The sequence below is a fragment of the Candidatus Kryptonium sp. genome (assembly GCA_025060635.1).
Classification (GTDB): Bacteria; Bacteroidota; Ignavibacteria; order Kryptoniales; family Kryptoniaceae; genus Kryptonium.
Genome location: JANXBN010000008.1, coordinates 57,672 through 115,342 on the forward strand (window position 1 = coordinate 57,672; position 57,671 = coordinate 115,342).

The 57,671-nt window shown below is 35.4% G+C and carries 51 protein-coding genes (2 of these 51 cut by a window edge); 42 read left to right on the plus strand and 9 right to left on the minus strand.

The features are described from left to right. From sppA to lgt, 32 genes are all read left to right on the plus strand, one after another. On the plus strand, positions 1-805 hold the 3' portion of the coding sequence (gene sppA / locus NZ923_09765; protein MCS7230302.1) for a signal peptide peptidase SppA. 110 nt of this gene lie to the left of the window's left edge; the window shows 805 of its 915 coding nt (coding positions 111-915); its start codon lies off the left edge, out of view; its stop codon occupies positions 803-805. A 15-nt stretch (positions 806-820) separates the two neighbouring features. Then, a complete protein-coding gene (locus NZ923_09770) occupies positions 821-1,192 on the plus strand; it encodes an integration host factor subunit beta (protein ID MCS7230303.1) in 372 nt (123 codons plus the stop codon). Between the two features lie 21 nt (positions 1,193-1,213). After that, complete coding sequence (locus NZ923_09775; GenBank protein MCS7230304.1) at positions 1,214-2,074, plus strand: tetratricopeptide repeat protein; 861 nt, start codon at positions 1,214-1,216, stop codon at positions 2,072-2,074. Between the two features lie 26 nt (positions 2,075-2,100). Continuing rightward, positions 2,101-2,196 (plus strand): AURKAIP1/COX24 domain-containing protein, encoded by a 96-nt coding sequence (locus tag NZ923_09780; protein MCS7230305.1) that lies wholly within the window; start codon positions 2,101-2,103, stop codon positions 2,194-2,196. A gap of 135 nt (positions 2,197-2,331) precedes the next feature. Continuing rightward, positions 2,332-3,228 carry a hypothetical protein gene (locus NZ923_09785; GenBank protein MCS7230306.1) on the plus strand — a complete coding sequence of 299 codons (897 nt, stop codon included), beginning with the start codon at positions 2,332-2,334 and terminating at the stop codon, positions 3,226-3,228. A 22-nt stretch (positions 3,229-3,250) separates the two neighbouring features. Beyond that, positions 3,251-4,642: a TrpB-like pyridoxal phosphate-dependent enzyme gene (locus NZ923_09790; protein MCS7230307.1), complete on the plus strand. Its 1,392-nt coding sequence runs from the start codon at positions 3,251-3,253 to the stop codon at positions 4,640-4,642. Positions 4,643-4,669: 27 nt separating this feature from the next. Next, the gene (gene gltX / locus NZ923_09795) at positions 4,670-6,112 is read left to right on the plus strand and encodes a glutamate--tRNA ligase (protein ID MCS7230308.1); all 1,443 of its coding nucleotides are present in this window, start codon (positions 4,670-4,672) and stop codon (positions 6,110-6,112) included. Between the two features lie 14 nt (positions 6,113-6,126). Next, positions 6,127-6,705: a peptide deformylase gene (gene def, locus NZ923_09800; GenBank protein ID MCS7230309.1), complete on the plus strand. Its 579-nt coding sequence runs from the start codon at positions 6,127-6,129 to the stop codon at positions 6,703-6,705. 25 nt (positions 6,706-6,730) lie between these two features. After that, on the plus strand, positions 6,731-7,714 hold the full coding sequence (fmt, locus tag NZ923_09805) for a methionyl-tRNA formyltransferase (GenBank protein ID MCS7230310.1): 984 nt from the start codon (positions 6,731-6,733) through the stop codon (positions 7,712-7,714). 9 nt (positions 7,715-7,723) lie between these two features. Next, positions 7,724-9,187: a citrate transporter gene (locus NZ923_09810; protein MCS7230311.1), complete on the plus strand. Its 1,464-nt coding sequence runs from the start codon at positions 7,724-7,726 to the stop codon at positions 9,185-9,187. 17 nt (positions 9,188-9,204) lie between these two features. Continuing rightward, positions 9,205-9,903, plus strand: coding sequence for a YIP1 family protein (locus tag NZ923_09815; GenBank protein ID MCS7230312.1), 699 nt, complete (start codon positions 9,205-9,207; stop codon positions 9,901-9,903). 4 nt (positions 9,904-9,907) lie between these two features. Next, positions 9,908-12,106, plus strand: coding sequence for a hydantoinase/oxoprolinase family protein (locus tag NZ923_09820; GenBank protein MCS7230313.1), 2,199 nt, complete (start codon positions 9,908-9,910; stop codon positions 12,104-12,106). Next, positions 12,103-12,957 (plus strand): esterase family protein, encoded by an 855-nt coding sequence (locus NZ923_09825; GenBank protein ID MCS7230314.1) that lies wholly within the window; start codon positions 12,103-12,105, stop codon positions 12,955-12,957. The genes NZ923_09820 and NZ923_09825 overlap by 4 nt, the downstream gene beginning before the upstream one ends. Next, positions 12,951-14,261 (plus strand): FAD-dependent oxidoreductase, encoded by a 1,311-nt coding sequence (locus tag NZ923_09830; GenBank protein MCS7230315.1) that lies wholly within the window; start codon positions 12,951-12,953, stop codon positions 14,259-14,261. Before NZ923_09825 ends, NZ923_09830 begins: the two co-directional genes overlap by 7 nt. Further along, a complete protein-coding gene (locus tag NZ923_09835) occupies positions 14,262-14,948 on the plus strand; it encodes an N-acetylmannosamine-6-phosphate 2-epimerase (GenBank protein ID MCS7230316.1) in 687 nt (228 codons plus the stop codon). It begins immediately after the preceding gene. Continuing rightward, complete coding sequence (locus tag NZ923_09840; protein ID MCS7230317.1) at positions 14,945-16,303, plus strand: FAD-dependent oxidoreductase; 1,359 nt, start codon at positions 14,945-14,947, stop codon at positions 16,301-16,303. The genes NZ923_09835 and NZ923_09840 overlap by 4 nt, the downstream gene beginning before the upstream one ends. A gap of 22 nt (positions 16,304-16,325) precedes the next feature. After that, on the plus strand, positions 16,326-17,336 hold the full coding sequence (locus tag NZ923_09845) for a dihydrodipicolinate reductase (protein MCS7230318.1): 1,011 nt from the start codon (positions 16,326-16,328) through the stop codon (positions 17,334-17,336). 16 nt (positions 17,337-17,352) lie between these two features. Further along, positions 17,353-18,306: a diacylglycerol kinase family lipid kinase gene (locus tag NZ923_09850; protein MCS7230319.1), complete on the plus strand. Its 954-nt coding sequence runs from the start codon at positions 17,353-17,355 to the stop codon at positions 18,304-18,306. Next, on the plus strand, positions 18,269-20,785 hold the full coding sequence (locus NZ923_09855; protein ID MCS7230320.1) for a glycosyl transferase family 36: 2,517 nt from the start codon (positions 18,269-18,271) through the stop codon (positions 20,783-20,785). Before NZ923_09850 ends, NZ923_09855 begins: the two co-directional genes overlap by 38 nt. A 63-nt stretch (positions 20,786-20,848) precedes the next feature. Continuing rightward, positions 20,849-21,787 (plus strand): GTPase Era, encoded by a 939-nt coding sequence (gene era, locus NZ923_09860; GenBank protein ID MCS7230321.1) that lies wholly within the window; start codon positions 20,849-20,851, stop codon positions 21,785-21,787. An 18-nt stretch (positions 21,788-21,805) separates the two neighbouring features. After that, entirely contained in the window at positions 21,806-23,059 is a 1,254-nt protein-coding gene (locus NZ923_09865) for a DUF1015 domain-containing protein (protein MCS7230322.1), read from the plus strand. Position 23,060: 1 nt separating this feature from the next. Beyond that, entirely contained in the window at positions 23,061-23,879 is an 819-nt protein-coding gene (locus NZ923_09870; GenBank protein ID MCS7230323.1) for a radical SAM protein, read from the plus strand. Positions 23,880-23,900: 21 nt separating this feature from the next. Next, positions 23,901-26,456: a M14 family metallopeptidase gene (locus NZ923_09875; GenBank protein ID MCS7230324.1), complete on the plus strand. Its 2,556-nt coding sequence runs from the start codon at positions 23,901-23,903 to the stop codon at positions 26,454-26,456. Between the two features lie 35 nt (positions 26,457-26,491). Continuing rightward, positions 26,492-27,448, plus strand: coding sequence for an EamA family transporter (locus NZ923_09880; protein ID MCS7230325.1), 957 nt, complete (start codon positions 26,492-26,494; stop codon positions 27,446-27,448). A 35-nt stretch (positions 27,449-27,483) separates the two neighbouring features. Then, positions 27,484-29,391 (plus strand): M1 family aminopeptidase, encoded by a 1,908-nt coding sequence (locus tag NZ923_09885; protein MCS7230326.1) that lies wholly within the window; start codon positions 27,484-27,486, stop codon positions 29,389-29,391. Between the two features lie 16 nt (positions 29,392-29,407). Then, a complete protein-coding gene (locus tag NZ923_09890) occupies positions 29,408-30,790 on the plus strand; it encodes a tryptophanase (protein ID MCS7230327.1) in 1,383 nt (460 codons plus the stop codon). Between the two features lie 25 nt (positions 30,791-30,815). After that, positions 30,816-32,291, plus strand: coding sequence for an amino acid permease (locus NZ923_09895; protein MCS7230328.1), 1,476 nt, complete (start codon positions 30,816-30,818; stop codon positions 32,289-32,291). A gap of 152 nt (positions 32,292-32,443) precedes the next feature. Then, positions 32,444-34,960, plus strand: a complete 2,517-nt coding sequence (locus NZ923_09900) for a sugar phosphate nucleotidyltransferase (protein MCS7230329.1) — start codon at positions 32,444-32,446, stop codon at positions 34,958-34,960. 26 nt (positions 34,961-34,986) lie between these two features. Then, positions 34,987-35,454 carry a PTS sugar transporter subunit IIA gene (locus NZ923_09905; protein MCS7230330.1) on the plus strand — a complete coding sequence of 156 codons (468 nt, stop codon included), beginning with the start codon at positions 34,987-34,989 and terminating at the stop codon, positions 35,452-35,454. Then, positions 35,447-36,754, plus strand: coding sequence for a histidine--tRNA ligase (hisS, locus tag NZ923_09910; protein ID MCS7230331.1), 1,308 nt, complete (start codon positions 35,447-35,449; stop codon positions 36,752-36,754). The genes NZ923_09905 and hisS overlap by 8 nt, the downstream gene beginning before the upstream one ends. Then, positions 36,711-37,121 (plus strand): hypothetical protein, encoded by a 411-nt coding sequence (locus NZ923_09915; GenBank protein ID MCS7230332.1) that lies wholly within the window; start codon positions 36,711-36,713, stop codon positions 37,119-37,121. Before hisS ends, NZ923_09915 begins: the two co-directional genes overlap by 44 nt. An 8-nt stretch (positions 37,122-37,129) precedes the next feature. Beyond that, positions 37,130-38,044: a prolipoprotein diacylglyceryl transferase gene (lgt, locus tag NZ923_09920; GenBank protein MCS7230333.1), complete on the plus strand. Its 915-nt coding sequence runs from the start codon at positions 37,130-37,132 to the stop codon at positions 38,042-38,044. Between the two features lie 12 nt (positions 38,045-38,056). Here lgt and NZ923_09925 read toward each other — a convergent pair whose 3' ends face one another. Genes NZ923_09925 through NZ923_09950 form a run of 6 tightly spaced genes read right to left on the minus strand, consistent with a single transcriptional unit; the run spans position 38,057 to position 44,347 of the window. Next, positions 38,057-39,187, minus strand: coding sequence for a glycosyltransferase (locus NZ923_09925; protein MCS7230334.1), 1,131 nt, complete (start codon positions 39,185-39,187; stop codon positions 38,057-38,059). Continuing rightward, positions 39,188-40,066 carry a PorV/PorQ family protein gene (locus tag NZ923_09930; protein ID MCS7230335.1) on the minus strand — a complete coding sequence of 293 codons (879 nt, stop codon included), beginning with the start codon at positions 40,064-40,066 and terminating at the stop codon, positions 39,188-39,190. A gap of 39 nt (positions 40,067-40,105) precedes the next feature. Continuing rightward, a complete protein-coding gene (locus NZ923_09935; protein ID MCS7230336.1) occupies positions 40,106-41,089 on the minus strand; it encodes a hypothetical protein in 984 nt (327 codons plus the stop codon). Continuing rightward, positions 41,049-42,569, minus strand: coding sequence for a hypothetical protein (locus NZ923_09940; GenBank protein ID MCS7230337.1), 1,521 nt, complete (start codon positions 42,567-42,569; stop codon positions 41,049-41,051). Before NZ923_09940 ends, NZ923_09935 begins: the two co-directional genes overlap by 41 nt. Then, entirely contained in the window at positions 42,566-43,381 is an 816-nt protein-coding gene (locus tag NZ923_09945) for a hypothetical protein (GenBank protein ID MCS7230338.1), read from the minus strand. The genes NZ923_09940 and NZ923_09945 overlap by 4 nt, the downstream gene beginning before the upstream one ends. A 6-nt stretch (positions 43,382-43,387) precedes the next feature. Then, complete coding sequence (locus NZ923_09950) at positions 43,388-44,347, minus strand: site-2 protease family protein (protein MCS7230339.1); 960 nt, start codon at positions 44,345-44,347, stop codon at positions 43,388-43,390. Positions 44,348-44,656: 309 nt separating this feature from the next. Here NZ923_09950 and NZ923_09955 point away from each other — a divergent pair, with 309 nt between their 5' ends. Genes NZ923_09955 through NZ923_09965 form a run of 3 tightly spaced genes read left to right on the plus strand, consistent with a single transcriptional unit; the run spans position 44,657 to position 46,861 of the window. Further along, the gene (locus NZ923_09955; GenBank protein MCS7230340.1) at positions 44,657-45,592 is read left to right on the plus strand and encodes a radical SAM protein; all 936 of its coding nucleotides are present in this window, start codon (positions 44,657-44,659) and stop codon (positions 45,590-45,592) included. Between the two features lie 21 nt (positions 45,593-45,613). Beyond that, positions 45,614-46,129: a nitroreductase family protein gene (locus NZ923_09960; protein MCS7230341.1), complete on the plus strand. Its 516-nt coding sequence runs from the start codon at positions 45,614-45,616 to the stop codon at positions 46,127-46,129. A gap of 24 nt (positions 46,130-46,153) precedes the next feature. After that, positions 46,154-46,861, plus strand: a complete 708-nt coding sequence (locus NZ923_09965; GenBank protein MCS7230342.1) for a ComF family protein — start codon at positions 46,154-46,156, stop codon at positions 46,859-46,861. Here NZ923_09965 and NZ923_09970 read toward each other — a convergent pair. From NZ923_09970 to NZ923_09980, 3 genes are read right to left on the minus strand one after another with little or no spacing between them, the layout of a single operon-like run. After that, positions 46,858-48,015 (minus strand): acyl-CoA dehydrogenase, encoded by a 1,158-nt coding sequence (locus NZ923_09970; protein MCS7230343.1) that lies wholly within the window; start codon positions 48,013-48,015, stop codon positions 46,858-46,860. The genes NZ923_09965 and NZ923_09970 overlap by 4 nt on opposite strands. A gap of 49 nt (positions 48,016-48,064) precedes the next feature. Next, the gene (gene meaB / locus NZ923_09975) at positions 48,065-49,015 is read right to left on the minus strand and encodes a methylmalonyl Co-A mutase-associated GTPase MeaB (protein MCS7230344.1); all 951 of its coding nucleotides are present in this window, start codon (positions 49,013-49,015) and stop codon (positions 48,065-48,067) included. Next, entirely contained in the window at positions 49,008-49,946 is a 939-nt protein-coding gene (locus NZ923_09980; GenBank protein MCS7230345.1) for an SDR family oxidoreductase, read from the minus strand. The genes meaB and NZ923_09980 overlap by 8 nt, the downstream gene beginning before the upstream one ends. A 174-nt stretch (positions 49,947-50,120) precedes the next feature. Here NZ923_09980 and tsaD point away from each other — a divergent pair, with 174 nt between their 5' ends. The 7 genes in view from tsaD to NZ923_10015 are tightly spaced (at most 47 nt apart) and all read left to right on the plus strand, a layout consistent with a single transcriptional unit that may run on beyond the window. After that, on the plus strand, positions 50,121-51,164 hold the full coding sequence (gene tsaD / locus NZ923_09985) for a tRNA (adenosine(37)-N6)-threonylcarbamoyltransferase complex transferase subunit TsaD (protein MCS7230346.1): 1,044 nt from the start codon (positions 50,121-50,123) through the stop codon (positions 51,162-51,164). A 47-nt stretch (positions 51,165-51,211) separates the two neighbouring features. Beyond that, on the plus strand, positions 51,212-52,591 hold the full coding sequence (gene mltG, locus NZ923_09990) for an endolytic transglycosylase MltG (GenBank protein MCS7230347.1): 1,380 nt from the start codon (positions 51,212-51,214) through the stop codon (positions 52,589-52,591). Then, positions 52,588-54,237, plus strand: coding sequence for a hypothetical protein (locus NZ923_09995; protein ID MCS7230348.1), 1,650 nt, complete (start codon positions 52,588-52,590; stop codon positions 54,235-54,237). The genes mltG and NZ923_09995 overlap by 4 nt, the downstream gene beginning before the upstream one ends. Next, positions 54,230-54,844 (plus strand): UbiX family flavin prenyltransferase, encoded by a 615-nt coding sequence (locus NZ923_10000; GenBank protein MCS7230349.1) that lies wholly within the window; start codon positions 54,230-54,232, stop codon positions 54,842-54,844. The genes NZ923_09995 and NZ923_10000 overlap by 8 nt, the downstream gene beginning before the upstream one ends. A 47-nt stretch (positions 54,845-54,891) precedes the next feature. Next, entirely contained in the window at positions 54,892-56,004 is a 1,113-nt protein-coding gene (locus tag NZ923_10005) for a P1 family peptidase (GenBank protein ID MCS7230350.1), read from the plus strand. A 3-nt stretch (positions 56,005-56,007) separates the two neighbouring features. Next, entirely contained in the window at positions 56,008-56,697 is a 690-nt protein-coding gene (locus NZ923_10010) for a response regulator transcription factor (GenBank protein ID MCS7230351.1), read from the plus strand. A 3-nt stretch (positions 56,698-56,700) separates the two neighbouring features. Then, positions 56,701-57,671, plus strand: the 5' portion of a protein-coding gene (locus tag NZ923_10015) for an ATP-binding protein (protein MCS7230352.1). It continues 391 nt past the right edge of the window; the window shows 971 of its 1,362 coding nt (coding positions 1-971); the start codon lies at positions 56,701-56,703; the stop codon falls past the right edge of the window.

A 57,671-nucleotide genomic window follows, 5' to 3' on the forward strand; every position in this document is an offset into this window, starting at 1 on the left:
TCCCGAAGATGAAGTGGTAGAAGGTAAAGACAAGATTGCTTTAATTGAGTTGAAAGGTGTTATAGTAAGTTCAGAAGAAATCGTAAGGCAAATTAAGAAATATACCAAGAGCAAAGCGGTTAAGGCTATAGTTTTTTATATTGACTCCCCAGGTGGTGGGGTTTCAGCAAGTGAGGAAATATATCAGGAGCTGAAAAAAGCAAGGGAAAAGAAACCTGTTATCGCATCAATGGGCTCTGTTGCTGCAAGTGGAGGGTATTATGTTTCTCTCGGAGCAACGAAAATTGTAGCAAACCCAGGGACAATAACGGGAAGCATAGGTGTAATTGCACAATTCCCAAATTTGAGTAAATTGTTTGATAAAATCGGAGTTGATTTTGAAGTTGTAAAAAGTGGAAAATTCAAGGATTCAGGAAATCCCTACCGTGGATTAACAGATGAAGAGAGGAAGTATCTTCAAAATTTGATAGATGATGTTTACGGACAATTTGTAAATCATGTTGTTGAAGAGAGAAAGATGAAAAAAGAAGATGTTTTAAAAATTGCCGATGGGCGAGTTTTCACAGGCAAACAAGCATACGAGCTTGGGCTTGTTGATACACTCGGAACGCTTGAGGATGCTATAAAGATCGCAGCGAATATGGCTGGTATAAAAGACGAACCGAAAATTGTTAAAGAAAGGAGAAAAGACAGGATCTTTGATATTCTTTTTGAATCAAAGACGGTTGAAAGCATTGAGGAGATAAAGAACTTTATTTTAAATCAACCAGTCCTCCAGTATAGATACGAATTTATTCTAAAATAAAATTAGGGTTAGAAATTGACCAAAACAGAACTTGTTAGAATTTTAGCAGAACAAATTGGATTAACAGTTGAGGAAGTAGAAAGAGTAATTGACGGAGCTATTGCAATAATTATGGATTCCCTCAAAAAGGGCGATTATGTACAAATAAGAGGATTTGGAACATTTAGAGTTGTTAAAAGAAAGGCAAGAATCGCAAGGAATCCAAAGAAGGGAGAAATTGTTCCACTTGATGACAGGTATGTTCCCGACTTTAAACCAACCAGAGAATTCAAACAGATGGTTATTGATAGCCTGCGTGATAAAGTTTTGGCTGAAAAAGAGCATAAACATAAAGAAGAAAACTTGAATCATTCATCAAATGGTGAATCAAGCGAAAGCCAAACTTAAAATAACAAATGGAATATAGCTATGGCTGAGAAAAAGTGCAAAGTTTGTGGCACTGTTTTACCGGAAGATGCAAAGTTTTGTTTTAATTGTGGAGTTAAAATAAGCGATGAGACATTGAGTAAAGTCATTATTTGTGAAATTTGTGGGTTTGAAAATGAGCCCAGTTATAAATTTTGCATCAGTTGCGGTTCTAAGTTAAGTGGTGAAATTGCGGATACTGAAACGCCAGCAAGAAAGGAAGTTGATTATAAAGTCCCAGAGCCAGAATCAGCTAAAAAGGAAAAGGCAGAATTCAAGGCAAAACCTAAAGTAAAAAAGAAAGCTTTAAAAGTTTCATTTTATCAAATCTTTTATTTTGGACTTGCTGTTGCCTTTATTGGGTTAATTGCATATGGAATAATTAGGAAAGAAAAATCTAAGACAGAGGCTGAACTTCACCAACATCAACATCAACATCCTGAAGTTAGTGCTGAAATAATGAGCGAGATAGAAAGATTGCGTAAAAGGGTTGAAGCAAATCCGGATGATATGAACTCAACCTTAATGCTTGCCAACCTTCTTCATGATGCTCACTTGTTTGATCAAGCTATTCAGTATTACCGAAAATATCTTGAGAAAAATGAATCTGATCCAAACGCAAGAGTTGATATGGGAATTTGTCTTTTTGAAATTGGTCGCGTTGACGAAGCGATTAAGGAGATGGAAAAGGCTTTAACTTATTCCCCGAAGCATCAGCTTGCTCTTTATAATCTTGGTATTGTTAATTTAGCGTCTGGAAATATTGAAAAGGCAAGGGATTACTTTCAGCTTTGTGTAGATGTAGATTCTACATCCGAGGCAGGTCGCAAGGCAAAACGCATGCTTGAGCAGCACAAATTTTAAACAAAATAAGTAAGGAGGCGAAATTTATGCCAAATCTCAGAAAGAAGAGAAAAAAGAAAATGAACAAGCATAAGTGGAAAAAGAGAAGAAGGAAGATGAGACACAAGAAGAAAATAAGATAATTAATTCACGGGTTGCCCTTTATGGGCAACCTTCTTTAAAATTAATTCGTTATTGCAAATTAAAAACAAAAATTGAAATTGAAATTGCCGAAAAATTTTTTACGATTTTTTTGCATTTTCGCACTATTTTTTATTTTGCTTCTCAACTTAAAAATTGAAAATGCAGAATCCTGGGGGTTTGACGCCCATAAAAAAATCACTGAAGTTACAATTGATATAATTTTGAGCTTAGATAATTTTAAAGGAATTGAACGCTCAAAACTTGACGCCTTTAAAAATTTTCTCGCCGAAAATAAAAATGTAATAATTGAGAGAAGCATTGAACCTGATTTGGCAAGAAATGAGAATAAAGATGAACAATTTAATCATTTTATTGATATTGATAGATATGGAAAGTATCCATTCGTTGAATTGCCCCGAGATAAACTCAAAGCGATTGAGAAATTTGGTTTTGAAACAGTCCAAAAGAATGGCTTTTTGCCTTGGCGGATAAGTGATTTTACTGATAGTTTATCTCTTGCGATTGCAAGAAATGATAAAGAAAAAATGCTAAAATATTCCGCTTGGCTTGCCCATTATGTTGAAGATGCGCACCAACCTCTCCATGTAACAGAAAATTATGATGGTCAGTTAACTAATCAGCCTGGGATTCATTCCAGAGTTGAAACGGAACTTGTTCGCTATATGATTCGGAATAATGATTTAAAATTTGATACCAGGAGGATTAACGAGGAATTGAAGAGAAGTTCTATTGTCAAAGACAAAGTAAATTTTGCTTTTGATATTGTTCTTGAAAGTTATAGGTTTCTTGATGAAATTTTAGAAGCAGATAACCATGCGAAAAGCCAAATTCCAGTTGATAAACTATATAGAGTTGAGAAAAGAGATGGGCGAACAAGATATATTTATTCGGATGAGTATTATTCAATCATGGCGAAAAAGCTGAGAAATATCATCATTGAAAGAATGGAATCATCTTCAATTAGATTGGCGATTTTGTGGCTAACAGCTTTAGCTGAGTCATCAAGGTAAATAAAAATAATTTGTGTTTAAAATGAGAAGGAAAAAAGCAATTTCACAGAGTAATCGGATTTATCTGAGCGAACGCGAAATTCCAAGGCGTTGGTATAACATTATTCATGATATGCCTGAGAAACCAAAACCACCTTTAAATCCAAGAACAGGTGAAGTTGTATCTGTTGATGAACTTTCTGTTATTTTTGCACAAGCTCTAATTGAACAGGAGATAAGTGAAAAGCAGTGGATAGATATACCTGATGAAGTTTTGAAACTTTACTTGTTGTGGAGACCTACTCCTTTGATAAGAGCAAGGGCTCTTGAAGAAGCACTTGAAACTCCCGCAAGGATTTACTATAAATATGAAGGTGTTAGTCCTTCGGGAAGTCATAAGCCAAATACAGCAGTTGCTCAAGCATATTATAATAAGAAAGAAAACGTTGAACAATTAACAACTGAAACTGGGGCCGGACAATGGGGCAGTGCTCTTGCTTTTGCTTGTAATTATTTTGGATTAAAGTGTAAGGTCTTTATGGTTCGCGCAAGCTACGAGCAAAAACCTTATAGAAGAGTTCTTATGCAGATGTGGGGAGCAGATGTAGTCCCAAGTCCAAGCAAAGAAACTCAGGTTGGCAAAAAAATCCTTGAAACATCGCCTGACTCGCCTGGAAGCTTAGGTATAGCTATAAGCGAAGCAATTGAAGTTGCTATATCAGATGATAAAACAAAGTATTCGCTTGGTAGTGTCTTAAATCATGTATTGCTTCATCAAACCATAATAGGATTGGAATCCAAGAAGCAACTTGACAAAGTGGGTGAGTATCCAACTATAGTAGTTGGATGTGTTGGTGGAGGTTCAAATTTCGGTGGGATTTCATTTCCTTTTTTACTTGACAAATTTTACGAAAAAAAGAAAAACATTCGCATTTTGGCAGTTGAACCTGCCGCTTGTCCATCATTAACGAAAGGAATTTTTAGCTATGATTATGGGGATACGAGTAAATTAACTCCGCTTCTTCCAATGTATACACTTGGGCATGACTTTATACCACCTAAAATACATGCGGGTGGTTTGAGGTATCATGGGATGAGCCCAATTGTCAGCAAGCTATATGCCGATGGTTTCATTGAAGCGAGAGCCTATACTCAAAATGAAGTTTTTGATGCTGCTCTTAAGTTTTTTCAAACAGAAGGAATAGTTCCAGCTCCTGAGTCAGCACACGCAGTAAGAGCTGTAATAGATGAAGCAGTGAGAGCAAGAAAGGAGAAAAAAGAAGAGGTTATTCTTTTTAATCTGTCGGGACATGGTTTCTTTGATATGAGTGCTTATAATGAATATCTCGCTGGAAACCTTGAAGATGTTGTTTTGACCAATGAAGAAGTTGATGAATTGACAAGGAAGTTATCTTCATATCCGAAACCTTATTAAAAATAAAATTTAAATCGTTATTGCAAATTGAAAACAAAAACAAGATTTGCACCAAGTCCAACTGGACACTTACATATAGGGGGAGCTCGGACAGCTATTTTTAACTGGTTATATTCAAGAAAAAACAATGGAGAATTTTATCTACGCATTGAAGACACAGATAAGGAACGATCAAGCGAGGAAATGGTGCAATCAATAATTGATGGCTTAAATTGGTTAGGAATTAACTGGGACGGTGATATTTATTTTCAATCTCAACATATAAATGATCATATCTCCGCTTGCTACGAACTTGTTAAAAAAGGGCATGCTTATTTTTGCTACTGTACTGAAGAAGAACTTGAAATGAAACGAAAACAAGCGGAAGAGAACAAGATTCCTTATAAATACGATAGAAAGTGTCTATACTTAAGTCAAGAAGAGAAAAATAAGTTTGAAAAAGAGGGAAGAAGTCGGACAATAAGGTTTAAAGTTCCAGATGGAGAAACTGTTTTTTTTGATGTTGTACACGGGGAGATAAGATTTAAAAATTCAGAGATTGATGATTTCATTATTTTGAGGTCGGATAACACTCCAGTTTATAATATGGCAGTTGTGGTTGATGATCATAAAATGGGCATAACTCATGTGATTCGTGGAGACGATCATATCTCAAATACACCGAAACAAATTTTAATTTATCAAGCTCTTGGTTGGGATATCCCTGTTTTCGCTCATGTTCCTTTAATTCTCGGTCCTGATAGAAAAAGGCTAAGCAAAAGACATGGCGCAACTGCGGTTATAGAATATAGAGAAAGGGGATTTCTTCCAGAAGCAATGTTTAATTATCTTTGTCTACTTGGGTGGTCTCCCGGGGATAATAGAGAAATCATGACTATTGAAGAGATAATTGAAGCATTTGATATTACAAAAATTCAAAAAAAGAGCGCTATCTTTGACCAGGCAAAGCTTGAGTGGATGAACAGCGAATATATACGAAGAAAGGAGAACACAGAAATTTTGAAACTTCTCAAACCTATTGTTAAAAAATATGGGTATGAGGTTGAAAATGATTTGTATTTGCTAAAGGTTATATCACTAATGAAAGATAGAGTCAAAGTCCTTGATGATTTTGTCACATTTGGTAAATACTTTTTTGAAGATCCTGATGATTATGATCCTGAAGGAGTAAAGAAATACTGGAGCGAGAATACGGCTGAACTTTTAACAGAGTTCACCGAGATTATAAGAAAAATTGATGACTTCAATGCATCTGAGATAGAGAGAGAATTAAGAAGTTTTGCTCTTGAGAAAGGTATCAAGGCATCTGATCTAATTCATCCGATAAGATTGGCGATCACAGGAATGAGAATAAGCCCTGGACTTTTTGAATTAATGGAAACGCTTGGAAAGGAAACCTCAATAAAAAGAATTAATGTGGCAGTGAATAAAATTCCTTCGCACTTTGATATCAAGGAAAGTAAAAATTAATTTGAGGCAGAAGAGTGATTTTACCAATATATCTTTATGGAGATCCGATTTTTAAAAAGCCAGCTCAAAAAGTCAAACATATTGACGATAAATTTATTGAAACGCTAAAAGATATGTTTGAAACTATGGAGGTTGCTGACGGAATTGGGCTTGCAGCAACTCAAGTTGGAATACCATATTCTTTTGCTGTGATTGATGTCTCGGTTTATGAAGAGTATAAAGATTTTAAAAGAATGGTGATAATAAACCCAGAAATAATTTATGCAAGCGGAGAAGATGTCATGGAGGAAGGATGCTTAAGCATTCCCGGTTTAAGAGCTGAAATAATTAGACCTGCAAAAATAGTGTTAAAATATCAAGATATTGATTTAACCACAAATGAGATGGAGTGCGAAGGATTATTGGCGAGAGTTGTTCAACATGAGGTTGATCATCTCAATGGTAAATTTTTCATTGATTATCTCTCTCCAATAAGATTAAAAACTCTGAAACCAAAATTATCAAAAATCAAAAAAGGAGAGGTTAAAGCTCATTATCCAATTGTTATCCCAGGGACGAGGAAAGTCATTGCTCCGGATGTTAAATCTGAATAAAAATTTAATTTGAGATTTTTACTTAATGAGAATCGTTTTCATGGGAACTCCAGAGTTTGCAATACCATCGCTTAAAGCGCTTTTAGACAATAATTATAACATCTCTGCAGTAGTTACAGCACCTGATGAACCAAAAGGTAGAGGCTATAAGCTTACACCTCCGCCTGTGAAAGTGTTCGCACTTGAGAATAATCTTAGGGTTATACAACCCGAAAGTCTAAGGGATGAAAATTTTATCAACGAGTTAAAAAATTTATCTCCTGATCTAATTGTTGTTGTCGCATTTCGCATTTTACCACCTGAAGTTTTTAAAATCCCACCGCTTGGAACTGTAAATGTACATGCTTCGCTCCTTCCGCGATATCGTGGTGCTGCTCCCATAAATTGGGCAATAATAAATGGTGAGAAAGAAACCGGAATCACAACATTCTTTATAAATGAAAAAGTTGATACAGGAGATATAATTTTACAGAAAAAGATACCAATAGATCCAGACGAAACCGCGGGCGAACTTCATGATAAGTTGGCAAAGCTCGGAGCCGAAGTATTGCTTCAGACATTAAAATTGATAGAAAGTGGCTCTGTTCAGCCATTACCACAAGATGAATCGCTTGCCACACCTGCCCCGAAAATTAAAAAAGAAATGTGTCAGATTAATTGGCTCGAGAAAAATGCTCAACAAGTTCACAACTTTGTCCGTGGTCTTTCACCAAGCCCTGGAGCATATACATTCCTTGGTGGGAAACTTGTAAAAATTTATAGAACGAAATTACCTTCGGAGGATTGCACAAAACCAACGAACGTAGAACCTGGTCAAATTTTTGTTGAAAAAGATAAATTATATGTTGTGTGCTCGGATTTAAATTTAATTCAAATAGTTGAACTACAAATTGAAGGAAAAAAGAGATTGAATGCAGATGAGTTCTTGAGAGGTTTTAGGATTAAGCCTGGTGAAAAATTTGAAATTTTAGGTGAAGATGAACTTAAAATGTATTTGAAAAATAAATAAATTATCAAAATGATTGTAACGATTGGTATAATAGCTGTTTTTGTAGTAATGGCTTTACTTATGTTCTTTCGTATAATTCCAGCGTTAATCGCGCTTCCGCTGATGGCATTTCTTATTGCTTATATTGGGGGAGTTCCTTTGCTTGATATCTTTGTATATGTAATTGGTGACGGAGCTTTTAGGTTGCATCAAGCGTATACCGTAGCAATTTTTGGTGGCATGTTAAGTATCTTCATGCAAAAGTCAGGGATAGCTGAAGGTTTCATAAGAAAAGGTGCGGAACTTGCAGGTGATGATCCGTTTTATGTAAGTTTAATTATCTTGATATTAACTTCTATTTTGTTTACCACGCTTGGGGGACTTGGAGCAATTATTATGGTTGGCACAATCATACTTCCAATTATGAGTTCAGTCGGAATAAGTCCATCAATTATAGCAGGTGTTTTTTTGTTCGGTTTGAGCATGGGCGGAATTTTAAATGCTCAAAATTGGATACTTTATATCAATGTTTTAAAAGTTGAATTTGAAACCGTTAGGACATTTGCATTTTTGCTTTTCTTTTTAGCTTTGATTGTATCAGTTAGTTTCATAATCTTGGAATTGAAGCGAGAAGGGTTAATAAAAAGTTTAAAACCAATCTTAAATTTTAAATTTGCTTTGACATTGATGATTATTTTATCATTGTTTGCGTTGCCGATAATTTTGCTAAAGTTTGATTCTTTGTTACCAGATGGTTTTAAAAATGTGATTGATTTAACTGTGAAACTTTTGCTTGCTGTTTTCTTTATCTACATATTTGTTGAATTTTTATTGAGAGTAGTATCTCCAACGAGGGCAGGAAAGTTGAAATGGTATGCGTTTTTCACGCCAATTGTCCCATTGATCATAGTTTTCACTCTTGGAAGTCAGTATTTCGTTTTCGCTTTTGTAGCAGGTTTATTTTATGGGTTTGTGACAACATTTAGAAAAGGTAGTTTAAACCTTCTTATGCAGTCAATTATAGAAGGTGGGAGTAGCGTAATTCCAGCTGTTGCCCTTATGATTGGAATTGGAATGCTTTTGAACGCAATTCTTGGTCCATCAAATGGAATGCAAGAAGACTGGAAAGTATATGCACAATTAAAACCTTTATTTAGAGCCATCGTTCCAAGTTCACCGATTTTATTTGTATTAGTTTTTTCCGCTTTAAGTCCACTTGCTCTTTATCGTGGTCCTCTTAATGTTTGGGGTCTTGGATATGGAATTGCAACTCTCATTTCTCAGCCAGTGGGGACTCTTCCACCAGCTTCTGTTATGGGTATGCTATTGTCAGTTGGTCAAATTCAAGGTGTTTGCGATCCGACAAACACGCATAATGTTTGGATTGCAAATGAATTAAGAATTGATGTCAATCAAATTCTAAAGAAGACATTACCATATGCTTGGGCTTTGGCTACAGCTGGGTTGATAATCTCAGCTTTAATGTTTTTGTAAAAAATTTTCTTCTAATTATGCTTTGTTCAACTTGTGGAGCCGAAAATTCAAAGTTTAATCTTAAGTGTAAATTTTGCGGTGCTTATCTTCAGAATCCTGTCTATGTTTTGAATCTATTTGAAACTTTGGGTTTATTGATACTAAATCCTCAAGAGGGATTTCACAAGATAATTATTTCAAAAAGAAAAAATTACTCATTTTTTCTTGCTTCGCTTTTTGGGATAGCAATTGCTTTTGAGGTTTTTAAGCAATCAAAAATCGGCGAGAGATATGACAATTTAATTTTCTTGATCTTCCACATCTTTTTGTTAGGGATCCCACTTGGGCTCTCATTAATCGCAATTGTAGCAAGCGTACTTAAATTTTTACTTCGCAAATTTGTTGAGATTAAATTTAAAACATATTTCGCAGTAGTTGCATATTCAATGTTTCCTATAGTTTCAGGTTTGTTTTTCCTTTATCCATCTATACTTGCTGTATTTGGAATTTATTATTTCACGGAGACGCCTGGACCGGAAAACCTCAAGCCATTTGCATTTTTGCTTTTTTCAGCCGTTGGCTGGATTTTGAGGGTATATTCATTTTTCTTGCTTTTGCTTGCCATAAAGCATATAACGGAAAATTTTTTAAAGGCGCTTATTTTCGCATTTTTAACTTCAATTTGTTTATTTGTTTTGTTAAATTTATTAACAGAAGTTATCAAAATTGTGCTCTGAATCTATGACAAGAAAAATAAAAATTGGAATTGATGTTGGCGGGACTTTTACGCATGCAGTTGCGATTGATGTTAATACACTTGAAATAGTTGCGAAAAGTTGCGTTCCAACGACTCACTTTGCTAAAGAAGGTGTAGCACTTGGAGTTATACAAGCAATGAACGAGATTTTAAAAACCGAATTAGTAAATTCTGAAGATGTTGTTTTGATAGCACACAGTACAACTCAAGCGACAAACGCCCTTCTTGAAGGTGATGTAGCGAAAGTTGGGATAATTGGACTTGGGACAAAGGTTGATGCGTTACGAGCTAAGGGGGAAACAAATGTGGGAAGAATTCCGCTCGGTGGAGGCAAGTTTATTGAGACATTTCATACATTTCTTGACTCTAAAATTTTTGACACTGAAAATGTAGAAGAAGAGATAAAAAGAGCAGTAGATCAGTTAATTTCAGAAGGCGCTGAGGTTTTCGTTGTAAGTGAAGCTTTTGGAGTTGATGATCCACAAAGGGAGGAGAAAGCAGTTGAAATCATAAAAAGTATGGGAAGAATTGCTACTTCCGCTTCTTTTATTTCGCAACTCTATGGCTTAAGAATAAGAACGAGAACAGCTGTTGTAAATGCAAGTATGCTTCCGAAGATGATGGAAACTGCTGAAATGACTCAAAGAAGTGTAGAAAGTGCTGGCGTAAGCGCACCATTGATGATAATGAGAAGTGATGGTGGAATTATGAGCATTGAAGAGATGAAAAAACGACCAATTATGACCATACTTTCAGGTCCAGCTGCAGGCGTTGCTTCCGCGCTTATGTATGTTAAAATATCCGATGGAATTTTCATAGAGGTTGGGGGAACAAGCACAGATATATCAGTGATAAAAAATGGAAAGCCGGTTGTTAAAACTGCTGAAGTTGGAGGAAATAAGTTATATCTTAAAACGCTTGATGTGAGAACTGTTGGGATTGCAGGAGGATCAATGGTAAGGATTTCAGAGGATTTCAAAACGATAGTTGATGTTGGACCAAGAAGTGCACACATCGCTGGTTTAAAGTATGTATCGTTTTCTGAGGCTGAAAATTTTGATGACATTGAATTTGTTCTAATACAGCCTAAGCCTGGCGATCCATCAAATTATATCGCAATTAAAAACAAAAATTCAAATAAACCAGAATTTACAATTACAACAACAGATGCCGCGAATTTTTTAAACCTCATAAGTCCAGCTGGATACAGCAGGGGGAATTACGAATCTGTTCAAAAAGTTTTTCTAAAACTTTCTAACTTGATGAAAAAACCAGCCGAGCAAATCGCCAGGGATATACTTGATATCGCTGTTTCAAAAGTGAAAAGTGTTATATTGAATTTGATAAAAGAATATAAGCTTGAGTCCGACCTTATAACGCTTGTAGGCGGTGGTGGTGGATCTGAAGTAATAGTTCCATATCTTGCTAAAAAGTTAAATTTTGAGCACAAAATTGCAGAAAACTCAGAGGTTATATCTGCAATCGGCGCAGCGCTTGGAATGATCAGGGAAAGCATAGAGCGAGTTATCCCAAATCCAACTGAAGATGATATTTTGAAATTGAGAAATGAGGCTATTTCATCCGCCGTTAGAATGGGAGCAAAACCTGAAACAATACAGGTTTCAATTGAAATTGATAGACAAACTAAAAGAGTATTGGCTATTGCAACTGGAACGCCTGATCTCAAAACAGGTGAGATTTCAAAAAGGCAAATAGACGATGCTGAATTGTTTAATATAGCCGAGAAAATGTTTCAAGTGCTGTTTAGAAAACTTGGAAAAAGAGATGGTGAAAGTATCAAGAAAATTTCGGAGAATAATTTTTATAAAATCTTTGGCGCAGAAATTGAAAAGACAAAGTTTTTTATCTTCAAAGAGAAGATAAAACCAGTTAAAGTTTTTGACATTGATGGAAGCGTTAAACTTCAATTTTCAAACGCCGATGTATTTGAGGTTAGTGTTCACGAAGTTGAAAAGGTTTTGTCTGAAGTAATTGATAATCTCACGGTTTATGGTGATGCTGGAGCAATTGCGCCAGATGTGTTTTTAATCTATGGGCCGAAGATAATTGATTTAACTGGGGTTATGTTCAAGGAACAAATGTTATCGGTAGCAAGAGCTGAATTAAAAGCAACACCTTTTCTTGACAATAAAATTATAATTATCGCAGAAGAGCGAAAATGAGAAAATTAAAACTTTCAAAAATCTTTGAGATCGCTTGTTTTATAATTTTTCTCCTGATTGAGAATTTACCAGCGCAAATGAAAGTCACCATCATACTTGATAGTCTTTATTCTCAATCAGTTGCCGGTTATAAAAAATTTAATGTTTTGCTTCCCAAAGATTATAACATCAACGAAGAGAGATACAAAGTAATCTTCCTTCTTCATGGTTATTCAGGAAATCATAATGACTGGATAAACAAAACCTCGCTTGTAAGGTATCTTGAAAATTACTCGTTCATAGTTGTAACTCCGGAGGCGGATAATAGCTGGTATACAAATTCACCTGTTCTTAAAAACCGCAATTATGAGGATTACATAGTCAAAGAGTTAATTCCCTATGTTGAGAAGAAATATCGCGTTATTTCAACCAAGCATGGAAGGGCAATTGCTGGTTTATCAATGGGTGGTTTCGGGGCTATAAAAATCGCATTAAAGTATCCAAATATGTTTCAATTTGCTGGATCCTTTAGCGGTGCTTTCAACTGGGCTGAACTACTCAACAGAGATGGGGGACAGTTAAGTCAAAGTTTAAAAGACGCATTTGGAGCGAAAAAAAGTGAACACTGGGATAAAAACGATGTATTTGCTCTTTCAGATAGCGTCAAACATTTGGAGTTGCCATATTTTTATATATCATGTGGGAAAGATGATCGGGTAGAAGGGCTTCTTGAATCAAATAGAAAGCTTATTGAAAAGTTTCAGCGAAACGGAATGGTTTATGAATACCATGAACTGCCAGGTGGTCATAGTTGGATTTTTTGGGATAGAGAAATAAAAAATTTTCTTAAAGTTTTATCCGAAAAATGGTAAGAAAGGGAAAAACAATTCTAAAGTTACCACGAAAGGCTAAAACAATTGAATCTGATGTTGTCGTAGTTGGTGGAGGTTTAAGTGGAATTGCAACCGCGATAACTTGCGCAAGTAAAGGATTGAGAACATTTTTAATTGAAAAATATGGATTTCTTGGTGGACTTACTACAAATGCTTTTGCCTTCCCATTGCGTGTTTTCAATGTTCAAAAAAATTTCATGGAGCTTTTTACAGAAGGGGATTCAGATGTTGTAAAATATCCCATCTTTTCAACTTTGATAAGGTATCTTTTGAAAAATAAAGCGATACCTGATCATCCGTACTCAGATCCACTGCAAATTTCAGGAACGATAATACCGTTTGATTTTGAAAGATTTAAATTTACAATGCTTGAGGTTTTGCTTGATTTTAAAGTAAATCTGCTTCTTCATGCTTTATTTATAAAGCCGAGGTTAAAAGGAGATACTCTTACATCCGTTTTTGTCCTTGGGAAAGAAGGGTTAATTGAAGTCAAAAGTAAGTATTTTGTAGATGCCACCGGAAATTGTGAGGTGTTCAAAGCGATAGATGAAAGCTTGGTTAGGAGAGTTGGTTCTATTCCAAGGTATAATTTTATCATAAGTGGCTGTGATTTTAGTAAAGTTGATGATAGAATTGTTTGTCAATCCGTTAAGATAGATGATTTTTCAGATGATAGATATCATGCTTATGTTGTTGATGGAGATGGAATTAAGTGTGCGATTTATGAGCTGCTGATAGAAAATCACGCTCTCGTATTTGGGTTTGGTGAGGGGGAAGTAGATCCAGATGATGTTTTATCAATCAGTGCGGTTGAGGAAAATTTACAATTAAAAGTTTATGATTTCATTGAGTATTTAAGACAATTTAAGCCTTTTGAAAATATCAGAATTTCAATGTTTCCAGCTCAAATTTACTTTACCGAAAGCCACAAGATAAAGGGACTTTACACATTAGTTTCAGAGGATGTTTTCAATGGTAAAAGTTTTAACGATGAAATCGCTGTGCTTAAAACCTCCGTAATTGCTGAAAAGATGTTTCCGTGTGTTCTCGCTCCAGATAGAAAATTTGATAAATTAAATGTTCGTATTCCGTTTTCATCATTTTTAACTGAAATAAAAAATCTCGTTGCAGTTGGAAGAAATGTTGATGTGAGCGAGGAATTGAAATTTATTTTGTATTCTTTCCCGTTTGTCGTTAAAACTTCGGAAAGCATTGGAAATCTTATCTCATTTGCACATGGAAATAACATAGGTTTGAACAAAATAAGAGATAAAATTGATTAAGTGAAACAGGAGATTTTGAAAAGGATGGAGAATGGAATTATCGTTTCTTGTCAACCTGATGAACTTGGGCTTTTTTCGGATGTCAAATTTATAGTTGAGTTTGCAGTTTCCGCTGAGCTCGGAGGAGCGGTTGCTGTAAGAATAGAAGGCGTGGAAAATATAAGAGCTGTTAAAAGTAAAGTTAGAATTCCAATTATTGGGATCATTAAAAGCAGATATCCTGAGGGTGATGTTTTGATAACACCTGATCTTAATTCGGTTGAGAAAATAATTGAAGCAGGAGCAGATATTGTTGCAATTGATGTAACTGCAAGAGACAAAAGATTTGATATTTTTAAACAGGTCAGGGAAAATTATGAAAATGTAATTTTGATGGCTGATGTTTCAACTTATGAAGAGGGAATTAAATCAGCTGAACTTGGTGCTGACATCATTGCTACAACGCTTGCTGGATATACTCCTTACACAAAACATTCTTATAAGAAATATGAACCTGATTTTGAGCTTGTTCATAAGTTGTCAAGTTCGCTTGATGTTCCAATTGTTGCGGAGGGGCGCATATGGACTGTTGAACAAATAAAAAAGATGTTTGATCTCGGTGCTTTTGCTGTTGTGATTGGCTCAGTAGTGACGAGGCCAAGGTTAATTGTTCAACGATTTGTAGAAGAAATTAAGAACAAAAAATGAGAAAAATTTTAAAAAATATCATTGACATTGAAAGCGCTGATGTTGTTGTCGCTGGAGGTGGTATAGCTGGGATTTGTTCTGCGGTTGCTTCGGCAAGAGAAGGTGCAAAAACGATATTGATAGATAGATATGGATTCCTTGGTGGGATGTCAACAGCTGGAATGGTTTCACCATTTATGAAATACTGGATCGTTGATGAGTTTGATAACAAAGTTAAGCCTCTTGTTGGTGGTGTATTTGAAGAGATAGTAAGAGGAATGGAAAAAATCGGGGGTGTGATAGATAATGGTTTCAGCGCTTGGGCATTTAGAAAAGTTGTAAATGAGCTTTTGCATAGCGTCGGGGTTAAAACCATAAGACATGCGATTATTTATGGGGTTGAGTTTGAAAATGTTGGCAAAAAGAGAAAAATCGTTGCTTTGATATTAGCTCATAACTCAAGGCTTTACCGTGTATCTGGCAAAGTTTTTGTTGATACTACTGGTGATGCTGAGATAGTTTACCTTGCAAACGCTGGTTGGGTTAAGGGTGATGAAGAAACAGGTTTCACACAAGCGATGACACTATTTTTCAGGGTCGGAGGAATTGATGTTAAAAGAGTCGTTGAATTTGTCAGAAACAATCCTGATCAATTTTATCCGTGGTCAACATCTACATATATACCTGGACAAATAGTTTCGGTTGCAGGTTATTTTGATATTGTTAAACAGGGAAAAGAGGATGGATTGTTACCTGAAACAATTGAATATATATTTTTCACAACCTTACCTGAGGATGGAGAAGCATCTTTTAACACAACAAATATCCTTGGTCTTGATGGGACGAGTTCATTTGATTTAACAAAAGCTGAAATAGATGGACGGATTCAGATGTGGAAGATATTTAATTTTTTAAAGCAAAAGATTCAGGGTTTTGAAAATTCGTATTTACTTGAGTCAGGCGTTCAAGTTGGTGTAAGGGAAACAAGACGAGCAATAGGAGAATATATCATCACAGGCGAAGATATATTACAGGCGCGAAAGTTTAACGATGCAATTGCAAGAGCTTGTTATGGAATTGACATTCACGGACAAAGAGGCGAAAGATCGCGGTTAGAACATTTAAGAGAAGGTCAGTATTATGAAGTTCCTTTGAGAGCTTTGATTGTTAAAAGAGCTTTAAATTTGCTTGTTGCAGGCAAATGTATTTCATCAACGAGGGAGGGGCATTCTGCTTTGAGAATTCAAGCAACATCCGCAGCGACAGGTGAAGCATCCGGAGTCGTCGCAGCTCTTGCATTAAAATTTGAAGGTAATGTTAGAAGTGTTCCTTATGAAATTATTAAGCAAAAATTAAAAGCACGTGGCAACATTTAAAAAAACAAAAGGAGTAAAAGTTATGAAAAGAAAAATCAACGCAGTACAATTCGGGCTTGGCCCAATAGGACAACTTTGCGCCAAAACGATCATTCAAAAACATAGCGATGTAATTAATTTAGTTGGTGCTGTTGACATTAATCCTAACAAGATCGGTAAAGATATTGGAGAGCTGATCGGAATTGAACCAACTGGGATACTTGTTGAGGATGATATTAAAAAGATAGTTAAAAAGCGCAAAGTTGATCTCGTCTTTCACACGACCACCTCATTTATGGAAGATGTAAAGGAGCAAATTGTGGAGTTGATAAAGTTGAAGTTAAATATAGTTTCATCTACTGAGGAATTGTTCTTCCCTTGGATTAGAAATCGTGAGATCGCTCATGAGATTGATTCACTTGCGAAAAAGTTTAAGGTGCGCGTTCTTGGAACCGGAGTTAATCCAGGATTTGTGATGGATGTATTACCGTCCGTCTTAACTCAAGTTTGCACGGAGGTTAAAAGAATAAGAGTTGAAAGAGTTGTGAATGCTGCGAAAAGAAGATTACCGCTTCAGTTAAAAATCGGTGCAGGTTTAAGAGTGGGTGAGTTCAAGGCTAAAAAAGCAACAGGTAAATTTGGGCATATCGGTCTTGTTGAATCGTTACAATTTTTGGCTTATATTTTGAATATAAATCTTGATGAAATAAAAGAAGATTTAAATCCAATTGTAACGAAGAAAAGTTTGAAAACTGAATACTTGACAATTCAAAAGGGAAGAGTTGCCGGAATACACCATACGGCGGTTGGTTTCAAGAATGGCAAGGAGGTTATATCGCTTGATTTAAAGATGTATGTTGGCAATCACAAAGATTATGATGCTGTTTACATTGATGGTGAACCACCTATAAAGATGAAAATTTTGAACGGCGTTTTTGGTGATATCGCAACCGTTGCAAGTTTAATTAATTGTGCATATTTAATTTTTAATGCTAAACCAGGGCTTTTAACCATGGCCGATATCGGGTTGCCGCATGGATTTTTAAAACAATAAAAGTGAGGTGGTCAAGTTGTCATATAAATCCATTTTATCAAAATGGTTTACGCTTGGAAATGATTTAAAAACACATATAGTGTTAAATCCATACGCTGGGCGTTGGAAAGGAGCAAAACTTTATCATAAGATAATTCATTATGTAAAGCATTTAAAACATCTTGAAAGGTTTCAATTAACAACCGCTCCAGGTGAAGCGATACAAATTGCTCGCGATACTTCTGCCGAGCTTGTAGTTGCAGCAGGCGGTGATGGCACGATAAACGAAGTCGTAAATGGAATCTTACAAAGCAATCAAGAAAAATTGTTGGGTGTAATCCCAATTGGTTCTGGAAATGACTACGCTAAAATGTTGAACTTAAAACCATTTAGAATTAAACAAGCCATTGAGTCGTTAAAACGAAGGAAAGTAACAGCATCAGATGTCGGAGCAATTCAATTTGTTGATGAAACTGGAAGATTTAATGAAAGATTTTTTATAAATGGTGTTGGAATTGGGTTTGACGCAATGGTGGCAAACGAAAGTAGAAAAATAAAACACCTTCGTGGCATTCCTTTATATACTCTTGCTCTTTTTAGAACGCTGAAGAAATATGAAACTCCAGAAATGGAAGTATATATTGATGGAAAGCTGATCACAGGGAAGATTTTTCTTATAGCGATTGGAAATGGTATATCAGCAGGTGGAGGTTTCCTTCTCACACCTGATGCAAAGATCAACGATGGCTTTTTTGATGTATGTCTTGTTAGGGACTTGTCTATTTTACGAATTCTTCAGGTCCTGCCAACAGTGTTGAAAGGTAAACATATTCATTACCCTGAGGTTTCAATGTTTAAGGCAGAAGAGATTGAAATTAAATCTGACTCAAATCTTACTATGCATGCTGATGGAGAAATAATCGGGACATCTTTACGCTGGATAAAAATTTCCGTTGTCCCATCAGCTGTTGAAGTTATTTCAAACATATGATGAAATTAATATGGAAATTTTCAAAGTCAATAAATACGGATATTTTACAGCAGATGGAAGAGAATTTGTTATAACTGATCCTAAAACACCAGCACCTTGGATGAACTATATCTGGAATGGACGCTGGGCAGGTCTTGTAAGTCATACTGGAGGTGGTTATAGTTTCTATCTGACACCTCGCGATAACCGTATCACAAGATATAGGTATAACTCGCTCCCATGGGATCAACCCGGGCGCTATGTGTATGTTAAAGATAAAAAATTAAGTAGATATTTTTCTTTGAGTTGGGCACCAACAATTGATTTGAATTATGATTTTTATGAATGTCGTCATGGACTAGGTTATACTAAAATAACAACTGAAAATCTGGGTATAAGGGGCGAGATTACCTTCTTTGTCCCAACCGATTTAGATGCTGAAATTTGGCTCGTTAAATTAAAAAACTTAACAAATGAAAGAAGATCGCTTGATATATTTTCATATATTGAACTTGTGATGGGGAATGCGCTTAACGATTTAATCAATCAACCGAATGACAAACACTTTCCAGATGTTTATTTTGACAAAGATTTAAAAGCAATTGTCGCAACGAGAAGATATTGGGTGACAAATAGGGGAGTTTCAGTTGCCCAACCTAACCATGCTTGGCCATACTATTTAATATATTCAACATCGCTTGAAATAAAGGGATTTGATGGTGATAAGGATAAATTCATAGGCAGATGGAGAAGCAATGCTAATCCAGAAGCAATTGAGCTTGGTAATTGCTTTAACACAGAAATAACCGCTGGTGATCCTTGTGCAGTTATTCAGTCCGAAATTGAGCTTGAATCTAATGAGGAAAAAGAATTTACCGTTTTCATGTTTCTCGTTGATAAACCATCATTGCACACAAATGATAGGTTGAAAAATAACTCAAAATCATATAAGAAGGCACTTGAAACCATCTCTAAACTTAGAGATCTTGAATTTGTGCATCGTAAATTTGATGAATTGAAGAAATATTGGGATAACTACCTTAATACTCTTCAAGTGCAAACACCTGATGAAAAAATGAACCTTTTTATAAATGTATGGAATCGTTATCAGATCGCTGTAACATTTGATATGTCAAGAAACGCGGGATATTATCATGGTGGGCTATTGTTCGGAACTGGAGTTAGAGATCAGATGCAAGATATTTTTGGCGAGCTAATCGCTAACCCTAAAAGGGTTAGAGACAGAATAATTGAAGTATGTGGTTATCAGTTTAAAGACGGTAGCATGCTACACAACTTTTTCAGAATTTCCAAAACAGGTGAAAAAACCGGACATTGTGATACACCGCTTTGGTTGCCATTTGGAATAATCACTTATCTAAAGGAAACAGCGGATTTTGATTTACTTTATGAAAAAGTTGAATTTTATGATGGTGGCAGTGCTACAGTTTTACAACATTTGCAAAGGGCGCTTGACTTCTCGTTAAATAATCTTGGCAAACATGGACTGCTTAAGTTTGGGCGAGGAGATTGGAACGATACCTTGGATTATGTAGGTATAAAAGGCAAAGGGGAAACAGTCTGGGGTTCAGAGTTTCTTGCCTATGTATTGAAAGAGACAATTGAATTATTTAACTATTTAGGCCTAAAAAAATCGTTAAACAAATATGTCAATGCTTATTTAAAAATTTCAAAAAATATAAACAAATTTTGCTGGGATGGAAAATGGTATATTAGGGGTTTCAGAGACGATGGAAAACCTTTTGGAAGTTCAAAAAATAAGGAGGCGAAAATTTTTGCAAATCCCCAATCGTGGGCTGTGATAAGTGGCATCGCTGATAATGAAAGAGCAAAAATATGCCTCATGTCTGTTGAAAAATATCTGGATACTCCTAAAGGACCAAAAATTTTACATCCACCATTTACAAAGGTTGATCCGAACATTGGACTTGCAACGAGATGCGTGCCAGGTAAAAAAGAAAACGGAGCGGTATTTAATCATGTGGCAAGCTGGGTATTTCTTGCTGAATTAATTTTTGGAAATGCAGAAAGAGCTTATAAAATTTACCATGCTACATTGCCACTTAACAACGCTGTAGATGCTGATCTTTACAAGATGGAACCATATGTATATTCAGAATATGTAACAAGCCCAGATCATCCAACTTTTGGTGAGGCAAGTCATTCGTGGCTTACAGGTTCGTCGGATTGGTTTTTTAAAAGCGTGGTTGAATATATGATTGGTGTAAGACCTACTTATGCTGGCTTGTTGGTAGATCCTTGTGTTCCCTCAAGTTGGAAAAACTTTAAAATGATAAGGCTGTTTCGCGGTGTAAGATATGAAATTGAATTTTTAAATCCTGATGGTGTCAACAAGGGCATAAAAGAAATTTGGATTGATGGCGAAAGATATAATGACCGAATTCTTCCACTGCGCAAAAAGGGAAGCGTTTGTAAAGTAAAAGTTATAATGGGAAATCCAAGCAATAAACCCTTGTAGAATACTTCAAAGTAGATTTTTCAATTTACAGACAGAATGAGCAGCAACAAATTCTAATTAAGGATGGCAGAGGAAACTCACAATATACTATCTGATTTTAAAGCAGGTTATGTTGCTATTGTTGGAGAGCCAAATGTTGGAAAATCAACGCTTCTTAATACTTTGCTCCAACATAAAATTTCAATCGTTACGCCCAAGCCTCAAACGACAAGACATAAAATTATCGGGATAATGACGGGTGAGAATTATCAAATTGTTTTTCTTGATACGCCCGGATTGATCAAGCCAAGATATTTGCTTCAGGAAGTAATGATGGAATATGCTGAATCTGCGCTCAGAGATGCTGATATAATTTTGTTTATGATTGATGTTAAAAAAGTTAAAATGAATGAAAGCATTGTTAATTCGCTACCTTTTGAGATTTTGAAAAAATATGTTGATGAAAAGCCAATAATTTTAGTGATAAACAAAGTTGACCTTATCAACAAGCTTGAAGTTCTTCCGATGATTGATTTTTTCAGCAAAATTTTTCCATTTAAAGAAATTGTCCCAATATCCGCACTTAAGGGTCAAAATATAGATGAATTAAAAAAGGTCCTAATTCAGTATCTACCTTACCATCCTCCGTTTTATCCACCTGACATGATCACAGAGCACCCCGAGAGATTTTTCGTCGCGGAAATAATCCGTGAGAAAATTTTTCAGTTTTACAGACAGGAAATACCTTATTCAACAACTGTGTCCATCGTGGAGTTTAAAGAGGCGCAAAATGAAGGTGAGCGGGATTATATAAGGGCTGAGATATATGTTGAAAAGGATTCGCAAAAAGGGATTATAATCGGTAAGGATGGGCAAATGTTAAAAAAGATAGGAAAACTTGCACGGGAAGAAATTGAGTGGTTTCTTGGAAGACCTGTTTATCTTGAGCTTTATGTCAAAGCACGTAAGAAATGGCGTGATAGCAAAGCATGGCTAAAAAGGTTAGGTTATACCGTTGATTAAAAATTAACAAGATCAAACATGCCTGAAATAAAACCATTTAAAGGACTGATCTATAATCCAAATTTGCCTATCCATAAACTTGTCGCTCCTCCTTATGATGTGATCTCAGAGAAGGAAAGAGATGAATTATATGAGCTCCATCCTTATAATGTAGTAAGGTTGATACTGAACAGGGATGAAAATAGATATGAAAGTGCGAAAAATCATTTTGAAAAATGGTTAGGCGACGAAATTATTATTGAGCGGGAAAACGAGGCAATTTTTATTTATGAACAAGAATTTGAATATGAATCCAAAAGTTATCTACGAAGTGGGATCATTTGTTTGTTGAGAATTGAAGAATTTGGAAAGGGGAATGTTTTCCCGCACGAGAAAACATATCCCAAACCAAAAGAGGATAGATTTAACCTTTTAAAAGCAACCAACGCACAGTTTGATCATATATTTGGAATTTATTCAGATCCAAGTTTTACTATTGAATCTTTAATTGCTGGTAATAAGCCTGATCAACCTTTATTTGATTTTGAATTTCCAGAGAAAAGCAAAATTAGACATAAGCTTTACGAGATCACCGATAGAGAGTTCATTAGCGCTGTTGTTAATTTTTTTAAAAACATTCAAATTTTTATCGCAGACGGGCATCATCGTTATGAAACTGGTATAATGTTCAGGGACTACTTAAGGTCTTTATCAGTCGCAAGGGAAGAGCATAACTATATTTTGATGTATCTTACTAATATGGATTCCGAGGGGTTAATCATACTCCCAACACATAGGGTTTTGTCCGGGATTGATTTAGAAAACTTGGAGAACAAACTATTTTCTGGTGTATTTCAAAGTTTTTTTGATATCTTTGAAGTTAGCATATTTGAGGAATTAAAAGATGTAATGAAAAAACTTAGCAAGGGAATTTTCGGAATTTCCTTCGGTGGTGGAAAAATTTTTGTGTTAAAAATAAAAAACTATGACGAGGTAAAAGCAAACTTACCTCCAAGCATCCCAGGACCAGTGCAAGATCTTGATGTTACAATTTTACATGAATTTATTTTTAACTTGCTCGGAATACAAACAGAGCAAGTTAAAATTACCTACACACACGATCTAAAGACAGCTCTTGAACTTTCGGAAGAACCAAATAAAATCGCGTTCATACTTAACCCACCAAGCGTTTTTGATGTTAAAAATGTCTCATTATCGGGTGCGACAATGCCTCAGAAGTCAACTTATTTTTATCCGAAGCTATTATCCGGAATCGTGATGAGAAAATTCTAAAATGAGAAACTTAACTATCAAAATTATAGAGACCCAAAGAGCATTATCAAAATCAAGAATTCAAGGGATTGATTATACCGTAAATCCATATGTAGGATGTGAGTTTGGTTGCCTATATTGTTACGCTGATTTTATGACAAAATTTTCAAAAAATTATTCGCTTTATTTCAGTAATTGTAGATGGGGCGAATTCGTCGGAGTAAAAATTAACATTCCCGAAAAGTTGAGAAGCGAAATTCTTCGGCTTGAAAGCAAATTTGATTTGTTTTCAAACAAGGAAATGAGCAAACCAAAGATATGGATGAGTATAGTTACAGATCCTTATCAACCTGTTGAGAAAAAGTTTGAACTTACAAGAAAATGTCTTGAGATTCTGCTTGAGTTTCAGTGTCCGACCGGAATCTTGACTCGCTCTCCGCTTATTGTGCGAGATATTGATTTGTTTGTTGGATTTGAAAATCTTGAAATAGGATTAACTATTACAACTGACAACGACAATATAAGAAAAATCTTTGAACCAAAAGCACCTTCAATCAAGAGCAGAATAAAAACACTTGAGATTTTAAAGAAAAATAATGTAAGGACATTTGCTTTCATAGGTCCAATCCTTCCAATGAACGCAAAAAAGCTGTCAAGCGAAATAGATGGCTTGGTTGATTATGTTCTCGTTGATAGAATGAACTACATTTGGAAAACGGAGGGAATTTACAGAAGGAATTTGCTTGAGTTTGGAATTAGAGACGAATATTTCAGGATAGTTGCTGAAGAAATCTCAAGCTATTTTTCGTCAAAAGGAATTGAAGTTGAAATCTTGTTTTAAAACAAAATTTGAATGGAAGTTATGAAGAGAAGAATCGGGTTTATTTTCTTTACATTTGTAATCTTGGCGTTTAATTTATCAATCGCTCAAATTTCTTCACCAGAAAAATTTTTTGGCTTTAAAATCGGTGAGGATAGAAAGCTCATCGGATGGGATGAGATAGTTAGATATTTAAGCTATGTTGATAAGAATTCCGAGAGAATAATCATTGAAGAACTTGGTAAGACAACGCTTGGAAAATCTTTTATCGTTGTGGTAGCATCGTCGGAGAAAAATATGAAAGATTTACAGAGATTGAAATCTATCCAAAGAAAACTTGCTAAACCATATGATCTTGACGAAAGGGAAGCAAGAAATTTAATTCGTGATGGGAAGGTTTTTGTTCTTATAACGATGAATATACATTCAACAGAGATTGCCTCAAGTCAAGAGTCCGTTGAGTTGGTTTATGAATTTGCGACGCGAAATGATGAAGAAATGAGAAACATACTTGATAATTGCGTGATTCTTCTGATACCGTCGCTTAATCCAGATGGACAGCAAATGGTAGTTGACTGGTATAAAAAACATCTTGGAACGAAATACGAATCTTCACCGATGCCGTGGCTTTATCATTATTATGCTGGGCATGATAACAATCGGGATTGGCACTTCTTTAGCTTAGTTGAAACCAGATTAACGGCGAAAGTCTTGTATCATGATTGGTTCCCGCAGGTTGTTTTTGATCAGCATCAAATGGGCTCAAATGGTCCTCGCTTTTTTGTCCCTCCATATTCCGATCCTGTTAATCCGAATGTTCTACCAGAGATAATGGCTCTTACGAATCTCTTTGGTAAATATATCGTTTTTGATATGATTCAAAAAGGTTTCAAAGGCGTTGTAACTGGTGGAAGATTCAATGCTTATTTTCAAGGGACGATGTCAAAGACACCATTATGGCATAATAGAGTTGGTATTTTATCTGAAGCAGCAAGCGTAAGAATTGCAACTCCGATTTATATCCCATATGGGAGCGTTGAAGGACTCGGTGACGAAATCCCGGACAATAGTTTATCAAATAATAACCTTTATCCGTTTGAAGAAGGTTGGTGGAGATTAAGAGATATAATTGATTATGAAAAAGCTGCAACCTATGCTATTTTGAATTTCTCATCCCTTAATAGAGAAAAGATTCTTTGGACTTTCTACAGTGCAAATAAGAAGTCAATTCAAAAAGGAATGACCGAACCGCCTTTTGCTTATTTGATTGACTTGAATTCTCAACATGATCCTAATTCTGCGATTGAACTTGTCAAAAGATTACAATTCGCAGGTATTGAGATTTATAAAGCAAAGAGAAGCTTTAATGTCGGGAATGTTATATTTTCTGAAAATACTATTGTAATTCCACTTGCACAACCGAGCCGACCATTTATAAAAGATGTAATGGAAGTTCAAAACTATCCTGATATCCGTCTCTATCCGGATGGACCTCCAAAAAGACCTTATGATGTTACCGCATGGACATTGCCACTGCAAATGGGAGTTGATGTCTTTGAATTAAAAGAAAAAGTTGATTTGCCAATCCAAAAAATTGAAAAAGTAGATTTTGGTGATTCAAAGTTCAGTGGAAAGGGTAGGTATTTCGTAATTGACAGAAGGTTTATAAATTCTTATCGTCTTGTCAATTTGCTTTTAAAAAGCGGTGTCAAAGTTTTTTACAGCAAAGACACAAGATTTAAAGGAAGTTTTGTAGTAAAAAATGAGCGAGATGTTTATAACAAAATCAATTCACAGGTACGAAATCTCGGACTTGAAATAAAACTTTTAGATGATATCGCTGATACGAACCTTGTTGAGATAAAGTCAAAGAAAATTGGTATTTATCAACCATGGATCACAAGTATGGATGAGGGATGGACACGACTTGTGCTTGATAGCTTTTACTTTGATTATATAGTCCTTCATAATCAGGATATAAAGGAGAAAAAGACATTTGATGAACTTGATGTTTTAATCTTGCCGAGCATGGGAGCGAGTGCAATTGTTGAAGGTCGCGAATTTAGAGAACAGCGTAGGATTGATTTACCACAGATCCCAGAGGAATACAGCGGAGGAATAGGGAAGCAAGGGGTTGACAATATAAGAGAGTTTATCAGGAAAGGAGGAACGCTTGTAGCTCTTGGGGAGGCAAGTGATTTTGTAATTGAACAAATTGGAGTTCCAGTTAGAAACATTTTGAAAAATGTAAGTATAAAAGAGTTCTTCGCCCCGGGAACAATTGTTAAATTAAAAATTAACGCTCCTGATAATCCTCTCGCATACGGCTTAAGAGGATATGTCCCAGCTTATATGATTAACTCCATTGCCTTTGAAACGAGCCCTTATTCTAACGAGGTTTCAACGATTGCTTCTTTTGATAATGCAGAGATTTTGTTAAGTGGTTATCTTCTTGGAGCGGAAAAAATAAAAGGGAAATCTGCTCTTTGTGAGGTCCCTTACGATAAAGGTAAAATTATAATGTTTGCTTTTAGAACTCAGCATAGATCGCAAACTTGGGCAACTTTTAAATTTTTATTTAATGCGATTTTGAACTAAAAATGCACTTGAACAAAAATTAACTGCTATATTTGATGCAACTGCGACAGTTTATTGAAAAAACGCCTATCAAAATTTTTCTGTTTGTTTTTATATGTTTTATTTGGGGCTCAACTTGGCTGACCATAAAAATTGGGTTGCAGGAATTACCGGTGATGTTTTCACTATCGCTTCGCTTTTTACTCGCTGGTATAGTGCTTTTGATTCTTTTGAAGACATTAAACATTCAGGTTCCAATAAATGAAAAACAACTTTTTCTTTATCTATATCTAACTTTTTTCTCCTTCTTGATCCCTTTTCTACTTGTTTACTGGGCAGAGCTTACCATCCCAAGTAATCTTGCGAGCATTCTTTTCTCAACGATGCCGTTTTTTGCGTCAATTTTTTCAAGGGTATTTTTGAAAGAGGATTTGAACCTGATTCAGAAAATCGGTTTACTTCTTGGATTTACAGGCGTTGTTTTCGTTTTTAACATAAATACACAAAATTTGGGAAATATCTTTTCCTCGCAAGACAGGCAATTTATCATTAGTATGATTGCGGTTGTAATCAGTGCTTTTCTTAACGCATCTGTGTTAATTGTTGTTAAAAAATATGGAACTGATATTCATCCGCTTGCAATTAATTTCATTCCGTTGAATTTAAGTGGTTTAATTCTTTTGATTTTGTCTGGAGTTTTTGAAGAATGGAGCACAGTTAAATTTGGATTGAAAGGGATTGGGAGCGTAATTTATCTTGGAGTTTTTGGCTCAGTGGTAACATTTACGGTTTATTATTGGCTTTTAAAGAAGATCCCAGCGGTTATAATGTCGTTAACGGCTTTTCTTACACCGGTTTTTGCAGTATTGATCGGAGTTTTCATCGGGAAAGAGACAATAACTGTAAACATCTTGGTTGGTGCTTTTCTCGTGCTGGTTGGAATGATTTTCGTGAATTCGTCTTTTTTGATCAAAAAATTTGCGTTAGAAAAATTATCTAAAGAGAAAAAATGAAAGCAACTTGCCGTTTTTTGCTTTTGATATCATTAGTGTTAACCTTAAATTTTGCGATTTCGCAAACTCAAGATGATTTTGATATCCTTCATTATGAAATTTACATTGATCTTCTTGATGGGCTTAAACAACGCAATGGATATTATAAGGGATATGTCAAAATAAAATTCCGCACCAACAGAAATTTAAATGAAATCAATCTTCATTCAGCAAGCGTTATCCAAATTGACTCAATTCTTTTCAACAGAGCAGTGTTAAACTATCAACAAAGTTATGAGAATTTGAAAATTTTTCTTCCATATGTGATCTCACAAGGTGAGACATTAACTGTTGCAATTTATTTCAAGAGGGAATCAAATCTTGATCGCGGGTTCTATTTTTATAGAAGTGATGAAGTATCGCCTAACCTTCCATCTGATATAGCCTATACGATGACACAGCCATCGGATTCAAGATATTGGTTTCCGTGCTATGATGAACCTTGGGATAAAGCAACTGTTGATGTGATAGTAAAAGTAAAGAATGATTTTTTGGTTGCCTCAAATGGTCTATTGCTCCGTGACGAGATCAGCGGTGAAGGCCGGATCTTTCACTGGCGTTCAATATATCCGATGTCAACTTATTTAATTGCTTTCGCAACCTCAAGATATATAACATTTTCTGATTGGTATCGTAAGATTTCAAATCCATCTGATTCAATTGAAATTAAGTATTATGTCTGGAGGGAGGATTCAACCAAGGCGGTTCAGGCATTTAGAAATGTCGTTGACATGATGAAATTTTTTTCCCAAAAATTTGGTGAATATCCATTTGAGAAATATGGAATGGTTGCGGTTTATCCATTTCGGTATGGCGGGATGGAGCATCAGACGATGACAACAATTCACAGAAGATGGCTTGATGGAAATTATGAAGGTGGGATAGCTCACGAGCTTGCGCATCAGTGGTGGGGTAACCTCGTCACTTGCGAAAATTGGGCAGAGATATGGTTAAACGAAGGTTTTGCTTCTTACGGTGATGCTTTATATACGGAGTATAAATATGGTAGAGAAAGCTTTAAAAATAAACTTAAAAGTTGGGCGAATGCTTACTTTAGAGAGGATTCAATAATAAGATATCCAATCTACAATCCGCCACCTTCAAAACTGTTTGGGACAGCAGTTTATTACAAAGGCGCTTGGGTTTTGCATATGTTAAGAAATTTAGTTGGTGATTCAGTGTTTTTTGAAATCCTAAAAGAATGGGGAAGAAGATATGCTTATGGAACAGGAACTACTTCAAAATTTATCGGGGTTGTGAATGATGTTACTGGAAAAGATTATTCTTGGTTCTTTGAGCAATGGGTTTATGATTCAGGATATCCCGTTATTGAATCAATTATCTACTCAACAACAGAGCAGTCCAAGTTGACTTTACGGTTTAGGTTAAGACAAATTCAGAGGAGCTCAAGAATTTTTAAATTTCCAATTGATTTGAAAATTCAAACGCAAAATCTTGATACGCTTTTAACTTTCTGGACATATACTCAAGATACGACTTTTGTTTTCTCAATTGATGGAACCACGCCTTTGAGCGGATTAAATATTCAAGTTGATCCCGAAGAAAAAGTTTTAAAAAGAATAATCGGTGTTACCTCGGTTTATGCTCCATTGATTTACAACTTCAACCTTTATCAAAATTATCCGAACCCGTTCAATTTAAGCACAATCATTCAATTTGAAATTGCGGGTGATGGGGAAATTTACGATTGCGAGTTGAAAGTTTTTGATTTACTTGGTAAAGAAGTAAGAAAAATTTTCGCTGGCAAGCTTACTCGGGGAAGGTATATTTTTAATTTCACGGCAGATGATCTTCCGTCTGGGGTATATTTTTATGAGTTAAAGGTTCACGCGAACGGAAAACAGATATACCGAAAGAATAGGAAAATGATTTTGGTAAAATAAACAAGTGGGAGGAAGCATGAAATTCAAAACAATAATTGAACCATTTAAAATCAAAGTCGTAGAACCTATCAAGTTTACAACTCAAGAAGAGAGGGAAGAGATTTTAAAAAAGGCGGGTTATAATGTTTTCAATATCCCAGCTGAGGATGTGATGATTGACCTTTTAACAGATAGCGGGACAAACGCAATGAGTTCAAAACAATGGGCTGGGATCATGGACGGAGATGAATCCTATGCTGGGTCAAAAAGCTTTTTTAGGTTTGAAAGCGTTGTGAAGAAAATAACTGGATTTAAACATGTCATACCAGTTCATCAAGGAAGAGCAGCAGAGAAAATTTTATTCTCACTTGTTGCAGGACCTGGAAAGTATATCCCAAACAATACTCATTTTGATACAACGAGAGCTAACATTGAATTTGTTGGTGGTAACGCTGTTGACTTGCCGATACAGGAAGGGATTCAACCTGATGTATGGCATCCTTTCAAAGGGAATATGGATGTTGAACGACTTGAGAAATTTATATTAGAGAAAGGTCCTGAAAATATCCCTTTGGTTATGTTAACTGTTACCAATAATTCTAACGGTGGTCAGCCTGTTTCAATGCAAAACATTCGCGATGTCAGGGAAATATGTAACAAATACAAAATTCCGCTTTTCCTTGACGCTTGCAGGTTTGCGGAGAACGCTTATTTCATAAAGAAAAGGGAAAAGGGATACGAGAACAAAACGATTTTAGAAATAGCAAGGGAGATGTTTTCTTACGCTGACGGATGCACGATGAGCGCAAAGAAAGATGCTTTTGCAAATATCGGTGGGTTTCTCGCAATGAATGATGATGAACTTGCTTTGAAAGCAAGAAATGTTTTGATAGTTACTGAGGGTTTCCCGACATACGGAGGGCTTGCTGGAAGAGACCTTGAAGCGATAGCACAAGGGCTTGAAGAAATTCTTGATGAAAATTACTTGATTTACAGAATCAGATCTGTTGAATACCTTGCGGAAAAGTTAATTGAGCGTGGTATTCCTGTTCTAATTCCGCCAGGTGGTCACGCAGTTTATCTTGACGCAAAAAGGTTTGCTCCACATATTCCACCAGAACAGTTTCCTGGTCAATCTATAGTTGTTGAACTTTACAGAGTTGGTGGTATTAGAAGCGTTGAGATCGGAAGTGTAATGTTTGGGAGAAAAGATAAAGAGACGGGTAAATTCATCCCTCATACAATGGAGCTTGTCCGACTTGCTATACCGCGAAGAGTTTACACGCAAAGCCATATTGATTATGTTGTTGAAGTTATTGCGGAGGTTTATAGAAATAGGGAGAAGCTGAAGGGTTATAAAATCGTATGGGAAGCTCCTTTGCTGAGACATTTCACCGCAAGATTTGAGCCCATTAATTAAAAACTAATCTTTAGGAGGAAAAAAGGTGAATTTATTTCGGAAAAAAAGCATATCCCAAATTTTATTTGAAGCAGAAAGTGGTGAATCTCGCTTAAAGAGAGCTTTAAATGCTTTTGATTTAACTGCGCTTGGAATTGGAGCAATTGTTGGTGCAGGCATATTTGCTCTTATAGGGACGGCATCCGCTGGAGGAGCTCACCATATTGGTGCAGGACCTGCTATAGTTGTTTCTTTCATAGTTACGGCTCTTGCTTGTGCCTTTGCTGCTTTGTGTTATGCGGAGCTTGCCTCAATGCTTCCGATTTCGGGAAGTTCATACACTTATTCATATGCAGCGTTTGGAGAATTTATAGCTTGGATAATTGGATGGGATTTGATACTTGAATACGCCGTTGGAAATATAGCTGTTGCGATTAGTTGGTCTGCTTATTTTGTTGAGCTTTTGCGTGGTTTTGGAATTACAATTCCACCTTGGCTTGCTACAGATTATGTTAGAGCTGTTAACACTCCCGAGATTTTAAATTCAGCACCACATATTACAATACCAATTTTAAATAAAACTATCCCTTTGATCTTCAATCTTCCGGCTTTTGGTATCGTTGCTATTATAACTATAATCCTTGTAATAGGGATAAGGGAAAGCTCCGCTTTTAACACTATTATGGTTGTGATAAAACTTGCTATTTTATTTTTCTTCATCATTGTTGGGGCTTTCTATGTAAAGCCAGAAAACTGGCAACCTTTCGCCCCAAACGGATGGAAGGGAATTATGACAGGTGCTGCGCTTGTCTTTTTTGCATATATTGGGTTTGATGCTATTTCAACTGCAGCTGAAGAAACGAAAAATCCTCAGAAGAACTTACCTATTGGAATAATTGCCTCGCTTGTAATCACAACTATTCTTTACATTGCTGTCGCAGTTGTTCTTACTGGTATGATTCATTACTCTGAGTTAAATGTTCCTGAGCCACTTGCAAAAGCATTCAGTGTTATTGGTTTAAATTGGGCAGCAGGTATAGTTTCGTTTGGAGCAGTTGTCTCAACAACAGCTGTTTTACTCGTTTTTCAGCTCGGACAACCAAGGATTTTCTTTTCTATGGCAAGAGATGGTCTTTTGCCTGAATGGTTTGCGAAAGTCCATCCAAAATTCAAAACACCATATATTACCACCATTTTAACAGGTATATTTGTTGCAATTCCAGCAGCATTTGCCGATATTGGAGAAGCAGCTGAACTTACGAATATTGGAACGCTATTTGCTTTTGTGTTAACTTCAGCTGGAGTCCTTGTGTTAAGATATACGAATCCAAACGCGCCAAGAGCATTTAAAACTCCGCTTGTCCCTCTCGTTCCATTGCTTGCTATAGGAAGTTGTTTATATCTTATGATAAGTTTACCTTTAATAACTTGGATCCGCTTCATTGTGTGGCTTCTGATAGGATTTGTGATTTATTTCGTTTATGGTTATAGACATAGCAAATTACGAACGATAAGTAAGTAATTTTTCAAAAGTTCAGATTGTTAATTTGCTTCCTTTATGTTATATTTAATCAAGCAAATGTCAGTGTTTAATTATTGAACTTTCCCAATCCCAATAATTGGGAGATGGGATAAAAAATTTTTATAAAACTAACTTGAATCTTACTTGGACTTATGAAGGCAGTTATAATGGCTGGTGGCTTCGGAACTCGCCTAAGGCCTTTGACGATGAATATACCTAAACCGATGGTTCCAGTTGTCAACATTCCAATAATGCACCGAATAGTTACATTGCTAAAAAAATACGGGATCACCGATATAATTGCTCTCGTTTATTATTATCCCGAGGTAATTATGAATTACTTCAAAGATGGGAAAGATTTTGGGGTGAACATTTCCTATGTAAGATCTGAAGCAGATTACGGAACCGCGGGAAGCGTAAGAAATGCTGCAGATTTAATTGGCGATGATGAATTTGTTGTTATAAGCGGAGATGTTTTAACCGATGTTGATATATCAAAGGTCATAAATTATCATTTTGACAAAAAGGCGAAGGCAACGATAGTTCTCACAAGAGTTAAAAATCCACTTCAATATGGAATTGTTATAGTTAAGGATACTGGGGAAATCTCAAGATTTCTTGAGAAACCAAGCTGGGGCGAGGTCTTCAGCGATACGATTAACACTGGAATTTATATTTTGAATCCGTCAGTTCTTGAATTTGTTCCATATAAGCAGGAATTTGATTTCAGTAAAAATCTTTTCCCAATTCTACTTGATAAAAAAATTCCATTCTATGGCTTTTTAACGGAAAGCTATTGGCGAGATATAGGAACGCTTGGTGATTACCTTGAAGCGCATTTAGATTGTCTTGCTGGTATGGTTGATATTGAAATTGATGGCAACAAAATTGAAAGTGGGAATGCGATATTATATCTTGGGGAAAATTCTATGATTGAAAATTTTGATAAATTTGAGGGCGTTGTTGTAGTTGGAAATAAAACAAAAATAGGAAAAAATGTTAGAATCGTCAACTCGGTAATTGGTTCAGAATGTGAAATTGGAGATGATTGCGAAATAGTTAATTGCGTTATTTGGGATAAGACAAAGATTAAAGATCAAGCAAAATTAACTCTTGATGTTATTGGTTATGAATGTGTGATCGGTGAAAAAGTGGAAATAAACGAAAATGTTTTTATAAGCAACAATTGCGTTATCGGAAAGGAAGCAAAACTATTACCAAATATAAAACTTTGGCCTTGGAAAATTGTGGAAGATGGTTCTATTTTATCAAAAAGCTTGGTTTGGGAGGATAAATGGCTTAAGGAACTTTTTAGTGAATCGCGAGTAAGTGGAATTTCAAATCTTGAAATCACTCCAGAATTTGGCGCGAAACTTGGTGCAGCATTTGGAGCTTTCCTTGGTCAAGGTAAGTGTGTTTTGGTAAGTCGCGATCCAGATAATGTATCACGAATGATAAATCGTGCTTTAATTTGTGGACTTATCTCAGCTGGACTTGATGTTGATGATTTAAGAGTTGCTTCAATCCCGATGGTGAGAAATGAACTCCGAAGCGGAAGATATGCAGGAGGGCTTCATGTCAGAAAATCCCCAGTTGATAAACATCAAACCGATATTATCTTTTTTGATTCAAGCGGTTTAGATTTGCCAGTGAGCAAGGTGAAGGCAATAGAACGACTTTTCTTTGGTGAGGATTTTCCACGCGTTTCCTATGATAAAGTTGGGACAATTAATTTCCCTGTTAGAGTTGTAGAAGGATATGTTGAGAAATTTTTAAACTTTATCAATATTGATGCCATAAAAAAGCGAAACTTTAAAATAGTAATTGATTATTCAAACGGTGTTGCCGTTACAATTTTCCCTAACATACTTGGACAACTTGGTTGTCAAGTTGTCTCGTTAAATGCATATCTTAATCCCTCAAAGTTGACAAGAGATGAAGAAGAATTTAAAAAAGCGATCAACGATTTGTCCCAAATCGTGACTTCAATTCAGTATGATGTTGGGTTTATGTTAAATCCCGGAGCTGAAAGAATTTGGGTTGTGGATGAAAGAGGTAAGTTGATTGACAATGATCGCCTTCTTTCGGTCGTTGTTAAGCTATATCTTGAAGCAAATAAGGGGAAAGTTAAAAAAATTGCTGTCCCGATAACCGCATCTCTTGAAGTTGATATGATTGCAAGTGAGTATGGGGTTGAAGTTGTGAGAACGAAAAACTCGCATTACGGAATGATGGAAACAGTCATCAGAGATCCAGAAGTTAAGTTTGTTGGAGGAACAAAAGGAGGGTTTATATTTTCAGAATTTCTCTTTGCTTCTGATGGAATGTTTTCAATATCAAAAATTCTTGAACTTATGGCTACCACGGGGTTAAAGATTGGTGATGTTGAAAAATCATTGCCGAGACTTATTTTAAAGCACAAAATTTTACCATGTCCACGGGATCAAAAAGGAACCGTGATGCGATTTGCAACTCTTGAATCAGATAAATATAAACGGCAACTTATTGATGGAGTTAAAATTTTTATAAATGATTTAACCTGGGTTTTGATCTTGCCAGATAGACAGAAAAGCGAAATTCACTTGTTTGTTGAATCCGACGATGGGAGGCAAGTTGATGATTTGTTAGCTATTTATTCAGATAAGATAGAAAAATGGATGAAATCCTGATAGAAAAATAAAAATAAGGATGAAAGGTGAAAATAAGCGAGATTTTAAATGAAGAGTTCGTTGTGGTTGGTCTTGATGTTTCTTCAAAAGAAGACGCAATAAACGCACTTGTTGATTTAATAGCGAAATCAGAGAAGGTTAAAAATGTAAATAAAGTTAGAGAGGCGGTTTTTGAAAGGGAGAAAATAATGACAACGGGGGTTGGAAAAGGATTTGCGGTCCCCCACGGAAAAACAGACGCCGTCACAGACATTGTCGCTGCTTTTGCTATAACTAAAAAGCCCATTGATTACGATTCTCTTGATGGAGAACCTGTTCGCCTTATTTTTTTGTTGGTTGGAAGAGATAATATGGTTGGACCTCATATAAAACTTTTAAGTAGAATTTCAAAACTAATGAATGATAACGATTTTCGTGAAAAATTGCTTAATGCGAAAGATGCCAAAGAGGTTGTAAGTTTATTCAAAACAGAGGAAGAAAAGTATCTTGGATAAGAAAAAGATTAAAAATGTTCGCGGCACGAAAGATATACTGCCAGATGAATCATATAAATGGTGGCATATTGAACAAAAAGTGAGAAAGATATTTGAGGTTTATAACTATCGTGAGATAAGAACTCCAATTTTTGAGGAAACTGAGCTTTTTGAGAGAGGAATTGGTGAGTTTACAGATATTGTTAGCAAGGAGATGTATACTTTTATTGATAAAGGTGGGACGAGCTTGACGCTGAAACCTGAAATGACAGCGTCTGTGATGAGAGCATATCTTCAATATGAGATAAATAAACAAACTCCGCTTTTTAAAGTTTACTATATCTCACCAATGTTTAGGCAAGAGCGACCTCAAGCCGGTAGATTACGGCAATTTCACCAAATAGGAGCTGAAGCCATAGGAAGCGCAAATCCCGAAGTTGATGCTGAGATAATTTATCTTGTAATACACATAATTGAAAGTTTCGGCGTGAAAAATTACAACTTGAAAATTAACTCGGTAGGGTGTCAAGTTTGCAGACCAACATATAAAGAAGTTTTAAAAAGCTATTTTGAGAAATTCCAAAACGAACTATCAGAAGACAGTAAGAAACGCCTTCAAAGAAATCCATTAAGAATTCTTGATTCAAAAGATGAAAGAGATAAAAATATCGCTAAAAATGCTCCATTGATCTACGAATATCTATGTGATAATTGCAGAAAACATTTTGAAAACTTACAAGATTATTTAAACTTTCTCGGTGTAAAGTATGAAAACGAACCACATCTTGTGCGCGGACTTGATTATTATACGAAAACCGCATTTGAAATAACAAGTTTAGATCTCGGCTCTCAAGATGCAATTGCCGGTGGCGGAAGATATGATCTTCTTTCCAAAGACCTTGGTGGTCCGGAAATTCCTGGGGTTGGTTTCGCCCTTGGAGTTGAAAGATTGATGTTGATTCTTGAGAAAAATAATTATAGTTTCAATGAAGTTTCTAAACCATTTGTTTATGTTACCTGCATAGGATTTGAAGCTCAAAAAGTAGCCCTAAAGATAGCTTTTACTTTAAGACAAAACATGATACCGTGTGAAGTTGAACTTTTAAACAGAAGCTTAAAAGCACAAATGAAAGAAGCAGACAGGCAAGAAGCTCAATATGTTGTAATCATAGGAGACGCTGAAATAGAAAATGGTAAAGCTTTGGTTCGCAATATGGCAGATGGCAAGCAAGTGGAAGTTGAATTAAATAAAATTACAGAATTTATACTATCAAAATATGCCGAGGAAACTTCCAAGGATAGAACCGGAGTTCAAATATGATTTCATGCTTTATATTTCAAAAGGGTATGATGAAATAAGAAAAGAAAAGTTTCTAAAATTTTTGCTTGAAACAACTCAACATTTTCTCGCTTTCAACTATGAACTTGATGTTCGTGTTGGTTTAGAAAACAATAATAAAATAAAATTTGAAATTCACGGTTTCAAAATACCAAGTTCTCCACTATCTAAACCCGGACCAGCGAGGTTTGAATACAGATTGTATGGGTATACAGAAGGGGTTTATACTTTAACAATAGTTAAAAAGGAAAACTTAAAAAACACTTTCTCCATACATATTGCCAACGATGAAATTAAGATAAAAAACAAGCCAAGGAAAAATAGCTTTATCAAACTAAATATAGTTTGAGCACTAAAATGCGCCCGATTTTATTTGAGATAGGACCGATCCCAGTATATAGTTATGGTTTCATGTTGGCTGTTGCTTTTCTTATTGCAGATTATTTATTGTCAAAGGAATTTAAAAGGTTAAAGTTAAGTGTAAATTATGCTAATGAATTAGTTGTGCTTGCTCTAATTTCAGGAATTGTCGGAGCGAAGTTTTGGTATTTGATTGAAAATTTGGACGATTTTCTAAAAGCACCTCTTGATATGATCTTTTCAGCAGGTGGGTTAACTTGGTATGGGGGATTCATATTTGCTTTTGTCGTTTTATTTATTTATGTGAAACACAAGAAACTTCCTGTTTTAAAAGTTTTGGATGCAGCATCACCAGCACTTGCTCTTGGATATGGGGTTGGCAGAATTGGATGCCACCTCTCTGGAGATGGGGACTATGGTATACCTACTGATTTGCCCTGGGGTACTGTATATGCTAATGGTACATTAAAGCCAAGTTACGCCTTAAGAGAGTATTTTGAACGATATCCTGAACTTGCTGAAAAATATGACTATTGGGAAAAATCAATCAAAATCGTTGGGGAAGATAGATTTGGTGTGATTACTGAGTTTGATTTATCCATAAAGCTACATCCGACGCCAATTTATGAATTTTTGATGATGGCTGTAATTTTCATCTTTTTGTGGATGTATAGACAAAAGGTTAAAAACACCGGAGAATTGTTTGGTTTATATTTAATTTTTTCGTCAATTGAAAGATTTATTATTGAGCTTATTCGCTTAAATCCACCTCTGCTCTTAGGCTTATCTGAAGCTCAGATAATTTCAATAATTCTTTTCATCGCTGGGGTTATATTAATTAAAAAAATCAGAACACAAAAGCCTAAATCCAAATCAGGAGAAAATGTAGAGACAAAAAGCGTAAGCAAGTAGCATAGTAAATTGTTAAAGTTTCATAACAACTTCAAGAAGTTTTTTAATCTCATTTTCCCAAGTTAACTCATCTAATGCTATTTTGCAGTTCTCCTTCATTTTCTCGTATAAACTTTCATTTTCAATAAGTTTTTTAACTTTAAGAAAAATATCGTCAAAATCTCTTGGGTTTACCAGAAGGCCAACTTGATATTTTTCTACGATGCTCTTTATCTCTGGAAAATCGCTGGCAACAAAGGGAATTTGATGTTGAATATATTCAAAAATTTTGTTTGGTAGTGAGTATATATAGCTTGCTCCCAAAGGTTCAATTATACATAACCCTATGATTCTTTTTAGATTTGGCATCACAATATATTGCTCGGGAGAATAAGGACCGAGTATAGAGACATGCTCCGCAATCCCACGTTGTTTGATCAACTTTTCTATTTCTTCTTTAAGCTCGCCCCTCCCTATTAACAGAAGTCTTGCAGCATAGGATTCACTTCTGAGTTTTTCCAACAGATCAAAATAAATAGTTAAGGCACGACCGGGATGAAATAGTCCAAAGTAGGTTAGCAGTATGCTGCTATCTTTCACCAAATTGTGCGGTATTTCTAGAAACCTTGTTTTACTTTCTCGGCTTGGGAAATTTCTTATAACAATTACATTTTCTATATTGAATTTACTTGATAAAATTTTTGCAATTGATTGATTAACAGTAAGAAATACAGAGCTTCTTAAAGCAAAAAATCTCTCAATAAATGACACTATTAACTGCTTTATTGGCTTTTTATAATGTGAAGCTAGCGAAGAGTAGAGTTCTCTGGAATCGTATATCAGCCTTGCCCGGCATTTTCTTGAAGTTATCCAAGCTAAAGGTAGCGAAAATAAATCAGATGCTATTACAACGTCTGCTTTAAACTTTATTGCTACTGGAAAAGCTTTGATATAAAAAGATAAAATTTTTAAGACAGCTCTTTTATGATTCTTTAGGTCAACATAAAATATATGCGGATTTTTAATTTTGGCTTCCCCAGGTTGATGAGCGCAAATGATCTTAACTATGTGGCCTGCTTCCGATAGTGATTTAAACATTTTGAAGCTCCTTGAATCATGAGAAGGATTACCAAGAAAAATAATCAAAATTTCTTTCTTTCTCATCTAAAAATTGAATTTAATTGTCAGGGTATGCGAAGTGGGAAAATTAAATTCATTTGGCGCGAAGGCATATTGAATAGCAAGGTTCTTTGTTTCAATTCCAGTTCCAAATCTAACTTTGTTTATATTATTTCCTGATGTGAAACCCAAGTTTATCGTAAAACCTGATAAAAATTTAAAACCGATAGCTGTTGAAAAGAGATTTGTTCGGTCATAGAACTTATGTTTTCCTTCAAAAAGCAAAAGAGGTTCAATGCTACTTTGTGCCACTGAATAAGATACCGATGCTCCGATTGATAGAGTTGAAGGTGGGTTTATAGATGAATTTCTATATTTGGAACTAAAACCTATATCTTTTAGCGATACGCCTGTGTAAAAGTTAAAATCCGAAATTTTAAAAGGATATAAAACTCCCAAGTCAAGTGCGAAAAAATGTATTTCATCAACAAAGATTTTCTCAAAAATATATTTAATTGTCAATCCTGTTTTTAAATTTGATCTCCATTTAGGGGAAATTGAAAAAGCAAGAGATAAATCTCGGGAGGTAAATTTACCTTGAATTTCGCCCGGCATCGTTCTTATTTCTATATCAGAAATGCTAAGGGATGTTAAACTTATTGCAAAATTTAGATTCTTTGTTGGGATTGAAGCTGAAAAATAAACAAAATCTCCATCAATTAACCAATTTCGGTATGTTAAAATAAATGAGTTTTTATCTTGATAAGCAAGCCCAGCGGGATTATAATAGATTGTTCCTATATCAGGGAATATGGCAACGCCTGCATCAGCAAGTGAAACAACTTTAGCGTCAACCCCAATTGTTAAAAATTTAAAGCTAGTTTTACCACCACTTAGCAAAATTTGAGAACAAAAGAGGGACAAGAATAATAATTCCTGTGCAAATCTTTTCATGAACTTTATTCATTTTAATTTTAATCCCAGTGTTAAAAATTGCATTCCAGAAGGTGAATATCGTTCAAATTTATATGTGTAATCAAACAACACAATAAAATTACTTATTTTTCTGCTCAACCCAAAACCAAATGCAAAGTCGGGATTTTTAAGATATTCAACTCCAACTCTTATACATATACTCTCTCTAAATTGCTCGGATGTGAAATAAAGAGGATATAATTCCGTCCCGAAATTTAAACTTCCTTCTGAACCGCTAATTTTGTATCCAGTTGAGACGATAAATAGATCTTTATAAAAATAACTTACGCCAGATCTTACAGTTAGAGGGAAGTTATCAGTAATCGTGCGCCCTTTTTCTTGGTATAGAATGGATGAATCCCATTTATATTTTGCGTTTATATCGTGCACGGAAACACCAGCGTTTATATGATCGTTGAGTTTATATAAAAGACCGAAATCAATTCCAAGGGTTTGTGCTACAATTTCTTGATACAATTGATTGTAATAAAATTTTAGTGATAACCCTAATGATAATTTTTCAATTATTCTATTCGCAAATGAAAAGCCAATGAGATATTCATTAGTATTGATGTTCTTAATATGATAACCGTCTTTATCTCTCAAATCAACATTTTTCACACCAGCTCTAACGATAAAGATGGAAAACCCAGCGGTTGGGTAAACTGACTGTGTATAATGTAAGAAATCAAGATTACGATCAAGCGATAAAATACCAATCGTAAGTGAGGCTGATTTTTGGTTTGAAAATGGTAAAATCGCAGGATTATAATAGCCAATTATTTCTCCTTTGGTTACTGAACTCATCGCATTGCCAAGCGCTATCCCTCTTGAACCAAAACCTAATCTTGAAAAAGTAGCAACAGAAGGGTTTTGTCCAAATAATAAGTTAAATGTAAAGCCAAAACCAATCAGGATAGTAAAAAGATTTCTATTGAATGAGAAGTATTTTACCATATAACTCCTTTTCATCTATTTTAACTCTGTAGAAATACACTCCGTTTGGCACGATCTTTCCGGAATCGTCCTTTCCATCCCATATTTCATCGTATTCTTTAACTCCATCTCTTGTAGCGTTTGAGATAATGGTTCGGATTTTTCTCATTGCGAAGTCATAAATTTCAATTGTTACTTTGCTTTGTGGTTTATCTACGCTGTAATGAATTCTAGTAACCTCAAGCCAGGGTGAAAATGGATTTGGGTAGGCGTATGTTTTATCATGCCCAGCAACTTTTTCGTATGTTCTAAAAATTTTCCAATTATCACCGAAAATTTCCGAATCAACAAATTTTACAAGTCCATCGGAGCTTCCAGCCCAGATCGTATCTTTTTGTACTCCAATTGAGTAAAAAACATTAGTATAAATCATTTGGCGAGATAAAAAATCAATTATTTTTCCAGCTTTTTCCCAGTTTTGACCGAAGTTTTTTGTTCTCCAAAGACCATTATCACTTACAGCGTATACTGTGGAATCTTTGAAGGCGATATTATGAACGAATTCACCTATCAATGTAGTTTTCCAAGTTTCGCCTCCATCTTCGGAAAAACTCAGGGCTTTGTACTCCTTTGGATCATTCGCATTTATTGTTGCGCCCCAAATTATGTTTTTTGCTGTCCCGCCTTGATTGATCTTTTGGTTTCCGAGTGCCACTACGAAGTTCCCAGATATAGGTGAAATTTGGTTTTGATGATTGAATTTTACCCAACTTCTTCCGCCATCCGTTGATTTGTTTATCCCATCTGCAGTACCAACCCAAATAATTGAATCGTCAACGGAAATGACTGAGAAAACGCGATGATTATAATTTTTAACGGGGTTTAGTTCAAAATTTAATATATCATTTGGCTTAATTCTGTTTAAATTATCTGGTGGGATCACGACTCTTTTCCAAGTTTTGCCCATATTGGTTGATTTTCGCAATCCGCCAGCGAATGAGGCTATAAAAATTGCATCCTTTGTTAATGCTATGTCGTAAATTATGTTATTTATCGTGGTTGTTATTGGAAGTGCTTTGATTGTGTTTGATCCGTAAATTTCAAGTGTATCTGTTTTCTCATCAAGCGGTTGATTCACTTTCACCCATGTTTGTCCACCATCAGTTGAATAAAGTAAACCAAGCCCTTCCGGAAAATAGTTGTTATCTATTTTAGTGGTTCTCGCAAGAGCAACCCATATAACACCATCTTTGCAAGCAATTGCCGAAATTCTACTTTCGCCGAATTCGGCTGTTTTGTAGTAGTTTTTCCAAGTTTTACCTCCATCAGTGGTTCTACTTAAACCTTTGCTTGTTCCAATCCAAACAGTATCACCACATATGCAAATGTTTGTAACTACATTTCCAGGTGGAAGGTCAGATAAATTTTGAGGTGAGTTTAATTCATATGTGATTTTAAATTGAGAATGCAGAAAACTAAAAGAGATGAAAATCAGCATAACAACTCTCGTTTTCATAAAACCGTTATAAAGTGTGTTATAAAATTACTTAACGCACCTGCTCTATCTATTGCGAAGAATTCAAATTTATATCTTCCCTTTTGGGTGTTAGGTGGCAATTGGACTATAATTGAATAAATCCCATCACCGGCTCTTTCATCACCACTTACTCCGCTTGCATTTCCATCGTCGTACATTCTAAACGGGTTTCCAGATGATGGAGAACCATCAGGTCTATAGGAATTAAATTGAACGGATTTTATATCGTTATTTCCATCTGGATCTGTTGCTTTAAGTGTGATTTTTATCAAAACAACTTGTGTTTGCAGTAAAACAGAATCAGGAGCGACAAGGTCGGAGATAACTGGTGGACGATTTCCGCGGTAAAGGTTCAAGCTAAAATGAATTTCGTTACTTGAAAAATTTGATTTATCAATTGAGAAAATTTTTACTTGGTAAATTCCTGCTTCTTTTCTTTTGATTTTGAACTCAGGCTCTCCGTAAAAAGTTGAATCATTTATTCGGGCAAGATCTGTTCGTGTTAAAGTAACGCCTCTGTATGGATTTATTATTTCACAAATAGTTTTGGAAATATCGTTTTGGCCGTCTTTATCAATAACAATGGCTCTTGTTTTAATCTTGATTTTAAGTGTGTCTTCGGGAGATATTTCGGAACCTACAATTATCGTATCAAGATTAATTGCTTCAGGTTCAATTTTTATTGACCTTATAATCGGTGGATTTGAGAAATTGATGTCAATTACATTTTGGTTTTCCTTCTCGCAAGATAAAATTATCAATGTCATTAAAAGGTATAAAGGTTTTCTCATTGTTCATCATCCTATTTTTATAGGCGCCGGTGATATTGATAAGATGAATATGATAATTGTAATCCAGCCAATTATCATCCGCTTTTTATCCAACATTCCGAATGTCCCAACAGGGGGATGTTCTATTTTAACAACGAAATAAAGGATGAAGGCCCATACGAGCCATCCAGGCCATCCTAAATTTTGTTCGAAAATGCCAACAATCCCAAAGAGAATCAATCCAAAGAAGAATCCGCGAGCTATAAACTTATGTTTTTCACCGAACATAGCGAACATTATATGCCCGCCATCAAGTTGACCTACTGGAATGAGATTCATTGCTGTGACAAGCAAGCCAAACCAACCTGCACATAGATATGGATAATGATAAATTTCGTTCATCGGAGGTATAAAAGCGTCGGGATTTATAATTGAAAAGAGTTCTTTAAAAAGAAAGAAAAGAAGCGTATTGCCAAATGTTAAATCGCCCTCGGGCAAACTGGGAAGAAAACGGTATTCGGGATGGATTTGATATAAATACTCTATGTCAGGAAGAGTTTCAAAACCATAGATTAATACAATTAATGTAGCTATGAAACCAGCGATTGGTCCAGCAACACCTATGTCAAATAAAGCTTTTCTATTTGGAACAAACGATTTTATTCTTATCACGGCTCCAAGCGTTCCAAAATTTAAAACAAATGGAAACGGCGGAAATGGGATAAAATAGGGGAGTGTTGTCATTACACCATGTTTTTTCGCAGCAAAATAATGCCCAAGCTCATGCGAGGCAATTATGAATAAAATTGAAATTGAATATGGTATGCCGAAATGAAGATTTGTTAACTCAAATGGATCTTTCAAAAGCCATTGAACCCCAGCTATAGTTGTGGTGAGAAATGTTAGAAGAAAAAGAAAAATATGAAGAATGTAATTTGGTTTATATTCCTTGTATCCGAACGGTTGATAGTATTCCGGAGCGCTCATCTAACTTAGTTTTTTTATTCAATTTGGATAAAAAAACCGAAAAAATCAAATTTGAAAACCTTGAGTTGCGATTGTGCAATTATTAGACACAGCGTAATAGGCAAGATTTGAACATTTAGCGTTTTGAATTTGAAATCTTGGTTCAAATTTTTAATTTTTTTTGTGGTATAAATTTTGATAAACATTTTAGCAGAGATCTAAATAACCAAAGTTTGGGCGATGAAGTTTTTGTTGTTTTGCTCTTTATGTTAACTGTGTTTGGTATTTATTGAATTCTTTTATAAGAAAAAAATAACAAGTTGCGGAGCCATGCGAGATGTTATGATTAATAAGCACGAGCCGAGCTATATTGAATTAAACAAAAAGGGCATATTAAAAGAAAGGGTTGAGATTTTAAAGCAGATTTTGAATGATTGCACGCTTTGCCCAAGGAATTGTCATGTTAACAGAAATGCCGGTAGGAAAGGGAAGTGTAGAGTTGGAAGTGAAATAATAATTTCTGGAGTTCACCCTCATTTTGGAGAAGAACCGTGTCTTGTTGGGACACATGGATCTGGGACTATTTTCTTTGCAAGTTGTAATATGAACTGTATATATTGCCAAAACTATGAAATAAGCAGATTTAAACAAGGTGAGGTTGTAAGTGTCTTTACGCTTGCTGATGCAATGCTTTATCTTCAAAAGATAGGGTGTCACAATATAAATCTTGTAACGCCAACTCATTATGTACCTCAAATTGTGGAAGCTATCTCAATTGCTGTTAATAAAGGTTTGAAAATACCGATCGTCTACAATTGTGGCGGGTATGAATCCGTAGAGACATTGAAACTGCTTGAAGGAATTGTTGATATTTATATGCCTGACATTAAGTATTCAGATAATTCAAATGCGTTAAAATATTCAGGTGTTCCAAATTATTGGGATGTTGTCCGAGAGGCGGTGAAGGAAATGTGGAGACAGGTTGGAGATTTGGAGATAGTAAATGGAGTCGCTGTCAAAGGTTTGCTCATAAGGCATCTTGTTTTACCAAATGGAATTGCTGGGTCTGAAAAGGTTTTTGAATTTATAGCAAATGAAATTTCAAAGAATACCTATGTTAACATAATGGCTCAATATAGACCTTACTTTAATGCCTTTTTAAAACCGGAAATCGCACGGAGAATTACTATACAAGAATATAGAGACGCAGTTCAAAGTGCACAAAGGCTCGGACTAAGAAGAATAGAACTAAGTCCTTGGTATTAACAAAAAATAGGTTAAGAAATTATGGATTTTTTTGAAGTTTTGAGAAAAAGAAGATCGGTGAGAAAGTTCAAAGATGAGCCTATTTCTGAAGATAAACTCAAATTAATTTATGAAGCGATAAATTCTGCACCGTCCGCTGGAAATTTGCAGGCGTATGAAGTTTTTGTTGTAAAGGACAAAGACAAATTAAAACAACTTGCCGATGCTTCATTGTCTCAGGAATTTATTGCTCAAGCTCCTATTGCTTTGGTATTTTGTGCTAATCCAGCACGATCAAGATGGAGATACGGAAGTAGGGGCGAGAAACTTTACTCTTTACAAGATGCGACAATAGCCTGTGCTTATGCGCAACTTTCTGCAACAGCTTTAGGATTGGGAAGCGTTTGGATAGGAGCTTTTGACGAAGATGAGGTCAGAAAAATAATTTCCATCGGTAAAAATTTAATACCAATTGCGATCCTTCCAATCGGGTATCCTGATGAAGTTCCTGAACCAACACCAAGAAGAAAAATAGGTGATTTAATCCACGAGGTTTAAAAACAAGAAAAAAATTTTGTTTAAATGCTTTTAAGCAGTTTAAAGTTTTTTCTGGATTCAATCCTTGATTTCATTTTTATTTATGAATGTGAAATATGCCATCAACACCTTGAGAACAAACGAGCAATAATTTGTAAAGATTGCCTTACCAAGATTGAAATTGTTGAGCCCTTTGATATGATGCAAATTTTTGCTTCAAGATTTGAAAGTTATGGATATATATCTAAAGCCTTTGCTTGCTTTCATTTTAAAGAAGAAAGCGCAATTCAGATTTTAATTCACGAACTTAAGTATCAAAACAAAAGTTCAATTGGATTGCTGCTTGGTGAAATCGTTGGAAACGCAATTAAAGATGATCCTAATTTCAGCACTGCCGATGCACTAGTGCCCGTACCACTTCACAAGATTAGATTAAGAGAAAGGGGATATAATCAAAGTGAATTGATTTCAAAGGGTATAAGCAAGGTGATAAAAGTAAATGTTGAAAAAGATTTGCTAATTAGGGCAAGGAACACGGAGACGCAAACAAAATTAAATCTTGACCAGCGTAAGGAAAATGTTAAGGATGCTTTTGTAGTTAACGATAAACATAAAAATTTTGTCAATGGAAAGAAATTTGTTATAGTTGATGATGTCATAACAACGGGGGCGACTATAAATGAATGTGCAAAAGCTTTAGTTAGTTCTGGTGCTTCAAAAGTTTTTGCGGTTTCGGTAGCAGTTGCAAGTTAATCTATCGGGAAAGCGTCTCTTAAAATTTTATTTGCAATTATAATTTTTTGAATTTCGCTCGTTCCTTCACCTATGGTTAAAAGTTTTGCGTCTCTGTAAAGTTTTTCAACTGGATATTCTTTTATGTATCCATAGCCACCGTATATTTGAATTGCTTCATTTGCACACTTAACTGCGACTTCGCTTGCAAAATACTTTGCCATTGATGCATAAAGATGATAGTCCCTGCCGGCATCTTTAAGGTAAGCAGCTTTATATGTAAGCAACCTTGCTGCCTCTATTTGAGTAGCCATGTCAGCAAGCTTCCACTGAATCGCCTGAAATTCAGCGATATATTTACCAAATGCTTTTCTCTCTTTGGCGTATTTCAAGCTTAGATCAAGAGCACTTTGTGCGAGTCCAACCGAAAGCGCAGCTATGCCAATCCTGCCACCAGCAAGGATCTCCATCGCCTGTCTATAACCTTGACCTTCGTTGCCAATTAGATTTTGAATTGGGACAATGCAATTGTCAAAACTTAACGAACAAGTTTCGCTTGCCCTCATGCCGAGTTTATCTTCTTTTTTCCCGACAATTATACCGTTATAGTTTTTCTCAACTATAAATGCCGAAATCCCATTTTTACCTTTGCTTTTATCTGTCACAGCCATTACGACAATAATTTCAGCAACTCCACCATGCGTCGTAAAGATTTTATTCCCATTCAAAACATAATAATTTTCGTTGCGGACAGCACTCGTTAGCAAGTTCGCTGCATCACTCCCAGCTTGTGGTTCTGTCAAAGCCCAAGCACCTATTTTTCTACCACTGCAAAGGTCAGGAAGATATTTTTGTTTTTGTTCTTCGCTACCGAACATGAAAATGTGATTAGTGCAAAGCCCATTATGTGCTGCAACGCTTAATCCTATCGCTGGATCAACTTTGCTTATTTCCTCAACTATAACAACATAGTCAAGATAGGATAGCCCTGCACCTCCGTATTTCTCTGGGAATGTAATTCCGAGAAATCCAATTTCACCGAGCTTTTTCATTATTTCAGTTGGAAATTCCCCTGTAGCGTCAAATTTTTTTATATGCGGTAGGATCTCATTTTCCGCAAATTCTTTGGCAAGTTGTTTAACTTGCCTTTGGGTCTCAGTTAAGTAAAAATCCATAATTCTTTACCTAATTATTTTTTTGATGGAGCTTTTGGCTCCTCAATATTTATAAAGCGTTTTGCTGATAAAAATGTTCTATCAATTCGTCCGCTATTTCAAATGGATTTACATGAGAATTCGTAAGAAGGTTAACTTTTTCCTCAAGTATCTTCAAGCGATCCTTCGTCCAGAAGTCCTCACGAAGTTTTTCCTCTACTATTTCCTTTACCTTTAGCTTTAGTTTTTCTTTTCTCCTTTTTTCAAATTCGCTGGTTTTTTGCAAAAATTCGCGGTGTTTCTTTATCAAATTAAGAAGTTCATCAACTCCGACGCCTGTATTTCCAATTGTTTTTACAATTTCAACCTCCCATTCATCTTTTTTAATCCTAAGGCTTAAAACACTTTTGATTGCATTTACAGCTATATCTGCGCCTTCTCTGTCGCTTTTATTCAATACAAATATATCGGCTATTTCCATTAGACCTGCTTTCATTGCTTGAATTGAATCCCCAGATTCTGGAACGAGAACAACCACTATTGTATCAGCTACCTTAACGACATCAAGTTCGGATTGTCCAACACCTACTGTTTCAAAAATTACATAATCAAATCCTCCTGCATCAAGTATATCTCCAGCTTCAATTGCTTTTTTGCTTAAACCTCCTAAACTACCTCTGCTTGCCATACTTCTTATAAATACCCCTTCATCAAGCGAAAGTTCATTCATTCTTACTCTATCACCAAGCAACGATCCACCTGTAAATGGGCTTGTTGGATCAACCGCAATTATTCCAACTTTTGCATTTTCATTTCTTAGAAGTTTAGTAAGTTGAAACACAATTGAACTTTTCCCCGCACCTGGCGGACCTGTTATGCCTATTTTGTAAGCTCTGCCTGTGTATTTATAAATCTCTTTCAATAATTCCTCGGATGACTCTGATTCATTTTCAACAATTGATATTGCTTTTGAGATCGCTCTAAAGTTTCCATTTATTACCTTTTGAATTAGATCAATCACTCTGCTTTGTCTGAAATTTATTTTTGAAAAATTCAACAGTTAATTTTAACCCTTCGTCAAGGGAGATTTCTGGTTTCCAACCCATTGCTTTATAAATTTTTTGATAGCTTATAACGCTTCTTCTTTGTTCGCCTGGTTTCGCTGGACCGTGAATTTCATCGCAAGTTGCGCCTGTCAAGCTTTTCAACTTATAAAAAAGCGTATTTACATCTGTCTCTAAACCTGTCCCGATATTGAAAACATCAGATTTTTCATAATCAAGCGCCAACACATTTGCTCTTACGACATCACCAACATATGTATAATCCCGAGTTTGCAATCCATCGCCGTTTATTATTGGTTGTTCTCCCTTCAGCATCTTGCTTGTAAAAATAGCCACTACACCGGCCTCGCCGTGTGGATTTTGTCTTGGTCCGTAGATATTTGCATATCGCAAAATAACATAGTTTAATCCATGAACCTCCTTATAAAAGTAAAGATATTTTTCAACAGTCAGTTTCGCTACCCCATATGGAGATAGAGGTCTTGTCGGATGATCTTCATCAGCGGGGAAATAATCCTGCTCCCCGTAAACTGCTCCTCCAGTTGATGCAAAGATAAATTTTTGCACCCCATATTTAATGCTGAATTGTAGAAGTTTCAAACTTCCAATTATATTTACATCTGCGTCGTATATCGGATCTTCAACGGATTTTCTAACATCCATTTGCGCTGCGTGATGATTTACAATATCAATTTTTTCATCTTTAAAGACCTCTTCAACTTTGTCGTCCCTTATGTCAATTTGATAAAACTTCGCTTTAGGATTCAAGTTTTCAATTGAACCCGTGGATAAATTATCAACAACTATAACATTATGACCAAGTTGTATATAGGCATCAACAACATGTGAGCCGATGAAACCAGCACCGCCAGTTACAAGTATGTTCATTTACCCTCCGTTTATTTTTTGAGTTAACTTTTCAATTAATTTAGTTTCTTTCTCCGCAAGTTCAAAATTTAATTTTGCGAAAAATTTAATTAAAGGAAGGGTTAAAATCAAACGGGTTGATTTTTTGAATAAATAACATATTTTCATTAATTTTTTCAAAAACGGCGTGCGAAAGTGATAATCCTTGGGATAGAAACATCTTGTGATGAAACATCGGCAGCTGTTTTGAAAGATGGTAAATTACTTTCAAGTATAGTTTCATCACAATATTTTCACTCAAAATATGGTGGTGTTGTTCCTGAACTTGCTTCAAGAGCTCATCAAAAAGTGATAGTGAAGGTTGTTGATGAAGCGTTAAAATCAGCAAGTGTAAAAAAAGAAGAGATTGACGGAATTGCTGTAACCTATGGACCTGGTTTAATTGGTTCTTTGCTTGTTGGTGTTAGCTTTGCAAAAGCAATGGCATTTGGGCTGGGCGTCCCAATTGTCGGAGTTAACCATATTGAAGGGCATGTGTTTTCTACATTTCTTATGAATGAACATCCTAATTTTCCTTTTATAGTTCTCGTTGTTTCGGGAGGACATACTATGCTTATACTCGTTGAGGATTTCTTAAACCTTAAGCTTCTTGGACAAACTCGTGATGATGCTGCAGGAGAAGCATTTGATAAGGTTGCAAAACTTCTTGGACTTGGTTACCCAGGTGGACCTCTTATAGATAAACTCGCACGGGAAGGAGATCCAAACTTTGTAAAGTTCCCAAAACCAATCCCATCTTCAAAAAATAAATCATCTTCTGAATTTGTTGATGAAAATAAGTATGAATTTAGCTTCAGTGGCTTGAAAACTGCAGTTCTTTACTATCTGAAGAAAAATAACTTTCAGGAACTTAGCGGGGAAGAAAAAAATATCTTCATAAAAAATGTTAGTGCAAGCTTCCAAAGATCTGTGGTTGAGGCTTTAGTTGAACAAACCATAAAAGCAGCGAAAGATCTGAATGTAAAAAACATAGCTATAGCAGGCGGAGTTGCGGCAAACTCTGAACTAAGAGAGACAATGAAGGAAAAAGCTGACAGCGAAGGATTGAAACTCTATATACCTGATCTTGCATATTGCACCGATAATGCAGCAATGATCGCATTCGTTGGTTATATCAAACTTAAGAATGGTATTAAACACGATTTTGACTTAGCCCCGCTTCCGAATTTGAAAATTTGAAATAACTATGTCACACTTGTGTCTGAATTTATAAATTAAACCTTGAAATGGATCGCTCAAGGAAAAACAAATACAATGAAATTGAGAAATGGCGTAAGAAAATTGATAAAATTGATGTTAAAATAGTTCGCTTGCTCAATAAAAGAGCAAGATATGCTGACGAGATTGGAAAAATAAAACAAGAATTAAATTTACCAATTTATTCACCAGAGCGGGAAACTCAAGTTATTCAAAATGTTATAAAACATAACTACGGACCTCTATCAGACACAGCAATCAAGAGATTATATGAAAGAATAATTGACGAATCCAGACGACTTGAAAGGGAATCGGCAGAGATAAGAAAAATGAGAAAATCTCAAATTATAAATGAAAATCTATACGCATCAAAAATGATGTTTGATGTTTTGAAAAAAACAGTTATACTGTTTGTTTTGTTTTCTATCTATTTGCTCAATCGCCAGTTTTTCCTTGTTAATTCGCCTGCAACGAAATTTGCTATGGTTGAGATACCCAAAAATTCATCGTTCAAGCAAGCAGTTGATATATTGGATTCTGAGGGGATTTTGAAAAGCAAATTTATTTTTTACTATGCTGGTAAAATTTTATCCTTGGATAAAAAAGTAAAAGCTGGGAAATATATTTTCCCTGATAATGTGCCAATGGCACTTGTTATGAGGGAAATAACAAATCCATCGTATATTTTATCTGTGAGCGTTACGATCCCAGAAGGACTGACCGCAAGAAGGATTGCCGGACTATTAAAATCTAAAATTGGGATTGACTCAACAAGATTTATGAAACTTGTAAGCGACCCAAGTTTTGCTAAACAGCTTGGAATAGACGCGAGTCATCTTGAAGGTTATCTTATGCCTGATACATATATCTTCATCTGGGGAGATGCTGAAGAGAATGTAATCGCAAAGATGGTTTCAGAATTTAAAAAATTTTACGATGATACCTTAAGGGAAAGGGAAAAAGCCATAGGATTAAACACCCATCAAGTTGTAACGCTTGCCTCAATAGTTGAAGGAGAAGCAAGATTTGAAGATGAAAAACCGCGAATCGCAGGCGTATATTTTAATCGTTTGAGAAGAAGAATGCCGCTTGAGGCAGATCCAACGATTCAATATATCATACCAGATGGACCAAGAAGATTGTTTTATAAAGATTTGAAAATTCAATCGCCATACAATACTTATCTTAACCCTGGATTACCACCTGGACCTGTGAATAATCCAAGCAGAAGCTCAATCCTTGCGGTTCTTTACCCCGAGAAAAATAAGTTTTTATATTTTGTCTCAGATGGAAGCGGAAGACATATATTTTCAAAAACTTATGAGGAACACTTAAAGGCAGTAAGAAGATATAGAAAAATTTTAGCGGAAAGGAAAAATCAGGAAAAAATCGCTGGCGAGAGTAAATGAAATTAATTTTTGAGATATTCAAATTTTTTCTAAAGATTGATCTTCGGACAGGAAAGGAAGGGAAGGTATCTTATGAGCGGATTTTGTTAATTCTATTGATAAACTTTTTCTGGTTTTTTATGTTAAGTTTTTCTATTGCTATTTCAGGCACAAACAAACAAAGCTTGACCCTGCTTCTTCTTGATTTTGCTTTCATAATTTTCACGGTTGAACTGGTCCTGATAATTTTCAACATACTTGTTGAGTTTGATGTCATCTTGCTAAATTCCCGTGAAGTTGAGTTTTTCTCATATCTTCCGATTGATTCAACAACATATGGATTCGCTAAATATCTGAATTTTCTTTTTTTCGTTTCGCTTTTAAATTTTTCGCTCAATCTTTCGCCAGCTGTCGTTTTATTAATTTTGAATACATTCATACCAAATGTCAATGTTGAATCGTTTGTTAAGATTTCAGTTGCATATCTTATTGTGTCGTCTCTATATGTTATTTTCGTTTCTAATCTTGTGTTTCTCGTTTTATTTTTCCTTGGGAAGGGAATCAAGCTGAAAAAATTTAAAGAGATCATCCTGCCAGCACAAATTTTCGCCGTGTTTATCGTATTTCTTATTTATCAGTTGATCAATAAATATCTAATATCGTCGGATGGAACTGGTAGTATATTTATCACAGCCAGTGAAAATCTTAAATTCCTTAAATTTTTGCCGCAATTTATTTTTTCAAAAATTTTCGTTTCGCTTTCTGGTGTTGGAAATGTAACTTTGCAATCTACTGAAATCGTTGGGATTGCAATTATTTTTTTCATACTTTTGATCGTTCCATCTTTGATTTTCAACCTTGAAAACATCAAAAACATGCTTGCCAGTTATACCTATAACAAAAGGAGCGAGAAAAGATATTTGATTGTTCGGTTCTTAGAGAGATTTAAAGATTTATTTTTCAAATCCGAATTGGGATTGGCAACATACGAACTTGTTTATGCGTATTTGAGAAAAGATAAATCTATCAAGGTCAAAGTTCTATCTGCATTTTTTATATCAATTGCAATTGCTGTTTATTTTGTTTTCTTTGATGTTGTTGAAGATCCGCTTGCTAACCCAGATTCAAGAGCAAATGTTATGACATTGCTCTCGCTTTTTTTCAATGTCACTGCGGGAATTGTTGCAATTCAAAGTCACCGCGATCATCAAGCAAGTTGGATTTATCACTTTGTTAGAACGGAGGAAATTTATGATGTCTTTCGCGCTGGATTAATGGTTTTATGGCATCATGTATTGATTCCTTTGATCGTGATTTTCTTTTTCATATATCTTGTTAAAATTGGTGACCTTGCTTCTGTTTCATTTCACTTTGTGGTGACTTTTTTGGTTCTTAAGATATTTTTTAATTTTGCTAACTTGCTTTTTGCTAATTTACCACTAAGCCAGCCAATGGAGAAGTTGAGTTCTATTGATAAGATTTTGCCACAATTTTTTGCTTTATTTGCAGTCTTTGTTGTAATAATTTTTGAGAGAGGAGCTTATGGATTAGTTTTAAAATCCGAAAGCTACCTGTCGGCTTTGTTTGTTTTAATTTTCCTCATCGTCGTGGAAAGATATAGTTTAAAAGTTATCAAACAAAAAGTCGTGAGGATCTTAAATGTCTGATAGGCGGAGAATAATAATTGGCGTGACAGGTGCAAGTGGCGGAATTTATGCCATTAGAACAATAAGAGCGTTTTTAATTTACGGTTTTGAAGTGCATCTTATCATCTCGGATTATGGAAACTTTGTGCTGAAGGATGAGTGTGGGGTTGATTTAAGAGGCAATGAACCTATGCAAGTTTTTAAAAAAATGTTTGGTGCGGAAGTTGAAAATGGAAGCGTGGTGAAATATAATTTCAGGGATTTAGCCGCAAGAATCTCAAGCGGTTCTTTTGAAACAGATGGTATGGTTGTTGTTCCATGTTCTGTTAAAACTCTCTCTGGCATTGCAAATGGTATATCTTCAAATTTAATTGAGCGTTCCGCGGATGTTTGTTTAAAGGAAAATCGTCCCCTTGTTCTCGTATTTAGAGAAACACCATTGAATTTAATCCATATTCAGAACATGTTAACATTGGCACAAGCTGGAGCTAAAATTTTACCTGCTTCTCCTGCGTTTTATCAAAAGCCGAAAACATTTGAAGACCTTGGAGACTTTATCGCTGGAAAAGTTTTATCTCTTTTTGGTATAAAACATAATCTTTACAAGAAGTGGGGTGAGGAAATATGAAAATTTTATTGCTACTGATTCTTTTTCAACAAATTTTTATTTCAACCATGATTTCGCAAGAGAGCGAGAAAAGATACAGAGCAAGGGAATTGGGAATCATAGTCGGTGTATTGCCAACGGGGAAATATAATGCAATTACCGATGTTAAAGGCGTCAAAGTAGGGCACAAGACGATAATAAAGGGAGATAGCATACGAACTGGTGTTACAGTGATAATTCCACATGAAGGGGATATTTTCAGGGAAAAAGTCCCTTGCGCTTTTTATGCTGGAAATGCTTTTGGTAAGTTTATGGGCTCAACTCAAATTGAAGAACTTGGCGAGCTCGAAACACCGATCGCTCTTACCAACACGCTTGCTGTGCCCAAGGTTGCGGATGCGTTAATTCAATATGTCCTTGAAAAATCTGGTTCAGAAATTCGTTCAATTAACCCGGTTGTCGGCGAAACAAATGATGGTTATCTAAACAAAATTCAAGATAGAGTCATCACATATCAAGATGTGCTTGATGCAATAAATTCTGCAAAATCTGGCGAAGTTGAAGAAGGTTCGGTTGGAGCTGGAACCGGAACAATTGCTTTTGGATGGAAAGGTGGAATTGGGACAGCGTCAAGGGTTTTGCCTAAAAATCTCGGTGGTTGGACGGTTGGAGTTTTAGTGCAAACTAATTTCGGTGGTATACTTACAATTAATGGTGCTCCCGTTGGGCTTGAGCTTGGCAAATTTTTTCTAAAAAATGAACTTGAAGAAGCAGATGGTTCAATCATAATTGTTGTTGCTACGGATGCTCCGCTTATGCCAAACCAATTGAAACGGCTTGCAAAAAGAGCAATGCTTGGGCTTGCGAGAACTGGTTCTCCGTCTACAAATGGAAGTGGTGATTATGTCATCGCTTTTTCAACTAATCCAGATTGCAGGATAAAAATGTTTGATAGTTATCAACCACAACAAATAAAGGTTTTGCCTAATTTCGCCCTTTCCCCGCTATTTCAAGCTGTTGTTGAAGCAACCGAAGAAGCAATTTACAATTCAATTTTAAAAGCCAAAACTATGTCTGGCTATATGGGAAGAAAAGTTGAAGCAATACCGATAGATAAGGTTCAGGAAATTTTGAATAGATACAATGTCATAAACTATGATAAAAAATTTAAGTTGAGGTGAAAAATGATCGGAAAAACAATCGCAATAGTTGAAGATGATAGGGATATACTTGAACTTATAGCATTACATGTGCAAAAAGCGGGCTTCAAAGCTAAAAAGTTTACAGATGGTGAATCTTTCCTTAGATATCTTTCAACAGATGTGCCTGATCTTTTGATCCTTGACTTAATGTTGCCAGATATTGATGGGCTTGAGCTTTGCAAGACATTAAGAAACAGCCCTGCCACATCAAAGATGCCAATTATAATTTTAACTGCAAAAATTGACGAAACAGATAAGATCGTCGGACTTGAACTTGGCGCAGATGATTATGTAACAAAACCATTTTCACCTCGTGAGCTTATCGCAAGAGTTAAGGCAATATTAAGAAGAACATCACAAGAAAAAGATAAAACAGAGATCATAAAAATTGGTGATTTCCTTACAATAGATGTAAATAAAATGGAAGTTTTCGTTGAAGGTGAAAAAGTTGATCTTACATTAACAGAGTTCAAATTGTTAAAACATCTTGCTGAAAAACCTGGATGGGTCTTCTCACGGGAGCGACTTCTTAACGCGGTGTGGGGAGGTGAAAAACCAGTACTTGATAGAACGATTGATGTGCACATAAAAAAACTAAGAGATAAACTTGGAAAAGCTGGAAAGTTGATCAAAAGTGTTAGAGGACTTGGTTACAAAATTGAAATTGAGTAAAAAATGGAAAAAACACGAATAAAATTCTTCATATTTTTGATATTAACGGTATCGCTACTACTTCTAAAACCCTGGCTTGGGATTTTATCTGCGATCGTATTCGGGCTTTGGTGTTTGAAAAAAATCATCATCCCATTGAGCGAAATTGAGAATAAGATTAGAAATTTTTTTGATTTGAAAAAATTGCCAGTTGATGAAATAACTTCACAAAAATTAGAAAGAGGGATTGATAAACTAATTAATGAATGTGAAAAAAGTCAAAGAAAACTTAGCGAAAGCGAGAGAAATTTAAATGTTTTTCTTGAGTCCTTGCCTGACGCAGTGTTGGTACTTAAACCTAATGGCAAAGTAAAGTTTTATAATCATAAATTTTGGGATATCTTCTCAAAATCCGGGGTGCTAATTCAATTTGACGAAAGATATAAAACGGAAAAATTTTATTGGGAGATCATCCGTGATTTTAACTTGATTGATTTTATTAAAAATGTCATTGAAGCATCAGAAAGTCAGGCGGGAACGGTAATCTCTCGGGAAATTGAAAGTGACGAAAAAACCTTCAATGTTAGTGCATTTAAGAGCGAGGCAAACGAGATCTTTATCATTTTTGAAGATATAACTTTTGCTAAGGAACTGGCAGAGATAAAGCGAGAACTCATTGAAAACATCTCTCATGAATTAAAAACCCCTCTTTCAAACATAAAGGGATACATTGAGACAATTGAAGAAGAACTTGAAAATTTTGCAAAGAAATCAAAGCGTGCTCGTGAAATTTTGATATATCTTGAGCCCGTAAAAAGAAATACAGACAGATTGATAAGAATTATAAATGACCTCTTGATCCTTTCCGAAGTTGAAGCAGGTGTAAAGTTTGAGGAGGAAAACATTAACTTTGGTAAAATCATCAACGGAATTTTAAAGATGTATGAGAAAAATTTGAAAGATAAAAAATTATCTTGTGATGTTAAAATATCAAA

Bases quoted from the DNA above. Each gene is read 5' to 3' on its own strand.
- NZ923_09775 (MCS7230304.1), top strand. From the start codon at position 1,214: ATGGCTGAGAAAAAGTGCAAAGTTTGTGGCACTGTTTTACCGGAAGAT.
- NZ923_09780 (MCS7230305.1), top strand. From the start codon at position 2,101: ATGCCAAATCTCAGAAAGAAGAGAAAAAAGAAAATGAACAAGCATAAG.
- NZ923_09790 (MCS7230307.1), top strand. From the start codon at position 3,251: ATGAGAAGGAAAAAAGCAATTTCACAGAGTAATCGGATTTATCTGAGC.
- fmt (MCS7230310.1), top strand. From the start codon at position 6,731: ATGAGAATCGTTTTCATGGGAACTCCAGAGTTTGCAATACCATCGCTT.
- NZ923_09810 (MCS7230311.1), top strand. From the start codon at position 7,724: ATGATTGTAACGATTGGTATAATAGCTGTTTTTGTAGTAATGGCTTTA.
- NZ923_09815 (MCS7230312.1), top strand. From the start codon at position 9,205: ATGCTTTGTTCAACTTGTGGAGCCGAAAATTCAAAGTTTAATCTTAAG.
- NZ923_09820 (MCS7230313.1), top strand. From the start codon at position 9,908: ATGACAAGAAAAATAAAAATTGGAATTGATGTTGGCGGGACTTTTACG.
- NZ923_09825 (MCS7230314.1), top strand. From the start codon at position 12,103: ATGAGAAAATTAAAACTTTCAAAAATCTTTGAGATCGCTTGTTTTATA.
- NZ923_09830 (MCS7230315.1), top strand. From the start codon at position 12,951: ATGGTAAGAAAGGGAAAAACAATTCTAAAGTTACCACGAAAGGCTAAA.
- NZ923_09840 (MCS7230317.1), top strand. From the start codon at position 14,945: ATGAGAAAAATTTTAAAAAATATCATTGACATTGAAAGCGCTGATGTT.
- NZ923_09845 (MCS7230318.1), top strand. From the start codon at position 16,326: ATGAAAAGAAAAATCAACGCAGTACAATTCGGGCTTGGCCCAATAGGA.
- era (MCS7230321.1), top strand. From the start codon at position 20,849: ATGGCAGAGGAAACTCACAATATACTATCTGATTTTAAAGCAGGTTAT.
- NZ923_09865 (MCS7230322.1), top strand. From the start codon at position 21,806: ATGCCTGAAATAAAACCATTTAAAGGACTGATCTATAATCCAAATTTG.
- NZ923_09870 (MCS7230323.1), top strand. From the start codon at position 23,061: ATGAGAAACTTAACTATCAAAATTATAGAGACCCAAAGAGCATTATCA.
- NZ923_09875 (MCS7230324.1), top strand. From the start codon at position 23,901: ATGAAGAGAAGAATCGGGTTTATTTTCTTTACATTTGTAATCTTGGCG.
- NZ923_09880 (MCS7230325.1), top strand. From the start codon at position 26,492: ATGCAACTGCGACAGTTTATTGAAAAAACGCCTATCAAAATTTTTCTG.
- NZ923_09890 (MCS7230327.1), top strand. From the start codon at position 29,408: ATGAAATTCAAAACAATAATTGAACCATTTAAAATCAAAGTCGTAGAA.
- NZ923_09900 (MCS7230329.1), top strand. From the start codon at position 32,444: ATGAAGGCAGTTATAATGGCTGGTGGCTTCGGAACTCGCCTAAGGCCT.
- NZ923_09915 (MCS7230332.1), top strand. From the start codon at position 36,711: ATGCCGAGGAAACTTCCAAGGATAGAACCGGAGTTCAAATATGATTTC.
- lgt (MCS7230333.1), top strand. From the start codon at position 37,130: ATGCGCCCGATTTTATTTGAGATAGGACCGATCCCAGTATATAGTTAT.
- NZ923_09925 (MCS7230334.1), bottom strand. From the start codon at position 39,187: ATGAGAAAGAAAGAAATTTTGATTATTTTTCTTGGTAATCCTTCTCAT.
- NZ923_09935 (MCS7230336.1), bottom strand. From the start codon at position 41,089: ATGAAAAGGAGTTATATGGTAAAATACTTCTCATTCAATAGAAATCTT.
- NZ923_09940 (MCS7230337.1), bottom strand. From the start codon at position 42,569: ATGAAAACGAGAGTTGTTATGCTGATTTTCATCTCTTTTAGTTTTCTG.
- NZ923_09945 (MCS7230338.1), bottom strand. From the start codon at position 43,381: ATGAGAAAACCTTTATACCTTTTAATGACATTGATAATTTTATCTTGC.
- NZ923_09950 (MCS7230339.1), bottom strand. From the start codon at position 44,347: ATGAGCGCTCCGGAATACTATCAACCGTTCGGATACAAGGAATATAAA.
- NZ923_09955 (MCS7230340.1), top strand. From the start codon at position 44,657: ATGCGAGATGTTATGATTAATAAGCACGAGCCGAGCTATATTGAATTA.
- NZ923_09960 (MCS7230341.1), top strand. From the start codon at position 45,614: ATGGATTTTTTTGAAGTTTTGAGAAAAAGAAGATCGGTGAGAAAGTTC.
- NZ923_09965 (MCS7230342.1), top strand. From the start codon at position 46,154: ATGCTTTTAAGCAGTTTAAAGTTTTTTCTGGATTCAATCCTTGATTTC.
- NZ923_09970 (MCS7230343.1), bottom strand. From the start codon at position 48,015: ATGGATTTTTACTTAACTGAGACCCAAAGGCAAGTTAAACAACTTGCC.
- NZ923_09980 (MCS7230345.1), bottom strand. From the start codon at position 49,946: ATGAACATACTTGTAACTGGCGGTGCTGGTTTCATCGGCTCACATGTT.
- mltG (MCS7230347.1), top strand. From the start codon at position 51,212: ATGGATCGCTCAAGGAAAAACAAATACAATGAAATTGAGAAATGGCGT.
- NZ923_09995 (MCS7230348.1), top strand. From the start codon at position 52,588: ATGAAATTAATTTTTGAGATATTCAAATTTTTTCTAAAGATTGATCTT.
- NZ923_10000 (MCS7230349.1), top strand. From the start codon at position 54,230: ATGTCTGATAGGCGGAGAATAATAATTGGCGTGACAGGTGCAAGTGGC.
- NZ923_10005 (MCS7230350.1), top strand. From the start codon at position 54,892: ATGATTTCGCAAGAGAGCGAGAAAAGATACAGAGCAAGGGAATTGGGA.
- NZ923_10010 (MCS7230351.1), top strand. From the start codon at position 56,008: ATGATCGGAAAAACAATCGCAATAGTTGAAGATGATAGGGATATACTT.